58 protein-coding genes and 2 pseudogenes (1 of these 60 only partly in view) are annotated in these 56,682 nt (G+C 54.8%); 37 read left to right on the top strand and 23 right to left on the bottom strand.

All coding sequences use genetic code 11. From position 1 onward, the window contains the following. A protein-coding gene (locus RDN66_RS16130; RefSeq protein WP_202215862.1) for a helix-turn-helix domain-containing protein crosses the window boundary here: on the bottom strand, nt 1-666 show its 5' portion. Its footprint begins 183 nt before the window's first position; the window shows 666 of its 849 coding nt (coding positions 1-666); its start codon is at nt 664-666; its stop codon lies beyond the left edge, outside the window. Between the two features lie 192 nt (nt 667-858). Here RDN66_RS16130 and RDN66_RS16125 point away from each other — a divergent pair, with 192 nt between their 5' ends. From RDN66_RS16125 to RDN66_RS16115, 3 genes and pseudogenes are all read left to right on the top strand, one after another. Beyond that, complete coding sequence (locus RDN66_RS16125; RefSeq protein WP_308538015.1) at nt 859-1,749, top strand: sugar ABC transporter permease; 891 nt, start codon at nt 859-861, stop codon at nt 1,747-1,749. Continuing rightward, a pseudogene (locus tag RDN66_RS16120) lies at nt 1,742-2,643 on the top strand (carbohydrate ABC transporter permease). The gene RDN66_RS16125 and the pseudogene RDN66_RS16120 overlap by 8 nt, the downstream one beginning before the upstream one ends. Before the next feature lie 12 nt (nt 2,644-2,655). Continuing rightward, on the top strand, nt 2,656-3,783 hold the full coding sequence (locus RDN66_RS16115; RefSeq protein ID WP_202215861.1) for an ABC transporter ATP-binding protein: 1,128 nt from the start codon (nt 2,656-2,658) through the stop codon (nt 3,781-3,783). Nucleotides 3,784-3,831: 48 nt separating this feature from the next. Here RDN66_RS16115 and ribA read toward each other — a convergent pair whose 3' ends face one another. Next, nucleotides 3,832-4,422, bottom strand: coding sequence for a GTP cyclohydrolase II (ribA, locus tag RDN66_RS16110; protein ID WP_308538014.1), 591 nt, complete (start codon nt 4,420-4,422; stop codon nt 3,832-3,834). A gap of 167 nt (nt 4,423-4,589) precedes the next feature. On the opposite strand from ribA, the gene pgpB reads away from it, so the two are divergent. From pgpB to yciH, 5 genes are all read left to right on the top strand, one after another. Then, nucleotides 4,590-5,315, top strand: a complete 726-nt coding sequence (gene pgpB, locus RDN66_RS16105; protein ID WP_202218123.1) for a phosphatidylglycerophosphatase B — start codon at nt 4,590-4,592, stop codon at nt 5,313-5,315. Nucleotides 5,316-5,483: 168 nt separating this feature from the next. After that, nucleotides 5,484-5,792, top strand: coding sequence for a LapA family protein (locus RDN66_RS16100; protein ID WP_202215860.1), 309 nt, complete (start codon nt 5,484-5,486; stop codon nt 5,790-5,792). Nucleotides 5,793-5,798: 6 nt separating this feature from the next. Beyond that, nucleotides 5,799-6,968 carry a lipopolysaccharide assembly protein LapB gene (lapB, locus tag RDN66_RS16095; RefSeq protein ID WP_202215859.1) on the top strand — a complete coding sequence of 390 codons (1,170 nt, stop codon included), beginning with the start codon at nt 5,799-5,801 and terminating at the stop codon, nt 6,966-6,968. Between the two features lie 148 nt (nt 6,969-7,116). Beyond that, complete coding sequence (gene pyrF / locus RDN66_RS16090; RefSeq protein WP_202215858.1) at nt 7,117-7,851, top strand: orotidine-5'-phosphate decarboxylase; 735 nt, start codon at nt 7,117-7,119, stop codon at nt 7,849-7,851. Then, on the top strand, nt 7,851-8,177 hold the full coding sequence (gene yciH / locus RDN66_RS16085) for a stress response translation initiation inhibitor YciH (protein ID WP_202215857.1): 327 nt from the start codon (nt 7,851-7,853) through the stop codon (nt 8,175-8,177). The genes pyrF and yciH overlap by 1 nt, the downstream gene beginning before the upstream one ends. 168 nt (nt 8,178-8,345) lie before the next feature. Here the strand turns inward: yciH and osmB are convergent, their stop codons facing one another. From osmB to RDN66_RS16020, 13 genes are all read right to left on the bottom strand, one after another. After that, complete coding sequence (gene osmB / locus RDN66_RS16080) at nt 8,346-8,561, bottom strand: osmotically-inducible lipoprotein OsmB (RefSeq protein ID WP_035896313.1); 216 nt, start codon at nt 8,559-8,561, stop codon at nt 8,346-8,348. 295 nt (nt 8,562-8,856) lie between these two features. Continuing rightward, the gene (locus tag RDN66_RS16075) at nt 8,857-9,606 is read right to left on the bottom strand and encodes a DNA-binding transcriptional regulator YciT (RefSeq protein WP_035896314.1); all 750 of its coding nucleotides are present in this window, start codon (nt 9,604-9,606) and stop codon (nt 8,857-8,859) included. Nucleotides 9,607-9,676: 70 nt separating this feature from the next. After that, complete coding sequence (locus RDN66_RS16070; RefSeq protein WP_035896315.1) at nt 9,677-9,859, bottom strand: hypothetical protein; 183 nt, start codon at nt 9,857-9,859, stop codon at nt 9,677-9,679. 81 nt (nt 9,860-9,940) lie between these two features. Continuing rightward, the gene (gene pdeR / locus RDN66_RS16065) at nt 9,941-11,926 is read right to left on the bottom strand and encodes a cyclic di-GMP phosphodiesterase (RefSeq protein ID WP_308538013.1); all 1,986 of its coding nucleotides are present in this window, start codon (nt 11,924-11,926) and stop codon (nt 9,941-9,943) included. A 230-nt stretch (nt 11,927-12,156) separates the two neighbouring features. Beyond that, nucleotides 12,157-14,091 (bottom strand): exoribonuclease II, encoded by a 1,935-nt coding sequence (locus RDN66_RS16060; RefSeq protein ID WP_308538012.1) that lies wholly within the window; start codon nt 14,089-14,091, stop codon nt 12,157-12,159. A gap of 81 nt (nt 14,092-14,172) precedes the next feature. Beyond that, on the bottom strand, nt 14,173-15,330 hold the full coding sequence (locus RDN66_RS16055; RefSeq protein WP_202215855.1) for a carboxymuconolactone decarboxylase family protein: 1,158 nt from the start codon (nt 15,328-15,330) through the stop codon (nt 14,173-14,175). A gap of 235 nt (nt 15,331-15,565) precedes the next feature. Next, nucleotides 15,566-16,351, bottom strand: a complete 786-nt coding sequence (fabI, locus tag RDN66_RS16050; protein ID WP_035896319.1) for an enoyl-ACP reductase FabI — start codon at nt 16,349-16,351, stop codon at nt 15,566-15,568. A gap of 23 nt (nt 16,352-16,374) precedes the next feature. Continuing rightward, a complete protein-coding gene (sapF, locus tag RDN66_RS16045; protein WP_035896320.1) occupies nt 16,375-17,181 on the bottom strand; it encodes a putrescine export ABC transporter ATP-binding protein SapF in 807 nt (268 codons plus the stop codon). A gap of 1 nt (nt 17,182) precedes the next feature. Continuing rightward, nucleotides 17,183-18,175 (bottom strand): putrescine export ABC transporter ATP-binding protein SapD, encoded by a 993-nt coding sequence (gene sapD, locus RDN66_RS16040; RefSeq protein WP_035896321.1) that lies wholly within the window; start codon nt 18,173-18,175, stop codon nt 17,183-17,185. Beyond that, entirely contained in the window at nt 18,175-19,065 is an 891-nt protein-coding gene (gene sapC / locus RDN66_RS16035) for a putrescine export ABC transporter permease SapC (protein ID WP_035896322.1), read from the bottom strand. Before sapC ends, sapD begins: the two co-directional genes overlap by 1 nt. Continuing rightward, nucleotides 19,052-20,017 (bottom strand): putrescine export ABC transporter permease SapB, encoded by a 966-nt coding sequence (sapB, locus tag RDN66_RS16030; protein ID WP_035896323.1) that lies wholly within the window; start codon nt 20,015-20,017, stop codon nt 19,052-19,054. Before sapB ends, sapC begins: the two co-directional genes overlap by 14 nt. Continuing rightward, a complete protein-coding gene (sapA, locus tag RDN66_RS16025) occupies nt 20,014-21,663 on the bottom strand; it encodes an ABC transporter substrate-binding protein SapA (protein WP_115074734.1) in 1,650 nt (549 codons plus the stop codon). The genes sapB and sapA overlap by 4 nt, the downstream gene beginning before the upstream one ends. 90 nt (nt 21,664-21,753) lie before the next feature. Continuing rightward, nucleotides 21,754-24,057: a helix-turn-helix domain-containing protein gene (locus RDN66_RS16020; protein ID WP_202215854.1), complete on the bottom strand. Its 2,304-nt coding sequence runs from the start codon at nt 24,055-24,057 to the stop codon at nt 21,754-21,756. Between the two features lie 169 nt (nt 24,058-24,226). On the opposite strand from RDN66_RS16020, the gene RDN66_RS16015 reads away from it, so the two are divergent. Both RDN66_RS16015 and RDN66_RS16010 read left to right on the top strand, forming a co-directional pair. Then, nucleotides 24,227-25,399 (top strand): M20 aminoacylase family protein, encoded by a 1,173-nt coding sequence (locus tag RDN66_RS16015; protein WP_202215853.1) that lies wholly within the window; start codon nt 24,227-24,229, stop codon nt 25,397-25,399. A gap of 25 nt (nt 25,400-25,424) precedes the next feature. After that, complete coding sequence (locus tag RDN66_RS16010) at nt 25,425-26,816, top strand: MFS transporter (RefSeq protein ID WP_202215852.1); 1,392 nt, start codon at nt 25,425-25,427, stop codon at nt 26,814-26,816. Here the strand turns inward: RDN66_RS16010 and pspF are convergent. Further along, complete coding sequence (gene pspF / locus RDN66_RS16005) at nt 26,807-27,781, bottom strand: phage shock protein operon transcriptional activator (RefSeq protein ID WP_035894067.1); 975 nt, start codon at nt 27,779-27,781, stop codon at nt 26,807-26,809. The genes RDN66_RS16010 and pspF overlap by 10 nt on opposite strands. A gap of 167 nt (nt 27,782-27,948) precedes the next feature. On the opposite strand from pspF, the gene pspA reads away from it, so the two are divergent. The 12 genes from pspA to tyrR all read left to right on the top strand — a co-directional run bounded on the left by pspA (nt 27,949) and on the right by tyrR (nt 38,923). Continuing rightward, a complete protein-coding gene (gene pspA, locus RDN66_RS16000; protein ID WP_123650505.1) occupies nt 27,949-28,617 on the top strand; it encodes a phage shock protein PspA in 669 nt (222 codons plus the stop codon). A gap of 52 nt (nt 28,618-28,669) precedes the next feature. Beyond that, complete coding sequence (gene pspB, locus RDN66_RS15995; protein WP_035894063.1) at nt 28,670-28,894, top strand: envelope stress response membrane protein PspB; 225 nt, start codon at nt 28,670-28,672, stop codon at nt 28,892-28,894. Beyond that, nucleotides 28,891-29,250: an envelope stress response membrane protein PspC gene (gene pspC / locus RDN66_RS15990; RefSeq protein ID WP_123650504.1), complete on the top strand. Its 360-nt coding sequence runs from the start codon at nt 28,891-28,893 to the stop codon at nt 29,248-29,250. Before pspB ends, pspC begins: the two co-directional genes overlap by 4 nt. Nucleotides 29,251-29,264: 14 nt before the next feature. Beyond that, entirely contained in the window at nt 29,265-29,483 is a 219-nt protein-coding gene (gene pspD, locus RDN66_RS15985) for a phage shock protein PspD (RefSeq protein WP_123650503.1), read from the top strand. 34 nt (nt 29,484-29,517) lie between these two features. Next, complete coding sequence (locus tag RDN66_RS15980; RefSeq protein WP_035894057.1) at nt 29,518-30,915, top strand: YcjX family protein; 1,398 nt, start codon at nt 29,518-29,520, stop codon at nt 30,913-30,915. Next, on the top strand, nt 30,912-31,979 hold the full coding sequence (locus RDN66_RS15975) for a YcjF family protein (protein ID WP_202215850.1): 1,068 nt from the start codon (nt 30,912-30,914) through the stop codon (nt 31,977-31,979). Before RDN66_RS15980 ends, RDN66_RS15975 begins: the two co-directional genes overlap by 4 nt. A gap of 123 nt (nt 31,980-32,102) precedes the next feature. Continuing rightward, nucleotides 32,103-33,671, top strand: a complete 1,569-nt coding sequence (locus tag RDN66_RS15970) for an ABC transporter substrate-binding protein (RefSeq protein ID WP_202215849.1) — start codon at nt 32,103-32,105, stop codon at nt 33,669-33,671. A gap of 79 nt (nt 33,672-33,750) precedes the next feature. Further along, nucleotides 33,751-34,800 carry an ABC transporter permease gene (locus RDN66_RS15965; RefSeq protein ID WP_202215848.1) on the top strand — a complete coding sequence of 350 codons (1,050 nt, stop codon included), beginning with the start codon at nt 33,751-33,753 and terminating at the stop codon, nt 34,798-34,800. After that, nucleotides 34,800-35,633 (top strand): ABC transporter permease, encoded by an 834-nt coding sequence (locus RDN66_RS15960; RefSeq protein ID WP_202215847.1) that lies wholly within the window; start codon nt 34,800-34,802, stop codon nt 35,631-35,633. Before RDN66_RS15965 ends, RDN66_RS15960 begins: the two co-directional genes overlap by 1 nt. Beyond that, nucleotides 35,626-36,462 carry an ABC transporter ATP-binding protein gene (locus RDN66_RS15955; RefSeq protein WP_202215846.1) on the top strand — a complete coding sequence of 279 codons (837 nt, stop codon included), beginning with the start codon at nt 35,626-35,628 and terminating at the stop codon, nt 36,460-36,462. The genes RDN66_RS15960 and RDN66_RS15955 overlap by 8 nt, the downstream gene beginning before the upstream one ends. Continuing rightward, nucleotides 36,449-37,153, top strand: a complete 705-nt coding sequence (locus RDN66_RS15950; protein ID WP_035894045.1) for an ABC transporter ATP-binding protein — start codon at nt 36,449-36,451, stop codon at nt 37,151-37,153. The genes RDN66_RS15955 and RDN66_RS15950 overlap by 14 nt, the downstream gene beginning before the upstream one ends. Nucleotides 37,154-37,381: 228 nt before the next feature. Next, nucleotides 37,382-38,923, top strand: a complete 1,542-nt coding sequence (tyrR, locus tag RDN66_RS15945; protein ID WP_308538011.1) for a transcriptional regulator TyrR — start codon at nt 37,382-37,384, stop codon at nt 38,921-38,923. A gap of 49 nt (nt 38,924-38,972) precedes the next feature. Here the strand turns inward: tyrR and tpx are convergent, their stop codons facing one another. Continuing rightward, complete coding sequence (gene tpx / locus RDN66_RS15940; RefSeq protein WP_123650495.1) at nt 38,973-39,479, bottom strand: thiol peroxidase; 507 nt, start codon at nt 39,477-39,479, stop codon at nt 38,973-38,975. A gap of 100 nt (nt 39,480-39,579) precedes the next feature. Between tpx and ycjG the strand changes: the two genes are divergently transcribed. Next, nucleotides 39,580-40,545 (top strand): L-Ala-D/L-Glu epimerase, encoded by a 966-nt coding sequence (gene ycjG / locus RDN66_RS15935; protein ID WP_123650494.1) that lies wholly within the window; start codon nt 39,580-39,582, stop codon nt 40,543-40,545. Here ycjG and mpaA read toward each other — a convergent pair. Continuing rightward, nucleotides 40,536-41,255: a murein tripeptide amidase MpaA gene (mpaA, locus tag RDN66_RS15930; RefSeq protein ID WP_123650493.1), complete on the bottom strand. Its 720-nt coding sequence runs from the start codon at nt 41,253-41,255 to the stop codon at nt 40,536-40,538. The genes ycjG and mpaA overlap by 10 nt on opposite strands. A gap of 192 nt (nt 41,256-41,447) precedes the next feature. On the opposite strand from mpaA, the gene RDN66_RS15925 reads away from it, so the two are divergent. Continuing rightward, the gene (locus RDN66_RS15925) at nt 41,448-43,064 is read left to right on the top strand and encodes an ABC transporter substrate-binding protein (RefSeq protein WP_202215844.1); all 1,617 of its coding nucleotides are present in this window, start codon (nt 41,448-41,450) and stop codon (nt 43,062-43,064) included. A 235-nt stretch (nt 43,065-43,299) separates the two neighbouring features. Beyond that, nucleotides 43,300-43,596 carry a DUF406 domain-containing protein gene (locus tag RDN66_RS15920; RefSeq protein ID WP_035894032.1) on the top strand — a complete coding sequence of 99 codons (297 nt, stop codon included), beginning with the start codon at nt 43,300-43,302 and terminating at the stop codon, nt 43,594-43,596. 110 nt (nt 43,597-43,706) lie between these two features. Here RDN66_RS15920 and RDN66_RS15915 read toward each other — a convergent pair whose 3' ends face one another. Together RDN66_RS15915 and RDN66_RS15910 are read right to left on the bottom strand one after the other, a co-directional pair. Further along, nucleotides 43,707-44,438 (bottom strand): MerR family transcriptional regulator, encoded by a 732-nt coding sequence (locus tag RDN66_RS15915; RefSeq protein WP_035894029.1) that lies wholly within the window; start codon nt 44,436-44,438, stop codon nt 43,707-43,709. Between the two features lie 175 nt (nt 44,439-44,613). Continuing rightward, nucleotides 44,614-45,807 carry a diguanylate phosphodiesterase gene (locus RDN66_RS15910; protein WP_308538010.1) on the bottom strand — a complete coding sequence of 398 codons (1,194 nt, stop codon included), beginning with the start codon at nt 45,805-45,807 and terminating at the stop codon, nt 44,614-44,616. 322 nt (nt 45,808-46,129) lie between these two features. Here RDN66_RS15910 and ycgZ point away from each other — a divergent pair, with 322 nt between their 5' ends. From ycgZ to RDN66_RS15875, 7 genes and pseudogenes are all read left to right on the top strand, one after another. Then, on the top strand, nt 46,130-46,366 hold the full coding sequence (gene ycgZ / locus RDN66_RS15905; protein WP_035894025.1) for a regulatory protein YcgZ: 237 nt from the start codon (nt 46,130-46,132) through the stop codon (nt 46,364-46,366). A gap of 55 nt (nt 46,367-46,421) precedes the next feature. Beyond that, entirely contained in the window at nt 46,422-46,724 is a 303-nt protein-coding gene (locus RDN66_RS15900) for a hypothetical protein (RefSeq protein ID WP_147281558.1), read from the top strand. Nucleotides 46,725-46,747: 23 nt separating this feature from the next. Further along, the gene (locus tag RDN66_RS15895) at nt 46,748-47,011 is read left to right on the top strand and encodes a biofilm development regulator YmgB/AriR family protein (RefSeq protein ID WP_202215842.1); all 264 of its coding nucleotides are present in this window, start codon (nt 46,748-46,750) and stop codon (nt 47,009-47,011) included. 55 nt (nt 47,012-47,066) lie between these two features. Beyond that, complete coding sequence (locus RDN66_RS15890; protein ID WP_308538009.1) at nt 47,067-47,279, top strand: hypothetical protein; 213 nt, start codon at nt 47,067-47,069, stop codon at nt 47,277-47,279. A gap of 33 nt (nt 47,280-47,312) precedes the next feature. After that, nucleotides 47,313-47,846: a LuxR C-terminal-related transcriptional regulator gene (locus tag RDN66_RS15885; protein WP_202215840.1), complete on the top strand. Its 534-nt coding sequence runs from the start codon at nt 47,313-47,315 to the stop codon at nt 47,844-47,846. Nucleotides 47,847-47,998: 152 nt separating this feature from the next. Beyond that, nucleotides 47,999-49,485: pseudogene (gene amyA, locus RDN66_RS15880) on the top strand (alpha-amylase). Between the two features lie 286 nt (nt 49,486-49,771). After that, entirely contained in the window at nt 49,772-50,641 is an 870-nt protein-coding gene (locus tag RDN66_RS15875) for an aldo/keto reductase (protein WP_308538008.1), read from the top strand. An 84-nt stretch (nt 50,642-50,725) separates the two neighbouring features. Here RDN66_RS15875 and RDN66_RS15870 read toward each other — a convergent pair whose 3' ends face one another. The 3 genes from RDN66_RS15870 to RDN66_RS15860 all read right to left on the bottom strand — a co-directional run bounded on the left by RDN66_RS15870 (nt 50,726) and on the right by RDN66_RS15860 (nt 53,429). Then, the gene (locus RDN66_RS15870) at nt 50,726-51,298 is read right to left on the bottom strand and encodes a DJ-1/PfpI family protein (protein WP_308538007.1); all 573 of its coding nucleotides are present in this window, start codon (nt 51,296-51,298) and stop codon (nt 50,726-50,728) included. Nucleotides 51,299-51,431: 133 nt separating this feature from the next. Beyond that, a complete protein-coding gene (gene bdcA / locus RDN66_RS15865; RefSeq protein WP_202215837.1) occupies nt 51,432-52,145 on the bottom strand; it encodes an SDR family oxidoreductase in 714 nt (237 codons plus the stop codon). 234 nt (nt 52,146-52,379) lie between these two features. Then, nucleotides 52,380-53,429, bottom strand: coding sequence for a LacI family DNA-binding transcriptional regulator (locus tag RDN66_RS15860; RefSeq protein WP_035894013.1), 1,050 nt, complete (start codon nt 53,427-53,429; stop codon nt 52,380-52,382). Between the two features lie 222 nt (nt 53,430-53,651). Between RDN66_RS15860 and RDN66_RS15855 the strand changes: the two genes are divergently transcribed. The 5 genes from RDN66_RS15855 to RDN66_RS15835 form a co-directional block, all read left to right on the top strand. Continuing rightward, nucleotides 53,652-54,092 carry a PTS sugar transporter subunit IIA gene (locus RDN66_RS15855; protein WP_202215836.1) on the top strand — a complete coding sequence of 147 codons (441 nt, stop codon included), beginning with the start codon at nt 53,652-53,654 and terminating at the stop codon, nt 54,090-54,092. 10 nt (nt 54,093-54,102) lie between these two features. Beyond that, nucleotides 54,103-54,369 carry a PTS sugar transporter subunit IIB gene (locus tag RDN66_RS15850; RefSeq protein WP_035894009.1) on the top strand — a complete coding sequence of 89 codons (267 nt, stop codon included), beginning with the start codon at nt 54,103-54,105 and terminating at the stop codon, nt 54,367-54,369. Between the two features lie 31 nt (nt 54,370-54,400). Continuing rightward, on the top strand, nt 54,401-55,663 hold the full coding sequence (locus RDN66_RS15845; RefSeq protein ID WP_202215835.1) for a PTS ascorbate transporter subunit IIC: 1,263 nt from the start codon (nt 54,401-54,403) through the stop codon (nt 55,661-55,663). A 21-nt stretch (nt 55,664-55,684) separates the two neighbouring features. Next, entirely contained in the window at nt 55,685-56,362 is a 678-nt protein-coding gene (alsE, locus tag RDN66_RS15840) for a D-allulose 6-phosphate 3-epimerase (RefSeq protein WP_123650479.1), read from the top strand. A gap of 135 nt (nt 56,363-56,497) precedes the next feature. Then, the coding region (locus tag RDN66_RS15835) for a hypothetical protein (protein ID WP_308538006.1) at nt 56,498-56,682 on the top strand (185 nt) is incomplete at its 3' end.

Raw genomic sequence — 56,682 nt, 5'->3', positions numbered from 1 at the left:
GCATAAGCGGACGTGAGTAATGTAATCATTCGGTGTGAGCGCAGTAATCGACTGTACTTTACGTTCCAGCATGCGCTTTTGGATATTAAATTTTTGTGCCAGGTAATCAATGCTTAATTGATCATTTGCATAATTGTGATGCAAATAATTTAGCAGATAGATAATAGAATCTTCTTTGGCACAATCATTAGTTGTCTGACTAACATGACCTCGCTGTAAAAACACGACGAGTTGGGTGAATAATGTCTCCAGCATGACGGAACGCCAGGCTAATTCTTTGTTGAGCTCTTCATTTAATAGGTTGGTATAAAATGCACTATGTACGATGGTTTGATGCGTGGCCATAAATTGTTTATTTGGCACGAAGTTAGCCAGCAACGTGAGTAGGGTATCCGTCAGGAAGTCGGGATGAATGAGAATATTGAGCAGCGATAGCTTTTCCACTTTCTCAAAATAATGTTCTTCATTCGGCGCGATGATAAACACGGAACCGCAGCTGATAGGCCATGAAATGCCGTCGATAACGTGCATACCGCTCCCCGAAGAGACACAGACCATTTCGTAAAAGTCATGGGCATGCAGGGGACAGATATCCTGATCCGCGATGTGCTTAATCATCAGCGATGCATTTTCAGGGAAATAGGTAGCGTGACGACGCAAAGCCATAGCGGCAGCCTTCAAAAGAGAGATTATTTTCCGACTATAGGGTTTAATCTTTATAAAATGAAATGTTTTTTCATTTTTTTGCTAAAGTTCACAGCTAATTTTTATTAGCTAATATTAAATGTGATAAAGATCACTGTACCTCCGATATCACGGAACGTCTTACAAGATATCTTTATTATATTAGAGGAATCTATGAACGAGAATAAGTTATTAGGGCTGGCATGGATCTCGCCGTACATAATAGGGCTAGTGGTCTTTACCGCATTCCCCTTTATTTCGTCGTTTCTATTGACTTTTACTCAGTATGATTTAATGAGCCCGCCGGAATTTAACGGCATTGAAAACTATCGCTACATGCTGACGGAAGATCCGCTCTTCTGGAAATCGATGGCGGTCACCTTCGTCTACGTATTTCTGACTATTCCCGTCAAGCTGGCGTTCGCGCTAGGCATTGCCTTCGTGTTGAATTTCAAACTGCGGGGCATTGGCTTCTTCCGTACCGCCTACTACATCCCGTCTATTCTCGGCAGTTCGGTGGCGATTGCGGTGTTGTGGCGCGCATTATTCGCCATCGATGGCCTGTTCAACAGCATGCTCGGGGTGATTGGCGTTGACCCGATCAACTGGCTGGGCGAACCCTCTCTGGCGCTGATTTCCGTAACCCTGCTGCGCGTCTGGCAGTTTGGTTCGGCGATGGTCATCTTCCTGGCCGCGCTGCAAAACGTTCCGCAGTCGCAGTATGAAGCGGCGATGATTGACGGTGCCTCGAAGTGGCAGATGTTCCTCAAGGTGACGGTGCCGCTGATAACGCCGGTTATCTTCTTTAACTTCATTATGCAGACCAGCGGCACCTTCCAGGAATTTACCGGTCCGTATGTGATTACCGGCGGAGGCCCGACCTACTACACCTACCTGTTCTCACTCTACATCTACGATACCGCCTTTAAATATTTTGATATGGGCTACGGCGCCGCGTTGGCGTGGGTCCTGTTCCTGGTGGTGGCTGCCTTTGCGGCCGTTGCCTTCAAATCGTCGAAATACTGGGTCTTCTACTCCGCCGATAAGGGAGGCAAAAATGGCTAATCTGCACACCATGTCTGCGACCGAGCAGGAGGCTGCACGCGAAGTAGCCTCCTGCTCGGTCGCGAAAAAATCAGTCGCTCGCTGCGATATACCATTCTGCTGGTGGTCGGGTTGATGATGCTTTACCCGCTGGCGTGGATGTTCTCGGCATCGTTTAAACCGAACCACGAAATTTTCACCACCCTGAATCTCTGGCCGGTGCATGCCACCTGGGATGGGTTTATCAACGGCTGGAAAACCGGGACGGAATACGACTTCGGTCACTATATGATTAACACCTTCAAATACGTTATTCCGAAGGTGATTCTGACCATCGTCTCTTCCACCATCGTGGCCTACGGCTTTGCCCGCTTCGAGATCCCGTGGAAGAAGTTCTGGTTTGCCACGCTCATCGCCACCATGCTGTTGCCAAGTACCGTACTGCTGATTCCTCAGTACCTGATGTTCCGTGAAATGGGCATGCTCAACAGCTACCTACCACTGTATCTGCCGACGGCGTTTGCCACTCAGGGCTTCTTCGTCTTTATGCTGATTCAGTTCCTGCGTGGTGTACCGCGTGATATGGAAGAAGCGGCGCAGATTGACGGCTGCAACTCCTGGCAGGTGCTGTGGTACGTGGTCGTACCGATTCTGAAACCGGCGATTATCTCCGTTGCGCTGTTCCAGTTTATGTGGTCGATGAACGACTTTATCGGCCCGCTGATTTACGTCTACAGCGTGGATAAATATCCGATTGCCCTGGCGCTTAAAATGTCCATCGACGTGACCGAAGGTGCGCCGTGGAACGAAATTCTGGCAATGGCGAGTATCTCCATCCTGCCATCTATCATTGTGTTCTTCCTGGCGCAGCGCTACTTCGTCCAGGGTGTCTCCAGCAGCGGAATTAAAGGTTAAGAGGGAACTATCATGGCTGAAGTGATTTTTAATAAACTGGAAAAGGTCTACTCCAACGGCTTCAAAGCGGTACATGGTATCGATCTTAACATTGCGGAAGGGGAGTTTATGGTGATTGTTGGTCCGTCCGGCTGCGCCAAATCCACCACCCTGCGGATGCTGGCAGGACTTGAAACCATCAGCGGCGGTGAAATTCGTATTGGCGAGAAGATAGTGAACAACCTGGCGCCAAAGGAGCGCGGGATTGCGATGGTGTTCCAGAACTATGCGCTGTATCCGCATATGACCGTGCGTGAGAATCTGGCGTTCGGCCTGAAGCTGAGCAAGCTGCCGAAAGACCAGATTGAAGCCCAGGTGAACGAAGCGGCGAAAATTCTCGAGCTGGAAGACCTGCTCGATCGCTTGCCGCGTCAGCTCTCCGGCGGTCAGGCGCAGCGCGTGGCCGTAGGCCGCGCGATTGTGAAAAAGCCAGACGTGTTCCTGTTCGATGAACCGCTGTCTAACCTCGATGCCAAGCTGCGCGCCTCAATGCGTATTCGGATTTCCGATCTGCATAAATCGCTCAAACGCTCCGGTAAACCGGCGACCACCGTTTACGTCACCCACGACCAGACTGAAGCGATGACCATGGGCGACCGTATCTGCGTGATGAAGCTCGGCCACATCATGCAGGTTGATACGCCAGACAACCTTTACCACTATCCGCAAAATATGTTCGTGGCTGGGTTTATCGGCGCGCCGGAGATGAACATCAAACCGGCGAGCCTCGTGCGTAAAGACGATGGTCTGCACATCACCGTTGGCCACGATACATTACCGCTTAACGCACAGCAGCAGGAGAAGGTGGCGCACTACGTCGATAAAGCGGTCTGTTTCGGCATTCGACCTGAGTATGTTCATGTCGCAACGCAGCCGTTTGCGCAAGGCGGCGGTCGGGGCACGCTTATCCGCGTTGAGAATATGGGCCATGAGTTCTTTCTCTACATGCAGGTGGGCGATTTTGAACTGACGGCGCGTATGCCTTCCGATCAGGTGAGGTCGATTCTGGAGGCCGGGCTGAATAGCCAGGTGTGGTTCCGTTTTGAGATGGCGAAATGCCATATTTTTGATGCCGAGAGCGAGTTGAATATTTCACTCTAAGCAAGCGGGAAGAGGTCGCCGTTTAGTGATTAAACGGCGACAACGGCGTTATTTACTGAGCAAGTGCCCCATCTTGGCCGCTTTGGTATCGAGATAGTGGGCATTTTTCGGGTTACGGCCCACGATCAGCGGTACGCGTTCAACGATGTTGATGCCCGCTTTGGTGAGGATCTCAACCTTTTTCGGGTTGTTGGTCAGCAGACGCACGGCGTCCACGCCCAGCAGTTTGAACATATCGGCGCAGAGGGTAAAGTCACGTTCGTCAGCGGCAAAACCAAGCTGGTGGTTGGCCTCAACGGTGTCATAGCCTTGATCCTGCAGCGCGTAGGCGCGAATCTTATTTAACAGACCGATGTTACGGCCTTCCTGGCGATGGTACAGCAGGATCCCACGACCTTCTTCTGCAATGTGAGACAGCGCGGCCTCAAGCTGAAAACCACAGTCGCAGCGCAGACTGAAAAGGGCATCCCCAGTCAGACATTCGGAGTGAACCCGCGACAGCACCGGCGTTTGCCCAGTAATATCACCAAAAACCAGCGCGACATGGTCGTGCCCGGTTGCCAGTTCTTCAAAGCCCACCATCAGGAAATCGCCCCATGGGGTTGGCAGTTTGGCTTCTGCCACACGTTTTAGCTGCATGTGATTCTCCAGATTATGTCAGCGCCATCAGCGCCTTCTGTTTTCCTTATTTTGCCACAACGTGCTTTACTTCACCTAATCATGCGCGGATGACCGTTCGTAAAGCGCACAATTTTGACACTTTATTCTTAACCGGGGCGATGACATTGATGAAAAAAGGAAAAGAGATACAGGCCATGGCAGGACGAACGACGCTCGCCGCGGTCATACTGCTGCTGATGCCCCTGGCCGTTTGGTTTTCAGGCTGGCAATGGCTGCCTGAACCCAGCGGTTGGGGGCTTCATGCGCTCTATGCCATTACTGAAACCGTGACCCAACCCTGGGGGATTATCACGCACCTGCTGCTGTGCGCAGTGGTTATCGGGGTGTTGCGGCCGGGGCGGCGCAATGCGATTATCCTGTTTGCCGTACTGAGTGCGACCGTGATGCTGGGGCAGGGGCTGAAATCGCTGGTGAAAGAACGGGTTCAGGAACCGCGTCCTTTCGTCATCTGGCTTGAAAAAACACAGCAAATTCCCGTTGAGCAGTTCTACACTTTAAAGCGTAAAGAGCGGTCGGCGTTGGTGAAAGAACAGCTGGCGCAACAAAATGATATTCCCGGGTTTTTACGTCATCACTGGCAAAAAGAGACCGGATTCGCGTTTCCCTCTGGCCACACCATGTTTGCGGCGACCTGGGCACTGCTGATTGCTGGCTTGCTGTGGCCGCGACGTCGTATGGTTATCGTAGTCGTCGCGATGGCCTGGGCGATAAGCGTCATGGGCAGCCGTCTGCTACTTGGGATGCACTGGCCGTTGGATCTTATGGTGGCGACGGTAATGTCCTGGCTGCTGGCGACGCTTGCCTGTTGGCTAGTGGAATATCTGTGTGGGCCGCTGAAAAAAGCAGCGTAAACGCGGGCGCGGCGAAGAGAATAACGGGAAAGGGTTGATTTTCATCGGTGTTAACCACAGATCTAAGACTTGCTGTGCGCTTTTCCATTTCGTCGTCGCGGTGAAGATGTTATTTTATAAGGCTGGGTGCGGTGTCGACACTGCCGAAGCCACATAACGGGAAGTCATGTGAAATACCTACTCATTTTCTTATTGGTGTTAGCGATTTTCGTCATTTCGGTGACGCTGGGTGCGCAAAACGATCAACTGGTCACGTTTAACTATTTGCTGGCGCAGGGTGAGTTCCGAATCTCAACGCTGCTGGCGGTGCTGTTCGCCGTAGGTTTTGCCATCGGCTGGCTGGTTTGCGGTCTGTTCTGGCTGCGCGTGCGCGTTTCGCTGATGCGCGCTGAACGTAAAATTAAAAGACTCGAACATCAAATGATGCCAGAGACGGTGGCTCCGGTTGCGCCGGCCGTCCCGGCGGCGAAGGAATAATTACCTATGCTGGAGTTGTTGTTTCTGCTTTTACCTGTAGCAGCAGCCTATGGCTGGTATATGGGGCGCAGAAGTGCACAACAGTCCAAACAGGACGAAGCGAACCGTCTGTCACGTGACTACGTGACAGGGGTGAACTTTCTTTTAAGCAACCAGCAGGATAAAGCGGTTGACCTATTCCTCGATATGCTCAAAGAGGATACTGGCACCGTGGAAGCTCACCTGACGCTGGGCAACCTGTTCCGCTCGCGCGGCGAGGTTGATCGCGCTATTCGCATTCACCAGACGCTGATGGAAAGCGCCTCTCTGACTTACGACCAGCGTCTGCTGGCCGTGCAGCAGCTCGGACGCGACTATATGGCCGCTGGGCTGTATGATCGTGCTGAAGATATGTTCAACCAGCTGGTGGACGAAACTGACTTCCGTGTCAGTGCATTGCAGCAGCTCCTGCAAATCTACCAGGCGACCAGCGACTGGCAAAAAGCGATTGATATCGCTGAACGGCTGGTGAAGCTCGGAAAAGACAAGCATCGTGGTGAGATTGCGCATTTCTGGTGCGAGCTGGCGCTGCAGCAGATGGGCAACGATGAACTTGATAAAGCCATGTCGTTGCTCAAACGCGGTGCGGCAGCCGACCCGTCCAGCGCGCGCGTCTCCATCATGATGGGGCGGGCATGGATGGCTAAAGGTGATTATGCCAAAGCCATGGATAGCCTCTTGAGGGTGATCGAGCAAGATAAAGAGCTGGTCAGTGAAACCCTTGAGATGCTGCAAACTTGCTATCAACAGCTTGGCAAAGATAAAGAGTGGGAACATTTCCTTCAGCGCTGTGTCGAGGAAAACACCGGCGCCACGGCGGAGCTGATGCTCGCTCAGGTTATGGAGCACAGTAAAGGTGGCGAAGCGGCCCAAACCTACGTCACCCGCCAGCTACAGCGTCACCCAACGATGCGCGTGTTCCACAAACTGATGGACTACCACCTCAACGAGGCGGAAGAAGGGCGCGCCAAAGAGAGCCTGATGGTGCTGCGCGATATGGTTGGCGAACAGGTGCGCAGTAAGCCGCGCTATCGCTGCCAGAAGTGTGGCTTTACCGCCTATACCCTTTACTGGCACTGCCCGTCATGCCGCTCATGGTCGACCATTAAACCTATTCGCGGGCTGGACGGTCAGTAATTTCTAAAAAATCGCCCACTTAGTTACAACATACTTTAATTTCCCCTTCGTTCATCCCTCGGCATTGTGCCTGCACGGTCACGCAGGTAGAATGCTGCCCGTTTACCTTTTCCGCACCCCGCGTGCCCATCAATAAGAAGGTCCAGTCATGTCCGTTGCTTCATCTTCTTCTCGTGTTGCCATCTCCTCTCCTGTTGTCGTTGCCCTTGACTACGATAATCGCGATAAAGCGCTTGCCTTTGTTGATCGCATTGATCCGCGTGACTGCCGCTTAAAAGTGGGCAAAGAGATGTTTACGCTATTTGGGCCGCAGTTTGTTCGTGACCTGCAGCAGCGTGGCTTTGAGATTTTCCTGGATCTGAAATTCCACGATATCCCGAATACCGCGGCGCATGCCGTTGCAGCGGCAGCGGACCTTGGCGTCTGGATGGTAAACGTGCACGCTTCCGGTGGTGCCAGAATGATGACTGCGGCACGCGAAGCGCTGACGGCGTTTGGTGCCGATGCGCCGCTGCTGATTGCGGTCACCGTGCTGACCAGCATGGAATCCAGCGACCTGTTGGACCTGGGTATCGCACTGACGCCGGCAGAGTACGCTTTGAAGCTAGCAACTCTGACCAAAAACTGTGGCCTGGACGGTGTCGTTTGCTCCGCACAGGAAGCAGTACGCTTCAAGCATGAGCTGGGGCAGGCATTCAAACTGGTCACGCCGGGCATTCGCCCAACCGGCAGCGAGGCAGGCGACCAGCGTCGTATTATGACGCCAGAGCAGGCGCTGGAGGCCGGGGTGGACTATATGGTGATTGGTCGTCCGGTCACCCAATCAGCGGACCCGGCGAAAACCCTGCGTGATATTAATGCATCTCTGAATCTGGGGGCGTAATGAGCGACAATAATAGCCGTCTGGTCTATTCGACGGAAACCGGACGTATCGATGAGCCAAAAGCGGCGGTAGTTCGCCCGAAAGGCGACGGCATCGTCAGGATCCAGCGTCAGACCAGCGGGCGTAAAGGGAAGGGCGTGTGCCTGATAACCGGTATCGATCTGAACGACGATGAGCTGACCAAACTTGCCGCCGAGCTCAAAAAGAAATGCGGCTGTGGCGGCGCGCTGAAAGATGGCGTGATTGAAATTCAGGGCGACAAGCGCGATTTGCTTAAAACGCTGCTGGAAGCCAAAGGGATGAAGGTCAAGCTGGCAGGCGGCTGAAACGCTATCTCAAAGACGACCTAACACCGTGCCCTCTCCCCTTTGGTGAGAGGGCACGAGACGGTGCAGCCCGGGCGAGCGCATGCGACCCCGGAAATGCTTCCAACCCTCACCGTCAAATAAAAAGGGCCCCGATTCTCATCGGAGCCCTGATATTCGTATTACGGATTATTTCCCGACCTGGTGGCCGATAATCCCACCTACCGCCGCGCCACCCAGCGTACCCAGCGCGCTACCGTCGGTTAACACAGCACCACCGATTGCGCCAGCACCGGCACCCAGCGCGGTATTACGGTCACGTTTGGACCAGTTAGAACATGCACTCAGAGACATTACCAGCGTCACCGCTAAAACAGCAGCAGTCATTTTTTTCATTGAAGTCATTTTTTTCTCCTGAATATTCTATCCACGGAAAAAGCCCTTTTATTATAGCAATAGCCAGAAGTATTCAGTGCGTATTCCGTGAAGCTTGTTGCGCAGGTTGTAAATTGGGTGCTAAAAGTCACGCAAGTGATAGTTACTTCCTGTTATATCGCTAACATCAATTTTACGATTTTGTGATGTTATCGACAGGTAAAAAGTCTTAATTCAGGGGTAGGATAAGTCTCATAGCGAGACGGGATTCATGACGGTGCGGGAATAGAAGGGAACCCGACGCCAGCAGGCATCGGGTGGGGGGTTAAGGCCGTTGGACGATGTTGACGGTCAACCCGGTCTGCTCAAGCTGCAGTTGTTTTTCCGTGGATAAATTATCGTCGGTAATCACCCGGTTGAAATGGTTCATCGGACCGAGCGCATACGGATGGATAGCCCCAAATTTTGAACTATCGGTTAGCACAATCGCTTCGCTGCCTTTTTCCAGTACGGCGTTGACGATATCGGCGCGCATCATATCCCGACCGGTAAAACCGGTTTCAGGCTGCCAGCCGTCAATCCCAATAAATGCTTTGCTGAAATGGACCTGCTGAATGTACTGACGCGTCAGTGGGCCCACCATGCTTTCGCTCTTTTTCTGATAGATGCCACCCAGTAGGATCACCTCTCCCGGCGTCTCTTTCAGCAGGTGTGCGATATAGCTGCTGACGGTGATAATGGTGATATCCGGCTGCTTTGCCAGTTCGCGCGCGAGCAGCGCGTTGCTGCTGCCGTTTTCGATAAATACCGTTTCCCCCGGGCGCACCAACGAGGCGGCAAACTCCGCGAGCTCACGTTTGAGGGCGAAGTTGTTCATCATGCGCGTTTCCACGTCCTCGCTGTCCAGCGGAACGGCGAATCCATGGGTTCGTCTCAGGTAGCTCTGCTTCTCCAGCAGATTCAGATCCTGACGGATGGTCACTTCCGAAACGCCGGTCATTTTCGCCAAATCGGCGACGCTCATCCGGCCCTTATCGATAACCAACTGTAAAATGGTTTGCTGTCGGGAATTCATAATCAATGCATCAATTTTTCAAGGCGAGGGCGGTCTCGTGATTAAACCACCGCTCGCAGGGCGAATGGTGTCAGATTTCCCACGGGGATTTTGGCTGACCTGTTCTGCTGTCGCGTTCGTCTGCTGCGTATGCCAGCAATTCCGCTTTTAATATTTCCAGATTATTGATTGCGGAATGGGTGTCGCCGCCAACCAGAATATCAAGTACGGTATCAATACGTTGGGCTACCTGACGCGCATCGAGCTCGGACATAGTGGGATCCTGTTGATAAATTCGATTGAAATCAATGATGCAAAATTTACCGACAAAAGAGAAGTGAAAAAATAGCTTAGCTTATAACCCCGGATGCTCAGTCAACCAGCGCTCAAGTTCGGCGACGGGCATCGGGCGCGCAAAGAGGTAGCCCTGCCGCTCATCCACGCCATGTAGCTTAAGGAATGCATCGTCGGCAGCATTCTCCACGCCCTCGGCGATAATATTGAGGTTCAGCGCGCGGGCGACGGCAATAATTGCCAGCACCAGCGATTGGGAAACCGAACGGTCGTGGACGCTCTGGACGAAAATATGATCCAGCTTGATGGTATCAATAGGAAAGCGCGCCAGTTGCGACAGCGATGAATAACCGGTACCAAAATCGTCGAGGTGAATCTGAGCGCCCAGCGAGCGGAATTGTTCGATAACTTCCAGCGCCTGTTCAGCGTTATCAATCAGGCAGCTTTCGGTGAGCTCAATATCAATTGGGCACTGCTCGAATCCCTGTGCGCGTAGCGCCTGCTTCAGGTCGCTGAAAATAGAATAGTCGACAAGCTGACGGGCAGAGACGTTTACCGCCACGCGCAGATGAATGCCCCGGTCTCGCCACTGCGCGACCTGACGAATCGCGTCCAGCATCACGCAGCGACCGAGCGGCACGATAAGCCCCGACTCCTCGGCGTAAGCGATAAAATCCATCGGCGGAATAAGCCCCCGCTCCGGCGAGTTCCAGCGCACTAAGGCCTCCAGGCTGCGTACTTCGCCGTCTAAGCTCACTTTCGGCTGATAGTAGATAACCAGTTGATCGCACTGCAACGCTTTACGCAGATTGGTATCCAGCCACAGATATTCGAAAACTCGCAGATTCATTTCGGGTTTAAATACGCTAAATCTCCCGCGGCCGCTCTCTTTGGCTGTGTACATCGCGGTGTCCGCATTACGAATCAGGCTCTCCTTGTCCTCGCCGTGCTGTGGAGCGATAGAAATGCCCAACGAGCATCCGCTGTAGACTTCAATCAGGCCGATACGAAAAGGGTCGCGCAGGCGGGTTAACACCCGCGACGCCATGGCCTCCAGTTCGCTCTGCGAGGTTTGCGTCGCCAGAACGATAAACTCATCGCCGCCGAGGCGGGCGAGAGTCTGGTTCTCTTCCAGGCAGCTTAGAATCGACAGCGCCACGGACTGTAGTAGCTGATCGCCAAAGACGTGTCCGTAGGCATCGTTGACCTTCTTGAAATTATCCAGATCGAAGTAGACCAGGCCAATTTGTTCCTCGGGCTGGCGGGTTTCAATGGCGCTACCGATAAGCTCATTGATGGCGTGGCGATTCGGCAGCCCGGTGATGGTGTCGGTATTGGCCAGTACCCGCAGTCGCTCCTGCGCTTTGCGCTCCTCGGTAATATCGGTGCCCGAACAGATAAGGTAGATCTCGTTCTTACCGCTGCCGCTGTGGACAAAACGGTTACGGAACAAAAACAGGCGCGGGCCTTTGCGCGTTTTTATCCAGCGCTCAACCTCATAAGGGCCGCCGTTGCTAAAAAAACGGCTGACGTTTTCCCGCGCGGCGGCGGCTTCCGGCGCGGACATAAAAAGCTCAAATGCGGTTTTGCCGATAACATCCTGCTCTTTCACGCCGGTGTACTCTTCGCACAGGCGATTGAAGCGCTGAATTTTACCGTCACGGTCGAGAATGACGATGACCGCATTAGCCTCTGAGACCACCTGCTCAGCAAACAGTAGCCCCTGTAACAGGTCGCGGGCGACGGAGGAGGTATCAAACCATGACGAAGCGGTACCGGCCCATTCGCTACAGTTCACCTTACGCCCAATCAGATGTACGGGAACGTCATAACCGTTGAGTTGGATATTGACCGCGACGCTTGAGGTGGTCACGCTCATGGTATGAATGCGTTGGGCATTTTCTTGGCTTAGCGGAATGGCCAGATCGGAGCCAGCATCGGGATCGATGCTCAGATACAGGGTGGGATCGGTTCGTGACAAACGCCAGTAAAGACTGGTTTCGCTGTGGTTTGGGTCGAGCAGATTTTGTGCCAGAGACTTCACCATGCGTGCTCCTCATACACCTGCGATCGAATAGGTCCGAATCCAATGCCATGATATTCAGTGTGATCGTTTTTTGAAAATTCGCGTAGAAAAAAGAGGGTAGTACTGGGCGGAAGGGATATTCCACGTTGGCCGGATAAGCGAAGCGCCATCCAGCGGCGTACCGCTTTCACTGAGCAGCGCCCAAAAAAAACGGCCCCCGAAGGAGCCGTTTAGCACGTATCTCAGAAATCTTACGCCGCAGGGCGAGTAATCACGCTACGTGTTTCCATGCGCACTTCAGCGATGGTCACATCAATCACATCAGTGACCTTGTAAACCACTTCGCCTTTGATCTGCACGGTACCACTTTCCTGGCTACACACCATCTCATCACGCACAGCGTGCAGGAACGGTGCCGGGATAAAGGCAACTGCGCCGTTATCCACCAGACGCACGCGCATACCGCCGCGGCTAACGTCAATAATCTCCGCCGCAAAGCGCGTGTCTTTACCCGCCTGCGGGCTCAGATAACGCGCATACAGCCAGTCAGCAACGTCGCGTTCCGCCATACGGTTCAGACGACGGCGTTCGGCCATCTGCACGGTCACATCATCCTGAGGACGCGGCGCGCTTTCGCCTTTGATAATCGCTTTCAGCAGGCGATGGTTCACCATGTCACCGTATTTACGGATCGGTGAGGTCCAGGTTGCGTACGCCTCCAGACCTAAGCCGAAGTGTGGACCCGGCTCAATGCTGATTTCAGCGAATGACTGGAAGCGACGAATACGGCTATCGAGGAAACCAGAAGGCTGAGCGTCGAGCTCGCGGCGCAGCTTGCAGAAACCTTCCAGGGTCAGCACTTCAACCGGATCGACGTGAACGTCGTGGGTTTTCAGCAGCGCAGCCAGCGCTTCGGTATTGTCAGGAGCAAAGCCGGTGTGGACGTTATAAATACCAAAGCCCAGTTTGTCGCGCAGCACGCGAGCGGCGCAGATGTTTGCCGCAATCATTGACTCTTCAACGATACGGTTAGCAATGCGGCGCGGCTCTGCGACGATATCCAGCACTTCGCCTTTCTCACCCAGCACAAAGCGGTAGTCAGGACGGTCTTTGAACACCAGCGCGTGGGTTTTACGCCATTCGCTGCGAACCTGGCAAACGCGTTGCAGCAGGGTAATCTGACGCGCGATAGCATCGCTCTGCGGTTTCCAGTCGCCGGTATTTTCCAGCCAGTTGGAAACGTCGTCATAAACCAGTTTGGCTTTTGATTCGATGTTAGCGGCGAAGAACTCAATGTTGTCTTCGATGGTGCCGTCGGCCGCCAGCGTCATGCGGCAAGCCAGTACCGGGCGAACCACTTCCGCGCGCAGCGAGCAGAGGTCGTCGGACAGCTCGCGCGGTAGCATCGGAATGTTGAAGCCCGGCAGATAGTTGGTGAAGGCGCGAATTTTCGCGGCATCGTCCAGCTTGCTGCCTTCAACGATCCATGCGGTCGGGTCGGCAATCGCGACGGTCAGCAGCAGCTTGCCGTCAGCGGCTTCTTCCACAAACAGCGCATCGTCCATATCTTCGGTGCTGGCGCTGTCGATGGTAACGAAGTCGAGGGCCGTCAGGTCGCGACGCTCCAGACCTTCGTCCTGCATTTCGGTGGCCACGCCGTTTGGCGCTTCTTTTTCCAGGTTATGACGGGCGAGCGTTACCCACCACGGCACAAAGTGGTCGTCACCAAAGGTGATGAATTTGGTCAGCTCGGCGTAGAAACTACGATCGCCTTTCAGCGGATGACGGCGCATTTCAGCAACGGCCCAGTCACCCTCTTTGAAATCGTGTGTGACACCGCGGTCAGCGCGGCATGGAATGGCATCTTTTAACAGAGGATGATCGGGAACGATAGACAGTCTGTCATCCTTGCGGTGCACTTTCCCGACAAAACGCGTCAGGAACGGCTCAACCAGTTCTTCCGGTTCGGCGCTCTCTTTCTCTTTTTCGGAGTGAATGACCGCGATAATACGGTCGCCGTGCATCACTTTTTTCATCTGCGGCGGCGGAATAAAATAGCTTTTCTGCGCGTCGACCTCGAGGAAACCGAAACCTTTATCCGTGGCTTTTACGACCCCTTCCGCACGCGGCGTCTGGGAGTGAAGTTGCTGTTTTAGCTGCGCGAGCAGCGGGTTGTCCTGAAGCATATTGATCTATTTTCGTGGCCAAAAGAGCGGCTGACATTTTTACGCGAATCTATAGGTTGCAGCAAGCGCTCTTTCACCCTTTTACGCAACTTGTTGTGCGCTACTCAGTGCTATTCGCAGGCGGTTTAGCCAGCCGCAGAGTGCGCTCCAGGCAAGCAGTGTGATGGCATCCGGAACGGAAAGTCCCTGCTCGGCAAGGGGCGTTAGCTGCGCGGCGCTAAAACGGTCCGGTGCGCGGGTCAAAAGCTGGGTTGCCTGGGCGACAGCGCGCTCGCAGGGATGGTGGTGACTCCAGGCCTGAATGGCGCGTTCACCATTACGCACCGCGTCCGGCAAGCCGTTCGCGCCTTGCCATTGACCGCTGTAATAGTGAAAACAGCTGGCGCTGCCGTTGATGCGGGCAGGGATCAGCGATGCCAGCGGCTGTAGCGGGTGCGCGAAGGTGAGGGCGTCGATAAGCTCACCCAATCCCTCCAGCAGGGTCTCCTCGGCTATTAGCGCGTCTGCCAGCGAGGTTAGCTCGGGTACATGCTGCCAGCGTGCCAGCACGTCACCCTGCGTCGTATTGGCCTGATGCGGTACGGTGCTGACAAAGTCGGTATGCCACGGCGCGCTTTCACTCTGGAAGCGATCCGCATCGGCATCTTCCTGTACCGGCATGCCGGGGATCCAGCGAACCGGGAAACCGAGCTGGGCCTGGAAAATAGCGATAACGCGTGCCTGGAAACCGACGAAGCCGACCACCTGATTAATCAGAATAATATCGTGCGCGGTAAGCCCCACCTCATCCAGTTGCTGGCGCTCGCGCGGGGTGATCACCGACGGTGAGCTGGCGAGCTGCCGGGCATACTGGGTAATTTGCGCCAGCCGGTGGTTGCTCTCGCGCGATGAATCTGGCCCCGGCAGCGGCGCTAAACGCGCGGCGTAGTGATTGCACAGCCGCTGCACGCCGGTGACCTGCGCGACGGTGAGTGCGGTGCTCAGACGGTCGTAGGCGCTGAAGGTGCGCAGGCGGTTAACGGTGACCGCATCCGGGAATAACGTTTGGGCAAAGGTGCGGGCGAGGTGTAACCAGCGCTGATTGGCGCTGTAGAGGGCGTCGGGTAACGAGAGATCCAGTAAAAAACGGTCGTCAACGTGTGCGGCTTCAGGAACCAGCGGCATCACGTCGCTGTGTTGGGCTCTCGACTGGGTTTCGTGATACCAGTGGCTTTTGCCGTAAACGCGGCGTGGCTCCATGGATATTCCTTGATCTATAGGTGGCGAGCCGGCGGGTATTGAGAAGGTGTTGCCGGATCGTTATAGGTAAATATCCTGGCGCATGCGTGACGAGGGAGAAAATATTGTTCGGTGATAATTAATAACTGGCTGGAATAACAGAGGCGTAAGAAGGGAAAAATCGTAGCCCGGCCGAACGCAGTGACGCCGGGGAAAACCCCGGAGTCGGCGTAAACGCCTCGTCCGGGCTACGGGTCTACAGTTCCAGTTCGTTCATCGCGGCAATGCTGAAACCGCCATCAACATGAACGACTTCTCCGGTGATCCCGGCGGAAAGGTTCGAGCACAGGAAGGCGGCGGAATTACCCACGTCTTCGATAGTCACGGTGCGACGAATCGGCGTGACCGCTTCGCAGTGCGCCAACATTTTTCGGAAATCCTTGATGCCGGAGGCGGCAAGCGTACGAATCGGGCCTGCAGAAATCGCATTCACGCGTACGCCTTCCGGGCCCATGGCGTTCGCCATATAGCGCACGTTAGCTTCAAGAGAGGCTTTTGCCAGACCCATCACGTTGTAGTTCGGGATTGCACGCTCCGCGCCCAGGTAAGAGAGGGTCAGCAGGGCAGAACCGGGGTTTAGCATGCTGCGGCAGGCTTTTGCCATCGCCACAAAGCTGTAGGCGCTGATGTCGTGGGCGATTTTAAAACCTTCGCGGGTCACCGCGTTGACGTAATCCCCGTCCAGTTGATCCGCCGGGGCAAAACCGATGGAGTGGACGAAACCGTCAAACGTCGGCCAGACTTTTGCCAGCTCGCTGAACAGGGACTCAATGCTTGTATCTTCCGCTACGTCGCACGGCAGGACGATGCTGGAATCTAGCGAAGCGGCGAACTCTTCCACGCGACTTTTCAATTTGTCGTTCTGGTAGGTAAAGGCCAGCTCGGCCCCTTCGCGCTGCATCGCCTGAGCGATACCATAGGCGATGGAAAGCTTGCTCGCCACGCCCGTAATCAGAATACGTTTACCGGAAAGAAAACCCATCGTGTTCATCCTTCTATTCAGTGTTAGCGGTCTTTACGCCAGGCGTCTGCGGTCAACGCCTCGCCGAAGTGGCCCGCAATCAGACGTTTGGTTAAATCGTGCAGCGGGGAGGCCAGCACGTCGGCGGTACTGCCGCGCTCGACCACTTCGCCCTGGTGCATCACCAGCACCTGGTCGCTGATGTGCTTCATCATCCCCAAATGCTGGGTCACGTAGATATAAGAGATCCCCTGTTTCTCCTGCAGCTCCAGCATCAGGTTCACCAGCTGCGAACGCATCGACATATCCAGCGAGGCCAGCGCTTCGTCGCAGATAATCACCTTTGGGCGCAGGATCAGCGCGCGGGCCAGACCCAAACGCTGTTTTTGCCCCGGTGCCAGCATGTGCGGGTAGTAGCTGACGTGGTCCGGCAGCAGGCCGACCAGGCGTAGGGTGTCGATAATTTGTTTGCGGCGCGCTTCTGGCTCGAGATCGGTATTAAGACGCAGCGGGAAATCGAGGATCTGCGAAATACGCTGACGCGGGTTCAGCGAGGTGCTCGGATCCTGGAAGATCATGCGGATACGCTGGCTGCGGAACGAGTAGTCACCGAACTCCAGCGGATGATCGTCAATCAGCAGCTCGCCGGTGGTCGGTTCCACCATGCCCGCCAGCATTTTCGCCAGCGTGGATTTACCGGAACCGTTCTCGCCAATAATCGCCAGCGTCTGCTTTTCGCGCAGGGTAAAGCTCAGCGGCTTCACCGCCTGCAGCGTCTGACGATGGAACCATCCGGTACGATAGCGAAAGGTCTTACTCAGATTGCGTACTTCAAGCAAGGTTTCGACCATTTCACTCTTTCTCCATGTTCAGCGGGAAATGACAGGCGAACAGGTGGTTCTTCGCACCCGTCAGGCGCGGGGTTTCAATACATTTACGCTGGGCGTAAGGGCAGCGTGGCCCCAGACGACAGCCCATCGGCAATTGTTCCAGCAGCGGGATCGCGCCAGAGAGCGTATTCAGGCGGCTTTTATGCGGCATCGAACGGCCAAAGTCTGGAATCGCGCGGATCAACGCCTGGGTATACGGATGATGTGGAATAGTCACCAGCTCTTCGCTCGGTGCGCTTTCCACCGTCTGCCCGCAGTACATGACGTTAATTTTATCCGCCCAGTGGGTCAGCATCTGCAAATCATGGGAGATAAGCAAAATGGTGGTGTTGTTGTTCTGGTTAAGGCCGGTCAGCAGGCGGAAGATCTGCGCCTGAGTGGTCGGCTCCATGGCGTTGGTCGGCTCATCGGCAATCAGCAGACGCGGCTGATTGGCCAACGCGATGGCAATCATCACTTTCTGACATTCCCCTTCGGTGAGTTCATAGGGGAAGCTGCGCATCGCGTCTTTATGATCTTTGATCCCCACGCGGTGCAGCAGTTCGATGGCGCGGCGCTTACGCCAGCCCAGTCGTTGCCACCAGTGGCCTTTGAAGGTCCAGCCGGGGATGTTCTGCATCAGCTGTTCGCCAATGCGCTCGGAGGGGTCAAGACAGGACTGCGGCTCCTGGAAAATCATCGATACGTTGTGGCCGACCAGCTTGCGGCGTTCGCGGTTAGACAAGCGCAGCAGGTCGATATCATCAAAGCGCATACGGTCTGCGGTCACGCGCCAGTTGTCTTTGGTGACGCCGCAAATGGCTTTGGCAATAAGGCTTTTGCCTGAACCGGATTCGCCAACCAGGCCGCGAATTTCACCCTCGGCCATGGTCATACTGACGCGGTCAACGGCCTTCACCCAGCCTTCGTTGGTCTTAAATTCAATGGTTAAATTGCGAATATCAAGTAACGGCATTATTCCACCCCCGCATTGATGGCGCGGCGAATACCGTCGCCCAGCAGGTTAACCAGCAGCACGCTTATCATAATGGCCGCACCCGGCAGCATTACCGTCCACGGTGCGACGTAGATAAGTTCCAGCGCATCGCCCAGCATCGCTCCCCATTCTGGCGAAGGCAGTTGAGCGCCCAGGTCAAGGAAGCCCAGCGCGGCGATATCCAGAATGGCCATCGACAGCGCACGGGTAATCTCAGTTACAAGGCCCGCGGCGATGTTTGGTAAAATCGCAAACCACAGAATGTTCAGTGTAGAAGCGCCGTCGAGGCGGGCGGCAATCACGTAATCACGCTCCAGCTCATCGTGAACCATGCTGTAAATCGAGCGTACCATACGCGGCAGCAGCGCCAGCCAGACGGCAAACATCGCATGCGACAGATGCGGGCCAGCAAAAGCCACCACGATAATCGCCAGCAGCAGCGATGGAATGGAGAGCAGGGTGTCGAGAATATGGTTCAGCATGGCTGAACGCAGCCCGTGGGTCGACCCGGCGAAAGCACCGAGCAGCAGGCCAAACGCGGTTGCTCCCAGCGTTACCACAAAGGCACCACCAACGGTAGGTGCCGCGCCGCTCAACAGACGGCTTAACACATCACGGCCCAGATCGTCGGTGCCGAGGAAGAACGACACTTCGCCGTAGCGCGACCATGATGGCGGCAGCAGTTGGTAGCCGAGGAACTGCTGGTCGATACCGTAGGGGGCAAACCAGCCGCCGAACACGCACAGCAGCACCAGCCCGATACAGCCGTAAAAGCCAATCATCGCGGTGGTATCGCCGTAGAACTTACGCCAGACGGTGCGCAGGGCACCCGGCGGGCGCTTCTCGAGATAGACGCTATCGTAAGGCATACCATTCCTTATGTTTCAGCGGGTTAGCCATAGCACCCAAAATATCGGAGATCACGTTGACGATGATAACCAGCGCGCCAATCACCATGACCCCGGCGGAAATCGCCGCGTAGTCCTGCTGGCGGATGGCGTTAATCATCCAGCGCCCCAGGCCCGGCCAGCTAAAGACCATTTCGGTGATCATCGCCAGCGTCAGCATGGTGGAAAATTGCAGCCCCAGACGCGGGATAACCGGCGGCAGGGCGTTATGGAGTACGTGGCGACGCAGAATGGTCAGACGCGAAACCCCGCGGGTTGCCGCCGCTTTCACGTAGTTGGTGTCGTACACCGCGATGGTGCTGATACGCATCAGACGCACCACTTCGGTGGTGGGCGCTACCGCCAGCGTGAGCACCGGCAGCACCATATGGCGCAGGGCGCTGATGATCATCTCATGTCGCCACGGCGAGTCGGAAAGCCAGGCATCAATCAGCGCGAATCCGGTGACGTTTTTCACTTCGTACAGCAGGTCAAAGCGCCCGGAAACCGGCAGCCAGCCCAGCGTCAGCGAGAAGAAGAGGGTCAGCAGCAGTGCCAGCCAGAAAACCGGAATAGAGAAGCCCAGCAGCGCAAAGAAGCTGATGACTTTATCCTGCCACTTGTTGCGGGTGATTCCCGCCAGCATGCCGATAGGAATACCCACCAGCAGGGCGAAGCCAAACGCCAGAATGCACAGTTCCATGGTCGCCGGAAACACCTGGCGAAGCTGCTCGGAAATCGGCTGGCCGTTGATGCTGGAGACGCCAAAGTCCCAGTGCATGACGCTTTCAAACCAGAATACCCAGGCGTTCCACAGCGAGGCACCTTGCAGCGGCGCGTGCGGCGTAAAATAGCTCAGGCTGAAGCCGACGAAGGTCAGGAAAAAGAGCGTAACCAGCAGCAGCAACAGGCGACGAAGCGTGAAAATAATCATGGTTTCTGCACCTTCTCTTCTTTTTCCCGCGACACGCCAGCAAACGAGGCGTTACCAAACGGACTCAGCACCAGGCCTTTCATATCGTAACGGTAGGCCTGCAGACGCAGCGAAGAAGCCAACGGCAGCACCGGCAGTTCGCGCGCGAGGATCTGTTGGGCTTCATCATAGGCATCAATGCGCGACGCAAGCTGTTGGGAGTCCAGCGCCCGGCGCAGTACGCTGTCAAACTCACGGTTACACCAGTGGGACAGGTTGGTCTGCGAGTTGATAGCCGCGCAGCTCAACAGCGGACGGAAGAAACTGTCCGGGTCATTACTGTCGGTGGCCCAGCCGGAGAGCGTCAGGTCGTGGTTCATGTCCATCAGCCGCGCTTCCTGGAAGCGACCTTCAACCGGCACGATCACCACCTTGACGCCAATCTGAGCCATATCTGCCTGAATCAGCTCAGCGGTTTTCAGCGGGCTCGGGTTCCAGGCCTGTGAACTGGTTGGCACCCACAGATGCAGGGTCAACTTCTGGAGACCCAGAGCCTCAAGGCGTCGGCGCGCTTCCTTCGGGTTGTATTCGGTAATCTTAGCTTCGTTATCGTAAGCCCAGGAGGCACGCGGCAAAATTGAGGCTGCCGTTTCCGCTGTACCGTAGTAGATGGACTGCATCAGACGCTGGTTGTTGATGGCGAGCGACAGGGCGTGACGCACTTCAGGGTTATTCAGCGGCGGTTTGTCGGTATTAAACGCCAGGTACGCGATGTTCATCCCCGGGCGCAGCGTCAAACGCAGGCGCGGATCGTCGCGCAGAATGGTCAACTGGCTGGCGGCAGGCCAGGCCAGCACGTCGCATTCGCCGGTCAGCAACTTGGATAAACGTCCGGTTCCGCCGGAGCCTAAATCCACGACCACCTGCGGCATCAGCGGCGTACCGCGCCAGAATTTCGGGTGACGCTGTAAGCGGATGAACTGACCCGCCTGGTATTCATCAAGCTGGAAAGGCCCGGTACCGACCGGCTGGCGGTCGAGCAGCTCCTGGTGATCCTGTTTGGTGAGCTTGTTAGCGTACTCGGCGGACATGACGGACGCATAGTGGGTCGCCAGATGCCACAGGAATGACGCATCCGGACGGGTTAGGCGGAACTCCACGGTGCGGTTATCGAGCTTACGCACGCTCTGCACGCTATCGGCAAATTGTAGGCTGTCGAAGTAAGGGAAAGCGCCGCCGTTGACGTTATGCCACGGATGGTTGCGGTCGAAAATGCGCTCAAAGGTAAACACAACATCGTCGGCGTTCAGCGCACGCGTCGGCGTAAACCAGCGGGTGGTCTGGAACTGCACATTGTTGCGCAGATGGAAACGGTAGGTCGCGCCGTTGTCCAGTACCTCCCAGCTTTCGGCAAGCTCAGGGACCAGGCGATAGGTGTATGGGTCAACGTCCAGCAGACGATCGTAAAGTTGAGCCGCCAGCGTGTCGACGATAAGCCCGCTGCTCGCCTTTTGCGGGTTGAAGGTGTTGACCTGCCCGCTGACACAGTAGACAAATCCGCTGTCGCGAATATCGGCGCGAGGGGAATCGAGCGGTTGCGGTGCGGCAATCGCCTGGCCGCAAAGTAGCCCCAACGCGGCGAGGAAGGATGACAAATTCAGGCGCATAGTTTCGTTATATTTTCGATTGTTCTGCAAAGTGTATCGCACTTACGGCTACCAGGTACAAATCTCTACGTGCAACTGCTTTAAAAGTCATCAAATCAGTGGGGTTAACTCATATAACACCAGCGCATTGCTCTCCAGCGCCTCAACCACCTGCCAATTTTCTTCTACGTTTTCTTCACGAACGCTGAGCGCCGGCCGGGTTTTGTGGACAAGCCAGGTCCAGGTCTCTTCATCCGGGCCGCTGCTGCTGTCGATAGCATCAAGGTAGGGAAAGAGCGCGCCGTTCAACTGATCGAACAGGTGTCGTTTGATTTTCCATTTGCCGTGTAATGGCTGAAGCGCGACCGGATACTGCTGACGAAAACGCTGAATAAACGCCTCTTCGCTTGAGAGCCACGGGTTAAATACTACCGGGTTACGTAGCAGCAGCTGATAGCGCCCGTGGTGATGCAGCAGCAGGATGTTTTTATCGTTGACCAGCACATCACCCCGTAAACGGTGCCACAGCCAGAGTACCCAGAAAATAGGCCGGGGAAGCCCATGATGGTAGTACAGCGCCAGGCTTGAGGTATCAAACGTGCCGTTGCTGCGCGCTTCACCCTGCTGACTAGAATTGAGCCAGAAACCGGTGAGCTGCACCTGTTCGGCGAGGCCAAGCAGGTTGTTCATCAACAGTGCGCCACGGAAGAACTCGCCGTTAGTGCGTCTGGTTGACCCGGTCAGAGTGTTCCACGACAGCAGCCATAAAGGTAACGCAAGGTGATGTTGTCGCAGGGCGCGCTGAATCTGGCGCACTTTCTCAACCGGATAGCTTTCGGCAGCGGAAAGCCGGGGGCCGTCAAAAGACTGCTGCTGGAAACGCTCATTGGCGTTTGCCGAACAGGCGAGAAAATCGGCCTCTTTTAACAACGGCGAAGTGATAATGGCATCATCAACGATGCCGTCTTCGGCCATGGTAAAACGGTGCCAGATTCCAAGTAACGAGTCAGGCGATAACGCTCGGATGGCCGCTTTCTGCTGCGCCCAGACCTCCTTGCTTGCCTGCGGCGACCAGTGCCAGACGAACTGCCAGCTGGCAAGCGTCGACGGTGGAAAATGCTGGGCGGCGAGGGATAAAAACTGGCGCAGCAGATCCGGACGGGTGGTCAGGCTGGTATGCAACAGTACGCGCCAGCCCATACGAGACAGAAATGTGAAGACCTGCTGTAGGTTGTACCAGCAGGCATAGCCCACCATTTGCGGATCGTCCCAGCCATCGCTGAACAGACGGCTGCTGAGAAACGGCTCGTTAATATCAATGCCGGCGATGGGTATTTGCACATGCAGCGCCAGCAGCGACTGGCGAACGTCGTCGCGCAGTAAATCATCCAGTTCGCGAAGCGTAATAATTATTTCGCTACGGCGCAGTGGCACACGGCGTGCGGGCAGCGTATTCAACGCAATCTGTCGAGGCTGTGAGTGGTGCTGGAGCGGTGGCGGGTTATCCCACGCTGCCGTGCTTGTATGATTAAGCAGGGCATAGAGCGTTTCCGCGGCAACCGGCAGTGTGCGGTCCGGCAGGATTTCTCGCGGGCGGCTGCGGCTTTGGGGCGTTGTCTGTTGGCGAAACTGACGGGGCGTCATGCCGTGGCGACGCTTAAACAGGTCGCTCATCACTCGGGCGCTGGCAAAGCCCTGTTGTTGAGCAATGCGCTGGACCGGCAGGGCGGTTGTCAGCAGCAGCTCGGCGGATTTCTCCAGGCGCAGTGCGGTAATGAACTGCATAAAACTGACGCCCACTTCTTTATGAAACAGGCGAGAGAGCCAGGCTTCGGACACCCGCTCGGCGCGCGCAATTTCAGCAAGTGACAGTCGTTGGGTGTACTGCGATTCAATTCGGGCCACCACCTGGCGAATACGATGGCTCCAGGCCGCTTCGCTGTGTGGCGTGCTGGATTGGCGCGGCTGTTGGAAATGGGTGGCCAGCAGTTGGGCAATTTCGCAAAGCCAGCGGTTGGCTTCCAGCCGTGAGTGCGTTTCATGGTTGGTGAGATGGGTGATGAGCAACTGGCGCATCAGTGAACAAAGTCGGGCTTCATGTGTCAGCGAGGCATGCGGCTGGGCGGTTATCTGGTAATCAAAACCGAAAAAATGGGCATCCATCCGCGTCAGCCAGTTAGCGGCAACGGTCAGCGTCATCAGCGTATTGGGTTGTTCGCTGACAAGGCTCCACCGTTGATTGGGATTGACGATAGCGAGCGCCCCGTCCAGCAGGCGACGAGTGCCATTGCTGGTCTCCAGCGTCACATCGCCCTGAAGCACCCACAGCAGGGCGAGTGCAGGCTGCTCCTCGTGAGTCTGATGACGGACATCCTGAACGACCACGGAAAAGTCACTGATTTGCTGCGTCGGCATCCCATTCTCCTGAGACAAAAAATAACGGTATCTTTTTTGTCATAACTAAACCGTATGAAAAATAGTCATTTCATTTTCCGTCAATATAAAACAAAAACCTGCATTTTAAAGCCTCACTGGCGGCATAAACTCGACGTTATCACTGTGGAGCCATAAAGGGATAACAAAAATGACACATCCTATTGTTGAAGCATTGCAGGTCCGTGAGGCGGAGTTTATTGCGCTACGCCACCGCTTTCATCAGCAGCCTGAGATAGGTTTTCAGGAGCATAAAACCAGCGCCGAGGTGGCGAAACTGTTGACTGGATGGGGCTATGAGGTGGACTACGGCCTCGGCGGCACCGGCGTGGTGGGAACCTTAAAAGTGGGCAACGGCAACGCCACGCTAGGTCTTCGCGCAGACATGGATGCGCTGCCGATGCAGGAGCGCAGCGGTAAGCCATGGGCCAGTGAAACCGACGGCAGTTTCCACGGCTGTGGTCACGATGGCCACACCACCATGCTGCTTTATGCGGCCGAATATCTGGCGCGCACCCGCTCGTTCAACGGCACGCTGCACCTGATTTTCCAGCCGGCGGAAGAGTTGCTCTACGGCGGTCGCGTGATGCTGGAAGACGGTCTGTTCACCAAATTCCCCTGCGACCGTATTTTCGGTCTGCACAATATGCCGGGGCAGAAACTCGGCAAGATTGGCCTGCGCGACGGGGCGATGATGGCGTCGTCCGACACCTTGCATATTGATGTACAGGGCGTCGGCGGTCACGGCGCGGTGCCGGAACATACCGTCGATGCTACCGTGGTGGCTTGCCATATCACGCTGGCACTGCAAACGATCGTGTCGCGAAATATCAGCCCGTTCGACCCGGTGGTGGTCACCGTGGGCAGCATTCAGGCAGGACATGCGCCAAACATTATCAACGATAAAGTGCAGATGAAGCTGACGGTGCGCACCTTGAATGAGTCGGTGCGTAAAACCGTGCTGCAGCGCATCCACGATATTGCGGTATCGCAGGCGGAGAGTTTCAACGCCACGGCGACGCTGACGCACGTCAACGGCAGCCCGGTGCTGCGCAACGACCCGCAGGCGAATCAGATGGTGCGCGAGGTGGCCACTTCGCTGTTTGGCGAAGCCTCTATCGCCACGGTTAACCCGTTTATGGGCAGTGAAGATTTCGCCTTTATGCTCGAACAGAACCCCAACGGTGCCTATTTCACCATTGGGGCGGGCGACGAGCCGGATCGCTGCATGGTGCACAACCCGGGCTATGACTTTAACGACAATATCCTGCTGACGGGGGCGGCGCTGTGGTGCGGCCTGACGGAACACTACCTGCGTACATAAGTGACGCGCAACCTGAGGGCGAGCCATGAGTACTGTTTCGTTGACTGAAACGCAGTATGTCGGCACCGACCGACTGCTGGCGGGTATAGTTTTAAGTGTTTTGACCTTCTGGTTGTTTGCCCAGTCGGTGATAAACGTCGTTCCGGTGGTGAAAAGCAGTATCGATATCTCACTGGAGACGCTCACCCTCGCGGTCAGCCTCAGCGCGCTGTTCAGCGGCTGTTTTGTCGTCGCCAGCGGCGGTCTGGCAGATAAGTTTGGCCGGGTGCGTCTGACGCTGATTGGCCTGGCGCTCAGTATAGCCGGCAGCGCGCTGCTGGTGGTGTCTCAAGGGCCGGTGCTGTTTCTCATCGGTCGCGTGATTCAGGGGCTTTCTGCCGCCTGCATCATGCCAGCGACGCTGGCGCTGATTAAAACCTGGTATGAAGGGCGGGCGCGGCAGCGCGCGGTGAGCTTTTGGGTGATTGGTTCCTGGGGCGGTAGCGGCTTGTGCTCCTTTGTCGGCGGGGCGATTGCCACCGGGCTAGGCTGGCGCTGGATTTTCGTTTTCTCCATCGTTGCCGCCGTGACTGCGTTTTTGCTGATTCGCGGCACGCCGGAAAGTAAAAGCGCCACCGCCGAGCAGCACAAGCTAGACGTGAGCGGGCTGCTGAGTCTGGTGGCAGGTCTGGTGCTGTTTAACCTGTTTATCGCCAAAGGGCACCACTGGGGCTGGACCAGCAGCCTGTCGCTGTCGATGCTGGTAGGCGCCGTGCTAGCGATGGTTTGGTTTATCCGCAGCGGTCTGCGCAAAAAGGAGGCGGCACTCATCGATTTTGCGTTGTTTAACAACCGTTCCTACAGCGCGGCGGTGCTGTCTAACCTGATGCTCAACGGCGCGATTGGCACCATGATGATCACCAGCATCTGGCTGCAACAGGGGCGGCATCTTAGCCCGCTGCAGACAGGGATGATGACGCTCGGCTATCTGGTGACCGTACTGCTGATGATTCGGGTGGGGGAAAAACTACTTCAACGTTACGGTGCCAGATTACCGATGATGGGCGGTCCGGCAATCGCCATGGTGGGGATTTTCCTGATTTCCTGCACCTTCCTGGAAACCTGGACCTATATTGTCACCGTCTTTTTCAGCAATGTGTTATTTGGATTAGGGTTGGGCTGTTACGCCACGCCGTCGACTGACACCGCCGTCACCAGTGCGCCGGAGAATAAAGTGGGCGTGGCTTCCGGAATCTACAAAATGGGCAGCTCGCTCGGCGGGGCGTTTGGGCTGGCGATGACCGCCTCGCTGTATGCGTTGTTTTTGCCGCACGGGATGGCAAAGGCGGCACAGTATGCGCTGTGGTTTAACTGCTTGCTGTGTCTGGGGGCGATAGCGGTCAGCGCGGTGATGTTACCGCGCCACCGTCAAAGCTGATGCTTTTTCAACAACGCGCGCAGCTGGTGGTAGGTTAACCCCAGCAGCTCGGCGGCCTGTTTTTGGTTGAATCGGGCCTGTTGCAGACTTTGTTGCAACAGGCCTTTTTCTTGTTCTAATTGGAACTGGCGCAGATCCAGCGGAAGCGATGGACCGACTTTCTCCCCCGCGGGCTCCGCGTGAACCGCTGGTTGGCGGCGGAACGGGTCGATAATAATATCGTCCAGCGGCTCCTCGATGGAGCTGTGCCGATAGACCGAACGCTCAACCACGTTTTTCAACTCACGGATATTCCCCGGCCAGCGGTAGTGCAGCAGCGTTTCGCGGGCGCGTTCGGTAAATCCTGGGAACAGCGGCAGACCGAGTTCTCGACACATTTGAATGGCGAAGTGCTCGGCCATCAGCATAATGTCGCTCTGACGCTCACGTAGCGACGGCAGCAGCACTACGTCAAAGGCCAGCCGGTCGAGCAGGTCGGCGCGGAAGGTGCCTTCCTCTACCAACTGCGGCAAATCTGCATTGGTGGCGCACACCAGCCGCACGTTCACCTGCAACGGCTGGCTGCCGCCAACGCGCTCCAGCTCGCCGTATTCAATCACCCGCAGCAACTTTTCCTGCACCAGCATCGGCGCAGTGGCCAGCTCATCGAGGAACAGCGTACCGCCGTCGGCGCGTTCGAACCGCCCTGGGTGACGCTTTTGTGCGCCGGTAAACGCGCCGGCTTCGTGACCGAACAGCTCGGAATCCAGCAGGTTTTCGTTTAGCGCCGCGCAGTTAAGCGAAATAAACGGCCCCTGCCAGCAGGAGGAGAGGTAGTGCAGGCGGTTGGCGATAAGCTCCTTGCCCGTTCCGCGCTCGCCGATAATCAGCACCGGCTTGTTCAGTGGTGCCAGCCGGGACACCTGCTCCAGCACTTCAATAAAGCGGTTTGCTTCACCGAGAAGGGTATCTTTGTTATCTGCCATGATGAAATTCGCCACATGTTGGTGTAATTCGCCATTTCACTGTAGGCGTTTAGCGGCTGAATTTCAATCACCTCTTTTATAATCAATAAGATAAAAAGTTGGCACGGAAGTTGTAATAGTCATTACGCAGGGCTCAGCCCGATACACAGAACTAAGAGGATTGAACAATGGGTATTTTTTCTCGTTTTGCCGACATCGTGAACGCCAACATCAACTCGCTGCTGGAAAAAGCGGAAGACCCGCAGAAGCTGGTTCGTTTGATGATCCAGGAGATGGAAGACACCCTGGTAGAAGTGCGCTCCACCTCTGCCCGTGCGCTGGCAGAAAAGAAAGACCTGTCTCGACGCGTGGAACGTGCGCAGGCGCAGCAGGTTGAATGGCAGGAGAAGGCCGAACTGGCGCTGCGCAAGGAGAAAGACGATCTGGCGCGTGCGGCGCTGATTGAAAAGCAGAAGCTGACCGACGTTATCAGCACGCTGGAGCATGAAGTGACGCTGGTGGATGAAACCCTGGCGCGTATGAAAAAAGAGATCGGTGAGCTAGAGAACAAACTCAGCGAAACCCGCGCTCGTCAGCAGTCTCTGGCACTGCGTCATCAGGCGGCGAATTCATCCCGCGATGTGCGTCGCCAGCTGGACAGCGGTAAACTGGATGAAGCGATGGCTCGCTTTGAATCCTTTGAACGCCGCATCGACCATATGGAAGCGGAAGCCGAAAGCCATCGTTTTGGCAAGCAGCCGTCGCTGGACCAGCAGTTTGCTGAACTGAAAGCGGATGACGAAATCAGCGAGCAGCTGGCGGCGCTGAAAGCCAAAATGAAGCAGGACAACGAATAATAATTCCGGCGGCACTGACCGTGCCGCCGCTCATAATATATAAGGAGTTTCTATGAGCGCGCTTTTCCTCGGCATTCCCCTGACGTTGTTTGTGCTGTTTGTTTTGCCGATTTGGCTGTGGCTTCACTATAGCAATCGCTCCCGCTCCGGCGAGCTTTCGCAGGGCGAGCAGCAGCGGCTGATGCAGTTGACCGATGACGCGAAACGGATGCGCGAGCGTATTCAGGCGCTGGAAGCCATTCTGGATGCAGAACATCCAAACTGGAGGGACAAATAATGGCGCTGGATCTTAACAAAAAGCTGTGGCGTATCCCGCAGCGAGGCATGGTGAAAGGGGTCTGTGCTGGCATTGCCGAGTACCTCGACGTGCCGGTGAAGCTGATTCGTATTATTACCGTGCTGGCGATGCTGTTTGGCCTGTTTTTCTTTGTCGTCGTCGCCTACGTGATTTTGACCTTCGCCCTCGACCCGATGCCGGAAGGGGCGATGAACAACCCGCATCAACCTTCCAGCCGCGACCTGCTGGATGCGGTAGATGCTGAATTAGCCGCTGGCGAACAGCGACTGCGCGAGATGGAACGCTACGTGACATCTGATACCTTTACCCTGCGCAGCCGGTTCCGTCAGCTCTGAGTAAGAGGTTACTGATGAATAATAAATGGCAGCGGGCAGGCCAGAAGGTGAAGCCCGGTTTGAAAATCGTCGGCAAGCTGGCGCTGTTGACGGCGCTACGCTACGGCCCGGCGGGCGTAGCGGGTTGGGCGGTGAAATCCGTTGCCCGCCGTCCGCTGAAGATGATTCTGGCGGTGGCGCTGGAACCGCTGCTGTCCCGCCTCGCCAAACGTTATTTTCCCATGGCAAAATAGGGCTATCGGCGTAGCGAGGAGTGTTTGATAAGCAATGAAGCGACTTAAAAATGAATTCAATGCGCTGGTCAACCGTGGCGTTGACCGGCATCTTCGTCTTGCCGTTACCGGCCTTAGCCGCAGCGGCAAGACCGCTTTTATCACCGGCCTGGTGAATCAGCTACTCAATATTCATACCGGCGCGCGCCTGCCGCTGCTGAGTGCGGTGCGCGAAGAGCGCCTGCTTGGCGTTAAGCGCATACCCCAGCGCGACCTCGGTATCCCGCGTTTCACCTACGACGAAGGGCTAGCGCAGCTCTACGGCCAGCCGCCATCCTGGCCGACGCCGACGCGTGGGGTGAGCGAAATCCGCCTGGCGCTGCGCTACAAATCCAATGATTCGCTGCTGCGCCATTTTAAAGAGACCTCCACGCTCTATCTGGAGATTGTCGACTATCCCGGCGAGTGGTTGCTCGACTTACCGATGCTTAACCAGGATTACCTGGGTTGGTCGCGCCAGATGACCGGGCTGCTGACCGGCCAGCGCGCTGAGTGGTCGGCAAAATGGCGACAGCTCTGTGAAGGGCTCGACCCGTTCGCGCCTGCTGACGAAAACCGGCTGGCGGAAATCGCCCAGGCGTGGACCGACTATCTGCACCAGTGCAAGCAGGAAGGACTGCACTTTATTCAGCCGGGCCGCTTCGTGCTGCCGGGCGACCTTGCCGGTGCTCCGGCTTTACAGTTTTTCCCGTGGCCGGACGTCGACGCCATCGGTGAGTCGAAGCTCGCGCAGGCGGACAAACACAGCAACGCTGGAATGCTGCGCGAACGCTTCCACTACTACTGCGAAAAGGTGGTGAAGGGGTTCTACCGCGATCACTTCCTGCGCTTCGACCGCCAGATTGTGCTGGTCGACTGCCTACAGCCGCTCAACAGCGGCCCCCAGGCGTTTAACGATATGCGCCTGGCGCTGACGCAGCTGATGCACAGCTTCCATTACGGGCAGCGCACGCTGTTTCGCCGCCTGTTTTCGCCGGTTATCGACAAGCTGCTGTTTGCCGCTACCAAAGCGGATCATGTCACTGTCGATCAGCACGGCAATATGGTGTCGCTGTTGCAACAGCTGATCCAGGATGCCTGGCAGAACGCGGCCTTTGAAGGCATTACTATGGATTGCCTGGGGCTGGCCTCGGTGCAGGCGACACAAAGCGGGTTGATTGAGGTCAACGGCGAGAAGATCCCGGCGCTGCGCGGTCATCGCTTAAGCGACGGTCAGCCGCTCACCGTTTACCCCGGCGAAGTCCCGGCGCGCCTTCCCGGACAGGCGTTCTGGGATAAACAAGGTTTTCAGTTTGAGGCCTTCCGCCCGCAAGCCATGGATGTTGACCAGCCGCTGCCGCATATCCGTCTGGATGCCGCGCTGGAGTTTTTGATTGGAGATAAGCTGCGATGAACGACGCCTATAAACCACGAATCGATTTTGATGGCCCACTAGAGGACGCCAAAGCGGAGCAGTTTAAAACCACGCAGGCGTTTGATGACGCGACGGCGGAGAAATTCGCGCCGGTGGCGCTCGACGAATCACCAGAGCAGGAAGGACAAGTAGAAGCCACTCTTGATGCGGCGCTGCGCCCGAAACGCAGCCTGTGGCGCAAAATGGTCACCGCAGGGCTCGGCCTGTTTGGCATCAGCGTGGTCGCTCAGGGCGTACAGTGGACGATGACCGCCTGGCAAACCAACGACTGGGCGGCGCTCGGTGGTTGTGCCGCCGGGGCACTAATCGTCGGCGCGGGTGTTGGTTCAGTGGTTACCGAATGGCGCCGACTCTGGCGCTTGCGCCAGCGCGCGGAAGAACGCGATGAAGCGCGCACGTTAATGCACAGCCACAGCGTGGGCAAAGGGCGTGCGTTCTGTGAAGGGTTAGCGCGTCAGGCGGGGCTTGATCAGTCGCACCCGGCGCTACAGCGCTGGTACGCCGCTATTCACGAAACTCAGAGCGATCGCGAAGTGGTCAGCCTGTATGCCCATCTGGTCCAGCCGGTGCTGGATGCTCAGGCGCGTCGCGAAATCAGCCGCTCGGCGGCGGAGTCGACGCTGATGATAGCCGTCAGTCCGCTGGCGCTGGTGGACATGGGCTTTATCGCCTGGCGTAACCTGCGGCTGATCAACCGCATCGCGAATCTCTACGGCATTGAACTGGGTTACTACAGCCGCCTGCGTCTGTTCCGCCTGGTGCTTATCAACATCGCCTTCGCCGGGGCCAGCGAACTGGTGCGGGAAATCGGCATGGACTGGATGTCGCAGGATCTGGCCGCTCGCCTGTCGACCCGCGCAGCGCAGGGGATTGGTGCTGGGTTGCTGACTGCACGTCTTGGGATCAAGGCAATGGAACTTTGTCGACCGCTGCCGTGGATCGACAACGACAAGCCTCGCCTCGGTGACTTCCGCCGTGAACTAATCGGGCAACTGAAAGCGACGGTTCAGAAAGGAAAATCGGCGGCGCAACGGGATAGTTGACAAGATAAAATATGGTTATGCAAAAATTGTATAACCTATTTCTATACTTAACTTTACTGAAAGTGACAAGCAGCGCTACTTTAGCTGAATCGTCCACAACACGTTCATTTTCAGGAAGTCACGATGACCAAAAAACTGCTGCCGTTACTCGTGCTGACCGCGCTGTCAGCCTCCGCTTATGCCGCTACGCCACCGAACACCCTGGTCGTGGCTCAGGGCCTGGACGATATTGTTAGTCTGGACCCGGCGGAGGCCAACGAGCTCTCCAGCATCCAGACGGTGCCGAGCCTGTACCAGCGTCTGGTTCAGCCTGACCGTAACGATCCGGCAAAAATTACCCCGATTCTGGCGGAAAGCTGGCAGGCCGATGCGGCAGCGAAAACGCTGACCATCAAGCTAAAAAGCGATGCTAAATTTGCTTCCGGCAACCCGCTGCGCCCGGAAGATGTGATCTTCTCCTACACCCGTGCCGTCACCCTTAACAAATCCCCGGCGTTTATCCTTAACGTCCTCGGCTGGGAGCCTGGCAACATTGCCAGCCAACTGAAGAAAATCGACGACCATACGCTACAGCTAAGCTGGACCGCTGACGTTAGCCCGTCGGTGGCGCTGAATATTCTCTCTACCCCAATTGCCTCGATTGTTGATGAGAAGCTGGTGGCGGCCAACGTGAAGGGCAACGACTTCGGCAATGAGTGGCTGAAAATGCACTCGGCGGGCAGCGGCGCGTTCAAAATGCGCGTCTACCAACCGCATCAGGCTATCGTGCTGGAAGCCAACGACACCTCGCCAACCGGCGCGCCGAAGCTGAAAAGCGTGATCATTAAAAACGTGCCGGATCCGGCCTCCCGCCGCTTGCTTATCCAGCAGGGTGACGCCGACGTGGCGCGCGACCTTGGTGCCGATCAGATTGACGCGCTGCAGGGTAAACCAGGCTTACGGGTGTTAAGCATTCCGTCCGCCGAGCAAAACTACGTGGTGTTCAACACCGCGAACACCGCCAATCCGCTGCTGGCGAACCCCGCGTTCTGGGAAGCGGCACGCTGGTTGGTTGACTACAACGGTATCACCAAAGACCTGCTGAAAGGGCAATACTTTGTGCATCAGAGCTTCCTGCCGGTCGGGTTCCCGGGCGCGCTGGATAATACGCCGTTCAAATTTGACCCTGCCAAAGCCAAAGAAATTCTGGCGAAAGCGGGCATCAAAGACGCCCACTTTACCCTCGACGTGGAGAACAAACCGCCGTTTATCACCATCGCGCAGTCGATGCAGGCAAGCTTTGCTCAGGGCGGCGTGAAGGTGGATCTGCTGCCGGCGGCGGGCAGCCAGGTTTATGCTCGCGTGCGTGCTAAGCAGCATCAGGCGGCGATTCGTCTGTGGATCCCGGACTACTTTGACGCGCACTCTAACGCCAGCGCTTTTGCCTTTAACGACGGCAAATCCAGCACCGTGGCGGGGCTGAACGGCTGGAAAATCCCAGAGCTAAATAAAGCGACGCTGGCGGCGGTTGCCGAGCCGGATGTGGCGAAGCGCCTCGACCTGTACAAAAAAATGCAGGAAGAGCTGCAACGCAGTTCGCCGTATGTCTTTATCGATCAGGGCAAAACGCAGATTGTGGTTCGCGATAACGTGAAAGGCTACCAGCAAGGGCTTAACGCCGATATGGTCTGGTATGACCGCGTAACGAAATAGACCGTTTGATAAACATGGCCCGGCGGCGTAACCCGTTCGGGCCATTGTCGTTTTTTTCTCGTTGATATACGGAATTCCCATGCCCGCCGTTTTACCGAATTCAACCGCACAGCGAACCCGACGTTTGCTGTCCGGGCTTCTCCAGGGGATGTTGACGCTGGCGCTCACGTTGCTGGGCCTGTTGCTCGTCACCTTTGCGCTTTCTGCGCTTTCACCCGTTGACCGCGTGCTGCAAATTGTCGGCGACCATGCAAGTCAGTCGACTTACGATCAGGTTCGCCATCAGTTGGGCCTCGACCGTTCGCTGCCGGTACAGTTCTGGCACTACCTGATCAATCTTTTCCACGGCGATCTCGGGACCGCCAGCGCCACCGGACAACCGGTGCTACACGACCTGCTGGCTGCCTTTCCTGCGACGCTTGAACTTGCCACGCTGGCGCTGATTATCGGTGCGGTCTTCGGCGTGATTGCTGGTGTACTCTGCGCGCGCTACGCCGGTACCCCCTGGGACTTAGCCATGCGAACGCTGACGCTTCTGGGCAACTCGGTGCCCATCTTCTGGCTCGGGCTGCTGATGCTGGCGCTGTTCTACGCGAAGCTGCAATGGAGCCCCGGCCCCGGTCGGCTGGACGACATTTACCAGTTCACCATCGAACCCAAAACCGGTTTTGCGCTGGTTGATACCTGGCTTTCCGGTGACAAAGAAGCCTTTCGCAACGCCTTCAGCCATCTGGTGCTGCCGGTGCTGTTGCTGGCCTACTATTCGCTTGCCAGCATTACGCGCCTCACGCGCTCGGCATGCCTGAGTGAGATGAACAAAGAATACATTCTGCTGGCGCGTGCCAAAGGAGCGGGCGAGATGAGCATTCTGCTGCGCCACGTGTTGCCGAATATTCGCGGCACGCTGCTGACGGTTATCGCGCTGGCGTATACCTCAATGCTTGAAGGTGCGGTGCTGACCGAGACGGTATTCTCCTGGCCGGGAATTGGCCGCTACCTGACAACGGCGCTGTTTGCTGGCGATACGGCGGCGATTATGGGAGGAACGCTGCTCATTGGCGTTTGCTTTGTGTTGATTAATAACCTCACCGACGTGCTAGTGCGGCTAACCGACCCGAGGGTTCGCTGATGCCATCATCTCTGTTTTTGCGCCGATTACTGCGCTCGCCTGCGGCCTGCTGCGGGTTGATTATTATTGCCGTGCTGGTACTGACGGCGCTGCTGGTTCCATGGCTTGCGCCGCAGGATCCAAACTGGCAGGACGCCGCCGCGCGTTTGCAAATGCCCAATGCGCAGCACTGGCTCGGCACCGACAGCTACGGGCGCGATCTGCTCTCAAGGCTGATTTACGGCACCCGCCCGGCGCTGGGTCTGGTGGCACTGGTGACGGTGATTACGCTACCGGTAGGGCTGTTGATGGGCATTCTTTCCGGTTATTACGGCGGCTGGCTGGAGCGGATTCTGATGCGCTTTACCGACGTGGTGATGTCGATGCCGCGCCTGATTCTGGCCTTTGCCTTTGTGGCGATGCTTGGCCCAGGGTTGGTCAACGGCGCATTGGCGCTGGCGTTAACCACCTGGCCTGCTTACGCGCGACAGGCGCGTAGCGAGATCCAGCGACTACGGCATAGCGACTATTTAGCCGCCGCTGAAATGATGGGCATCCGCGGTCTGCGCCTGCTGGTCGGCCATATTCTACCGCTGTGTTTGCCGTCCGCCATCGTGCGTCTGGCGCTGGATCTGGCAGGGATTATTCTGGCCGCCGCAGGGTTAGGCTTCCTTGGCCTGGGCGCACGTCCGCCGATGGCGGAGTGGGGCGCGATGATTGCCGATGGTATGCAGGTTATCTTTGACCAGTGGTGGATTGCCGCTGCACCAGGTGCCGCGATTCTGATTGCCAGCCTGGCGTTTAACCTGCTGGGTGATGGTTTACGTGACGTTCTGGAGCCGCAACATGACTGAGCAACGCCTTTCCGTACAGGGGCTGAATATTGATTATCCCCGCGCGCGGGTGGTCAACAATATGAGCTTTACGCTTGGCAACGAGCGGTTAGCGCTGGTGGGTGAATCTGGTTCCGGCAAGTCAATGACCGCGCGTGCGCTGATGGGGCTGGTGCGTAAGCCAGGTATCGTCAGCGCTGACCGTCTGAACGTGCTGGGCTATGATGTGCTCTCCCTGAATGGGCGCGGCTGGCGCGCGCTGCGGGGCAACGACATCGCCATGGTGTTGCAGGACCCTCGCTATGCGCTGAACCCGGTGAAAACGGTGCGTGAGCAGTTGGAAGAGGCGCTCACCCTGCATCAACGCCTTAACCGCCGTGAACGGCAGGAAAAAATCGCTGCGTCGGTGGTCGCCATGGGGCTGGATGTTGCGGTGCTGAACCGCTATCCCGGCGAACTGTCCGGCGGCATGGGCCAGCGGGTGATGATTGCCATTGCGCTCATCAACGACCCTAAAGTGCTGATTGCCGACGAACCCACCTCGGCGCTGGACGCCCGCCTGCGCAACCAGATCCTTGAGCTACTGGTGGCGCAATGCGAGAAGCGACAAATGGCGATGCTGCTGATTAGCCACGATTTACCGCTGGTGGCCCAGCACTGCGACCGCGTACTGGTGATGTATCAGGGCAACGGCGTTGATGAGATGGCGGCCCGAGATTTACCGCAGGCAACGCACCCCTATACCCGCACCTTATGGACCTGTCGCCCGAGCGCGCAGACCTACGGACAGATGCTGCCGACGCTGGACCGCAGTCAGAACTTTGAGGAGGCGGCGCATGGCGATCGTTGATATTCAGGCGTTACAGGTCACCTTTGGCGAGAAAACGGCGGTGTCGGCGGCCAGTTTCCACGTCAACGCGGGCGAGACTTTTAGCCTGATTGGCGAATCCGGCTGCGGAAAATCGACCATTCTGCGCGTCATCGCCGGGCTTCAGCGCGAGTGGGGCGGGTACGTCTCGCTATTTGACAAAAATATCGCCCCCGGCGCGCGTTTTCAGGGCGACCTGCGGCGCAATGTGCAGATGGTTTTCCAGGACCCGTACGCCTCGCTGCACCCGAACCACACCCTCTGGCGTACGCTGGCGGAACCGCTGCGCATTCATGGTGAAGCGGATATTGAGTCTAGAGTCCAGACCGCGTTAGAGCAGGTGGGCCTGCCCGCCGATGCCGCCAGCCGCTATCCGCATCAGCTCTCAGGCGGACAGCGCCAGCGCGTGGCGATTGCCCGTGCGCTGCTGCTGCGGCCAAAAATCCTGCTGCTGGATGAACCCACTTCGGCGCTGGATATGTCGGTACAGGCGGAAATCCTGAACTTGCTCAACCGTCTGAAGCAGGACCACGGTATGACTTATCTGCTGGTGAGTCACGATGCCGATGTGATTGCGCATATGTCCGACCGCGCGGCGTTTATGGCAGGAGGCGTGATTCAGCGCTTCTTTGACCGTACGGCGCTGGAGCGCGGTGAACACCGGATGGGGTAATTTGTAGCCCGGACGAGGTGCCGCCGGCGCCGACTCCGGGGTTTCACCGGCGTCACTTCGTTCGGCCGGGCGACGGTCGAACGGTTGTTTATTTGATGAACGCATAACTTTACGGCACAGCGCCCATTTTTCCGCCATACTGTCAATAATTGTTGACACTCATCTTCACGCCAGCGAATAAGTGTCTTATTATTCATACGTCTTTGGCTTATAAGGGTGAACACTCCCATGCGTCTTGAAGTCTTTTGTGAGGACCGTCTCGGTCTGACCCGTGAACTGCTCGATCTTCTGGTGCTGCGCGGCATTGACCTGCGCGGTATCGATATCGACCCTGTTGGCCGAATCTACCTTAATTTTGCGGAGCTGGAATTCACCAGCTTCAGCAGCCTGATGGCGGAAATCCGCCGTATCGCGGGCGTGACCGACGTGCGCACCGTACCGTGGATGCCTTCCGAACGTGAACATCTGGCGCTTAGCGCATTGCTGGAAGCGATGCCGGAACCGGTCCTGTCGCTGGACACGCGCAGTAAAATTGAACGCGCTAACCCGGCAAGCTGCCAGCTGTTCGGCATGAGCCAGGACAAGATGCGCAGCCATAATGTCGCGCAGCTCATTAGCGGCTTTAACTTCCCGCGCTGGCTGGAAAGCGAGGAGGTGGAACCGCACGCCGAGCATGTGGTGATCCACGGACAAAACTTCCTGCTGGAAGCGACGCCGGTTTACCTGAGCGGCGAGAACGATGCCCGCGTGCTGGCCGGGGCGGTGATTATGCTGCGCTCGACGCTGCGTATGGGCCGTCAGTTGCAAACCATGACCACTCAGGACGTCAGCGCGTTCAGCCAGATTGTGGCGGTGAGCCCGCGTATGCGTCAGGTTGTTGAGCAGGCCCGCAAGCTGGCGCTGCTGACCGCACCGCTGCTGATTGTGGGTGAAACCGGCACCGGTAAAGATCTGCTGGCTCACGCCTGCCACCTGGCGAGCCCACGCGCGGCGAAGCCGTACCTCGCGCTGAACTGCGGTTCGATTCCAGAAGATGCGGTAGAGAGCGAACTGTTTGGCGACGCCTCTGAAGGTAAAAAAGGCTTCTTCGAACAGGCCAACAGTGGCTCGGTGCTGCTGGACGAAATTGGCGAAATGTCGCCGCGCATGCAGACCAAGCTGCTGCGTTTCCTCAACGATGGCACCTTCCGCCGCGTGGGTGAAGATCATGAAGTGCATGTTGATGTCCGCGTTATTTGCGCCACCCAGAAAAATCTGGTGGAGCTGGTGCAGAAAGGACTGTTCCGTGAGGATCTCTACTATCGCCTCAATGTGCTGACCCTCAACCTGCCGCCGCTGCGCGTTCGTCCGCAGGACATCATGCCGCTGACCGAACTGTTTGTGGCGCGCTTTGCCGACGAGCAGGGGATTTCACGCCCGAAACTTTCCGCTGACCTCAACACTGTGCTCACCCGCTACGGCTGGCCGGGCAACGTTCGCCAGTTGAAGAATGCGGTGTATCGCGCATTGACTCAGCTTGAGGGCTACGAACTCCGTCCTCAGGACGTGCTGCTGCCGGATCACGATGTGTCGAGCGCGGCGGTAGGCGAAGAGGCGATAGAAGGTTCGCTGGATGATATTACCCGTCGCTTTGAGCGCTCGGTGCTGACGCAGCTTTATCGCAGCTATCCAAGCACCCGAAAACTTGCCAAGCGTCTGGGTGTATCGCACACGGCGATTGCCAATAAATTGCGGGAATATGGCCTGAGCAACAAGAAGGGCGAAGAGTGATAAAAAACAGCCTCTGAAAAGAGGCTGTTTATATTTTGCGGTACGGTGATTACGCTTTCAGCGCAGCCAGTGCCGCATCGTAGTCTGGTTCGTTGGTGATTTCGTTCACCAGCTCGCTGTAAACCACGTTGTCGTTTTCATCGATAACCACAACGGCACGTGCCGCCAGGCCTTTCAGTGCGCCGTCTGCGATGCCTACGCCGTAGGTCTGCAGGAATTCTGGCGCACGCAGGGTGGACAGAGTGACCACGTTGCTCAGGCCTTCAGCGCCGCAGAAGCGAGACTGCGCGAACGGCAGGTCAGCTGAAACGCACAGCACAACGGTGTTGGCCAGTTCGCCAGCCAGTTGATTGAATTTACGCACAGATGCCGCGCAAACGCCGGTATCGATGCTTGGGAAAATGTTCAGAACTTTACGTTTGCCAGCGAACTGGCCCAGGGTGACGTCTGACAGATCTTTTGCCACCAGCGTAAACGGTTGAGCTTTATCGCCCGCCTGTGGGATAGAACCTTGAACAGCAACGGGATTGCCCTGGAAATGTACGGATTGCGACATGATTATCTTCCTGTTTACATATAGTTAACGTCGACCCTAGTGTATGACAACAGGTGTTAACACGGCAAACCCTATTTACGCCTGAATAAAAGGAGTGAAAATGAGAAAGCTACGCGTCTTCGAAGAGGCCTGGCCTCTACATACCGCATTTGTTATTGCTCGCGGTAGCCGCAGTGAAGCCAAAGTGGTGGTGGTCGAGCTGGAACAGGATGGCGTAAAAGGGGTGGGCGAGTGCACGCCGTATCCACGCTATGGGGAAAGCATTGCGTCGGTGATGGCGCAAATTATGGCGTTGGGCGAGCAGCTTGAACGCGGATTAACCCGCGAACAGCTGGCGAATCTACTTCCGGCAGGAGCGGCGCGCAATGCGGTCGACTGCGCGCTCTGGAGCCTGGAAACTCACTTGTTAAAAAGTGACGTTGTCACTCAGCTGGGTGTTCGCTTACCAGAAACGATCATGACTGCCCAAACGGTGGTCATTGGCACCCCAGAGCAAATGGCCGCTAGCGCAAAAGCGCTGTATGAAAGCGGTGCCCGGCTGCTTAAAGTGAAGCTCGATAACCATTTTATCTGTGAACGAATGGTGGCGATTCGCGCCGCCGCGCCGGATGCGACGCTGATAGTTGATGCTAATGAATCCTGGCATGGTGACGGCTTAGCGGCGCGTTGCCAACTGCTGGCTGATTTAAACGTCGCCATGCTCGAACAACCTCTGCCGGTGGGCGAAGATGACGCGCTCAGCCACTTTATCCATCCGCTACCGATTTGCGCTGATGAAAGCTGTCATACCCGCGAAGATTTACCTGTTCTGCGCGAACGCTACGAGATGGTGAACATCAAGCTCGATAAAACCGGCGGTCTGACCGAAGCGCTGGCGCTGGCTGCTGAAGCAAAGGCGCAGGGTTTCGCGCTCATGCTCGGCTGCATGCTTTGTACCTCTCGCGCCATTGAAGCTGCGCTGCCGCTGGCACCGCAGGTGCGTTTTGCTGACCTTGATGGCCCGACCTGGCTTGCCGCCGATGCCGAACCGGCGCTGCATTTTACCTGCGGTGAACTTCACTTGTGATGCGTTGACTGCCAGTGCAGCAGCGCGGTCATCGCCGCGAGATATTTCTCGCTCGCTTCGTCGGAAGAGATGGGCGGGAACTCGGCGGTGATGCAGTGCAGACCGATATCGGCACACCAGCTCCCAAATGACCCCGGGGTTTCATAACCCACGCTGCTGACCAGCGGCAGGCTGAATGCTTCGGCAAGCCATTGGCCCAGCTCGCTGTGGCGGTTGTCCTCAATGCAGGCCAGCGGGTCGTGGAAAGAGACAACCCATGCAGGATTTATCTGGTGGATAAGCTGACACAGCGCGCGGCTTTCCGGCTCGGAGCCGGGGCGGCTACCGGTCAGTAACACCACGTCGCGTTGCTCGGCGGCGCTGTTCCAGCGATAGACCGTTTCGCCTTCCTTCCAGTTTGCCGAGGGGAAGTTACGGTTCAAATCCACGCCGTTCGCATTGGCGCGAAGCCCGAGCTGACAGCCGTCCGGGTTAACCGCCAGCACCACGTGATGACGACGAAGATCCGTCGCCAGCGTGCGCAGCGCGCAGGAAAGGGTGACGACCGACGAGTTTTCGTCGCCATGCGTGCCAGCAATGATTAAACCGCTCTGCGGGCCGGCTAGCGGGGCAGGAAACCAGATTAAAGGGGCTCCCAGCAGCGAGCGTCCATAATGTTGTGTTCCCGGCGGGAACGCGCCGCGCTGGGCGCGAGGGCGAGTAACTGACATACGCGGAGTCCTGATACGCAAGGGGGATATTGAGCAGTGTTGTGCAAAACCCGCCGCGAATCAAATAGTTTCCCTGATAGATATTGCTGGGGATATATCAAGTTTATGTGACATGTTGTTTGCAATTAACGCGACTGAAACAAATAATATTTTCATCAAGTTGTGTGGGTTTACCTATTTTAAGGGGATGTCATGAAGTTACCGTTCACCTTGACCTGCTGTGCAGCCTTGCTTTCAGGTCTGAGTACTCTCGCCGTTGCGGCCGACGTTCCCGCCGGAACGGTGTTGGCGAAGCAGCAAACGCTGGTTCGTCACATTAAAGATGAACCCGCTTCACTGGACCCCGCAAAAGCGGTGGGGTTGCCTGAAATCCAGGTGATTCGCGATCTGTTCGAAGGGCTGGTTAACCAGGATGCCAACGGCAACATTATTCCTGGGGTCGCCACGCGCTGGCAAACCAACGACCAGCGGATCTGGACCTTTACCCTGCGTAACGACGCGAAATGGTCAGACGGTACGCCGGTCACCGCGCAGGACTTTGTCTATAGCTGGCAACGACTGGTAGACCCAAATACCACATCACCGTTCGCCTGGTTTGCCGCGCTGGCGGGCATTAACAATGCCCAGAATATTATCGATGGTAAAGCCAAGCCCGACACGCTGGGCGTGGCGGCGGTAGATGCGCACACCCTGCGCGTGCAGTTGGACAAACCGCTGCCGTGGTTTGTGAATCTGACCGCTAACTTCTCGCTGTTCCCGGTGAATAAAGCCAACGTCGAAAGCGACAAAAACTGGACACGTCAGGGCAAGCTGGTGGGGAATGGGGCTTATGTACTGGCCGACCGCGTGGTCAACGAGAAGCTGGAGGCGGTACCGAATAAGTATTACTGGGACAACGCTAAAACGGTTATCCAGAAAGTGACCTTCATCCCTATCAATCAGGAGTCGTCCGCGACGAAGCGCTACCTGGCAGGCGATATTGATATCACGGAATCTTTCCCGAAAAACCAGTATCAGAAGCTGCTCAAGGAGCTGCCGGGGCAGGTTTACACGCCTGCGCAATTGGGGACGTATTACTACGCCTTTAACACCCAAAAAGGGCCAACAGCCGATGCGCGCGTCCGTCTGGCGCTGAGTATGAGCATCGACCGCCGAATTATTGCCGAGAAAGTGTTAGGCACGGGCGAGAAACCGGCATGGCGCTTTACGCCAGATGTGACCGCGGGCTTTAAGCCGCAGGACTCTGAGATGGCGCACGCGAGCCAGGCTGAGCTGAATGCACAGGCGAAAATGCTGCTGCAGGCGGCAGGCTACGGCCCGAATCGTCCGCTGAAGCTGACGCTGCTCTATAACACCTCCGAGAATCACCAGAAGATAGCGATTGCCGTGGCGTCGATGTGGAAGAAAAATCTCGGCGTTGAGGTGAAGCTGCAAAACCAGGAGTGGAAAACCTATATCGATAGCCGTAATACCGGTAATTTCGACGTAATCCGCGCATCCTGGGTGGGTGACTATAACGAGCCGTCAACCTTCCTGTCGCTGCTGACCTCGACCAATACCGGCAATATTTCACGCTTCAGTGACCCGGCCTACGATAAGGTTGTCCGTCAGGCGACGCTGGAAAATACCGCTGAAGCCCGAAATGCGGACTATAACGTTGCGGAAAAAATTCTGGCCGAGAAAGCGCCGATTGCGCCTATCTATCAGTACACCAACGGGCGTTTGATTAAGCCGTGGGTAAAAGGATACCCGATCACCAATCCGGAAGATGTGGCGTATACGCATACGATGTATATCGTGAAGCACTGATAAATCACGGTTGCCTGGCACGGTCAGGCAACCCAACGGTTTGTGTCTTCGCACAGCCCGTCACTATCGTTAACGGTTGAAAACATCACTCCTTTAGTAAACGGCGGAAGTAACGCCGCTTCATCAGCCTACATCCAGTGTTTAATCGCAAAAATGGTAATCTATAACCCTATTAATGGTTGGACTTTTCAGCGGCAGAGTCTTATCTTGAGAATAAACATAAGAGGTTATCATCATGAAAGACGTAGTTGATAAATGCAGTACCAAAGGGTGTGCCATTGATATTGGTACCATCATTGAGAATGATAATTGCACCGCAGAGATCGAACGATTTTTCCCGACGGAAAATGAAGCTGAACTGGCGGTCGCGAAAATTAAGAAACTGGCAGCTGCAGCGGCGTCCGATGAAGACGCAAAGGTTGTTTATCACATCACGCACGTTGATAACGACGTGAAGCTCAATGCGTCGGTGACGTTCTCTTGCCAGGCGGAAATGATTATTTTTGAATTATCATTGAGATCGGCATTCTGAGTGTGGGATCGTCTGCAGTATTGACGAAGATTGTCGACGCACCGCGGGAAGTTTTGGCTGCATAGGTTGTTGAAACCTGCTCGGCATGGGGGAGGCCTAAGCATCACCTATCATGCGTTGTGAACGTTGACTACATATCCCTGCTCGGACCAATACTGAAGCAGTTCCGTCTGTCTGATGGACGCCGTTTTTCCGGTCCAGACGTATAGCGTTTGGCCCGGGAACAGCTCTGGACGTGGCGACGAGACAAATTCAGGTATCACCGTAAGATGTAATCCTTGCAAAGATAAACGCCACGCTTCAAGCCAGAGGCCGATTCTGTCCTCGATGTCCCATGCCATTATCAATGCTTCCTTACCGGATTTTCGGCGAGATTCATTGAGCGATGCTGCTACCAGCTCCGTTAAAATGCCGTCAAACATGCCCGATAACATTTTGCCCGTCTGATTATCTAACGTGAGACGCTGGCGGACAGGATTGATAATGTTATCAATCAGTTCAGGTACCGTGTGCTCGCGCCTTAGCGTCACCAGCTTTGCCCGAAGCTTTGCCGGGGAGGCTAATCTGAGTACGGCCATCAGGTTTTCTTGCAAGGCGTTGCAGTCGTCAGCGGGAACGGGCTTTTCCGCCTCCAGCAGCGCTTTAATTTTCCCGACCGATGTGCCGCCTTTAATCAACGCTTTAATTTCTTCAATGCGCTGAATATCTTCTTCATCAAAAAGACGGTGCCCACCCTCAGTACGCTGAGGCTTAAGAAGACCATAACGCCTTTGCCACGCCCGCAGTGTGACCGGATTTATCCCGCATCTCTCGGCAACTTCGCCAATGCTATAACTTGACATATTTCCCCTATAAGCACTGTCCGGATGAAGGCGGTGTTAAGCGACCATTAAGTCTCTTTAAGATACAGTACTGAGTTAAATATTTACTCAATACCCGGAGAGGGATCAAACTCTCAGGGCATCTTTCGGAATCTATTCCCTTATTAAGCGAACGTTGCGCCGTTAAATCGCGGCATTATACCTTTTTTTCCGGCCAAGCAATGCTTGGGATTCTATTGCAATCGGGTGATGAGAAAAGCGCACCCTGAAAGTGCTCGATGCCTGCGGACTCAAGCCACATCCACTCTTCTGCCAGCATGATGCCATCAGCGGAGAGCCGGATTTCGAGGGAGGAGCAGCATTTGATAATGGCATGGATAATGGCCTGACGTGGACCGCTTTTGTGGACTTCTGTAATCAGGTCCTGACTGATTTTTATGCGATCGGGCTGGAAACGAGCCAGCAGCTGCAAACCAGCAAAACCTGCGCCAAAATGATCGATAGCAACGCTTATGCCTGAGGCTTTAAGCCCTTTGACGGCGCCGGCGAATTCATCAAAGCGTGAGATGACTTCGTTCTCAGTGAACTGAACCTCAATCTGTTCCGGAACCAGGCCATTTGCGGCTATTTCAGTGAGCAGGAAATCTACTGCACCAGGTACATTGACCAGCGTCATGGGCATCAGGCTCACGGAAAGCACGCCAGAACCCGCCAGAAGTTTGGCTCCTGTGGCAAAAGCGGCTTTTTTGGCCATCAGGTCAGTTTGATAGATGTCGTCGCTAGACGAATCTGGGGCGGAGGACGTCGGAGCAGGGCCGCGCGTTCGCGCCTCTAGCGAGACAATTTCTCTGGACAGCGGGTCGATCAGTGGTTGAAAGCAAATCTCTTCTGCCGCGTCAGAGGGGGCGGCATTATCGTCTTGGGCATCGGCGATAAAATCCCAGCTGTCGGCGGGGGGGATTTCGTACACGCCGTCCTTTCCGTCCGTCAGCACGAACGTTCTGACAAACTGCAGCGCGCGATCGCTGTAGGTTAACTGATACCGGCTTGTCCCCTTGTCCAGTACCGCCTGTAACACATCATCCTGACCGTGTTTACGTAAATCAAAAAGCTCCATACCGGCTTTGCCAAAGCGGCGGGCCGGAGCATAGTCACACATCAGCTCTACGACATTGTAATGTCGAACATCTTTGCAGATCTGTTGGTAAATCGTTTTGACGGTGTTCTCTGGTCCCTCTAAGAGCTGAAAGAAGTGAAGACCATTAAACAGCAGAATTCCGGTAATGCTTTCATGCTCATTCCTGACGTTGGCCGCAGCAACTATCGTTTCGACGTCCCTGAAAGGAACGGTATCGCATAAACGACTGCGGTAGATAAGTGTGGTGAGCATAGGTTGTCCAGTGACAAGGTGGGGGAAGGGAGAGGCTAACAGATCATCGTTGTAAATGCTTAATCAATAAACATTATTTTCACAAAATATTAACCTTGATGAGTGATTTTATCCAGGTTTGTACAGGTTTTTTTTGAGGAGTACTTTTTTTTGTACAGCATCACGCGTAAGTTAAAAATAAATCTACTCACTTAACTAATTGATTAACAATAAAAAGCACTTTTTGCTAATTGTTTTGTAATCATTCTGTACACATTTTTTGTATAAGTTTGCTAAGTATAGTTAACCAAAGCATTACCCCCTGCCAATAACCGGAGAGAAAATGCAGAGATCACTTCCTGGCGCAGATTCGGCCGCTGCGATTACACGCTACTTTGCTAAGGCGGAGTTACCGACACAGCACCTTATTCTTGGTGAGATAGTAGCTGAAATTTTAAATGATGGACGCAGCCTGAATCGCAAAGCGATTTGCACAAAACTGCTCTCACGTCTTGATAAAGCACAAAATACCGAAGAGGAAGCGCACTGCAACCGTTTGATTGGAATGCTGTTTGACTAAGCCATTTCTGAAAGACCGGAAATAAAAGTAAGACACTTATGCTATGAAGACGCTAATGAAAACGCAGTTGCGTAATGAGCTTATCGGGCAGGCCATACTGGCGCTCCTTGTCCAGAAAAGCCCGATATCTGAACGCACGCTGCTCAAGCAGTTACGGAATATACAAACTTTGGCGCCTGACCCTGTACGCCAGGAGGCCTTGCAGGAGTTGATCGCCGAATTATCCGTTAGGGTAAAAAAGGTCACTTCAGACGCCGTTAAGGTGACGCGGGAAAACGATAGTGAAGTCAGAAAATCGCAATCTGGTGACGAAAAGAGACGTGCAGATATTTTGCACAACACACACAAACTACATTAATTTACCTCTCAGGAAAAAGAACCATGCAGACTCAACCTATTATCGCCTCACTGTCTGACAAAACGCTCGAAAACTTCTTCTCCCGCTCCGGTGAGGCGATGGCTGAGGAAGCCAAACTCTTAGGCGATGTGGCTCAGGAGATGCTGGCTGTCGGTATGCCATTGACTAACAAGAACCTGATTATTTGTCTTATTAAATCTCTCGATTGCGCCGAAGGGATCGTTCAGGCGGATATTATTCGCAAGACGTTAGAAATTGTAGTGAGCCATACCTCCGATGACTTTTAACCTCCTGTTCGCAAAATAGCGGAGAGTCGCTTTATCAACAGAGCAGGTAGCACAAATGAGAAATGCTATTCCTGATAAATACATTTTCAGCTGCGAGCTTTTCAGAAATGTGGAAAGAATCGCAATAGCTGATTTTGGTTCCTCTGACATTGACGGTATCAAGGTTGTCATTATTAAAAAAATGGCGAAAGAGCGAAATACAATACTTTTCGATCTCTACCAGCAAATTTTAATAAAAGTGACGCAGCATGATGTCGTCATAAAATGAAAAATGTAATGTAATAAATATCCGGAGCCTAAAATGAAGCGAGTGAAAACAGCAGATATCTGGATCAGTGATATTTACCTACAGCGTGGGCTTGAGACCCTGCTTGAGGCGTCGTTCTCAGCGCCAGCACGAAAACGTTTTGTCTTTTTTACCATCGAAAACTATTATGATGTTAAGGCACAAAATTATGATTTATCCACCCACCGTCTGGTGTTGCTGACGCAGGGGGATATGTATTATTTTCTCAGTGATTTCAAAATGTTTAGGCTTCACGCGCGCTGTGATCTTTCTACCTTGCAACGATCCATTAAAGACATTGCCTCGGATGTAGAGAAGGTCAGGAAAAGACCTGAGAAAATAGTGCTAACTGCCAGGGACAAGGTTTTTCTGGATCAATTCAGTGCCGGCAAAAGCGTACAAGAAATTGCGCTCTTAAATAAAATCCATTACAAGACCGTCTATCAAAACCGCCAAAAATTAATCACTAAATTAGGATGCACCAATCTGGTCAACTTCTTTAGAACGTTGAAAAGCGATGTGTTCAAAACGTGGGTAGTTTCAGCATAGCAAACGGTGATGCTAACCATACTGCCAATTAATCACATTTTTCACGATATCTCCTAATATTGATATCGTGCGAAATGTGATTCCTTCGTTATACTCAATAAATTATTGCCGTTATGCATTAATACATTAACGCTTTTTGGGAGTAAAGGACAATGGTCAACCCCACGTTATTACAATGCTTTCATTGGTATTACCCTGATGGCGGTGAGCTGTGGCGAGAAGCTGAAAGTCTTGCCCCGCACCTTAATGAGATAGGTATCAATATGATTTGGCTGCCTCCGGCATATAAGGGGGCGTCCGGCGGATACTCAGTAGGCTATGACAGCTACGATTTATTTGACCTCGGTGAGTTTGACCAATAAGGTTCTGTGCCCACCAAATATGGCGATAAAGCGCAGTTACTCTCCGCCGTTTCCGCATTGAAAAAGCACGATATTGCGGTATTGATGGATGTGGTGCTGAACCACAAAATGGGGGCGGATGAGAAAGAACGTATCCAGGTTCAGCGCGTTAATGAGCAAGACCGCACGCAGATAGATGAAGAGGTGATTGAATGCGAAGCCTGGTCTAAGTACACCTATCCCGCGCGCGCCGGGCAATATTCTCAATTCATCTGGGATCATAAATGCTTTAACGGTATTGACCACATCGAAAATCCAGATGAAAACGGCGTTTTTAAAATCGTTAATGATTATAGTGGCGAAGGCTGGAACGATCAGGTTGATGACGAGATGGGTAACTTTGATTACCTGATGGGCGCTAACACTGATTTTCGCAATCACGCGGTGACCGAAGAACTGAAGTTCTGGGCTCGTTGGATGTTGGAACAAACGCAGTGTGACGGTTTTCGTCTTGATGCGGTAAAACACATTCCGGCCTGGTTCTATAAAGAGTGGATCGGGCATGTGCAGGAGGTCGCGCCAAAACCGCTGTTTATTGTGGCGGAATACTGGTCACACGACGTCGATAAACTGCAGCATTATATTAACCAGGTTGATGGTCAGACGCTTTTGTTTGATGCGCCGCTGCAAATGCACTTCCACGAGGCCTCTCGTCAAGGGAGAGACTACAATCTGAGCCAGATTTTCACCGGTACCCTTGTTGAAGCGGATCCTTTCCATGCTGTAACGCTGGTGGCCAATCACGACACGCAACCTCTTCAGGCTCTGGAAGCCCCGGTAGAATCCTGGTTTAAGCCGCTGGCGTACGCCTTAATTCTGTTACGCGAGAATGGGGTGCCGTCTGTGTTTTATCCCGATCATTTGGTGCCACTTATGAAGACACCGGTCGTGACGGCAACTCGTATCCTATCGAGATGCCGGTCATTCACCAGTTACATGAGCTGATTGATGCGCGTCAGCGTTTCGCGCATGGAGTCCAGACCCTATTTTTCGATCACCCCAACTGCATTGCGTTTAGCCGCAGCGGCACTCAAGATGCACCGGGCTGCGTCGTGGTGATGTCCAACGGCGATGATGGGGAAAAAACGATTGCGCTGGGTGAAAACTACGGCAATAAAAACTGGAAAGATTTCCTCAATAACCGTGAAGAGACGGTGACGACCGATGAGACAGGCACCGGTATCTTTACCTGCAATGGTGGAAGCGTCAGCGTGTGGGTGATGGAGGAGGTGCTGTAAATCTCGCGTTGTATTTTTAAAATTCCACGAAATGAACTATATCGTGGAATACTAAGACGGTGAATATAAAGTGAAGCGGTAAAAAATACTGCCTGGTATTTAGGGTGGCAGATATTGCAGGGGAGGAGATATATATAACTAGATACTGTCACTCTCATACTTAGGTACCTGAAAAGGAACACGCTTTCATTGATGAATTTTTTGCATAAGCCAAATCTGTTATTGCCGCTAATCAAGGTGATTTTTATAGCTTAGTATTGGGTTTTACCATGATAGAGGCCATACCGTGGAATACTCCGTTCTCAGTAACAATCTCAAAATGCCGATGGTCGGTTTTGGTGTTTTTAAGGTAACCGATAAAGAAGAGTGTAAGCAGTCAGTGCTAAGCGCTATTCGCACGGGCTATCGCCTCATTGATACCGCTGCCGTTTATGGTAACGAAGATGCCGTGGGTGATGCTGTTCGTGAAGCAATTGCGCAAGGGTTGTGTACCCGCGAGGAGCTGTTTATCACCTCCAAGCTGTGGGTGCAGGATATGGCTAGCTACGATACGGCCAAAGCGGGTATTGAGGCGTCGCTGAAAAAATCAGGGTTACAGTATTTTGATCTCTACTTATTGCATCAGGCGATGCGCGACTATTTCAGCGCCTGGCGCGCGCTGGAGGATGCGTATGATGCCGGTAAGCTCAAAGCCATTGGCGTGTCGAATTTTTACGCGCACGTATTAACCAATTTCTGTGAAACCGTCAGAATTAAACCCATGGTAAATCAGGTTGAACTGCATCCCTACTTTGCGCAGCCTGAAGCGCTCGAGACCATGAAGCGCTATAACGTCCAGCCAGAAGCCTGGGCACCGTTGGGTGGTGGGCGGCATAAACCGTATGAAGATAAAATGCTGCAAGGAATTGCCGACGCTCATCATAAAACCATCGCCCAGGTCATCCTGCGCTGGAACGTGCAGCGTGGCGTTACGGTCATCCCGAAATCGACGAAGCAAGCACGCATTGAAGAGAATTTTGCCATCTGGGATTTTGCATTGACCGATAACGACATGGCGCAAATCAGCGCGCTGGATTTAGGCTATGTGGGGGAAGCGGTGAAGCATTTTAATCCTGAATTTGTTCGCAACTGCCTGAGCATTAAGACTCACGGTTGATTCTGGCGTCGACGGTACCCCTCACCCTAACCCTCTCCCCGGAGGGGCGAGGGGACCGATAGGTGCAGCGCCATCAGGCGCAGGTTAACGCAATAGCTCGGCAAATTTCGCCAGCCACTGCGGATGCGCAGGCCACGCCGGTGCCGTCACCAGATTGCCATCGACATACGCCTCATCAATACCGATTTGTGCAAATTCTCCACCGCTTAACCGTACTTCAGGCGCACAGGCCGGGTAAGCGCTACAGGTTCGACCCTTCAAAACTCCAGCGGCTGCCAGCAGCTGCGGGCCGTGGCAAACGGCGGCAATGGGCTTGTTCGCCGCATCAAAGGCCTGTACCAGCTTGATAACCGACTCATATAAGCGCAAATATTCTGGCGCGCGTCCGCCGGGGATCACCAGCGCATCATAATTTGCTTCGTTCACGCTGGCAAAATCGGCGTTGAGCACAAAACGGTGACCGGGTTTCTCGCTGTAGGTCTGAGCGCCGTCAAAATCATGAATGGCCGTCATGATGTAGTCACCTTTCGGTTTGTCCGGGCAAACCGCATCCACCTGATGACCAATCATCTGCAGCGCCTGAAAGGGCACCATCGTTTCATAATCTTCCGCGTAATCACCTACCAGCATCAGTATTTTTTGCCTGTCATAACCCATCCTCGTTGAGTAAATATGTCTAAGATATAGCCTGTCTATAGTGGCTTTGCGACCCGCAAACCGCGCGCTGCGTCACGGATATGGTGATGAATGGTGAAGTGGGGGCTGCGGAAAAGAGCAGCCCCATTTTCACTCAGGCGCCGAATCCGCCGTCGATGGTGTGCATGGCGCCGGTCACAAAAGAGGCCTCCGGACCCGCAAGCCAGGCGGCCATGGCGGCGACCTCCTCCGGTCGGCCGTGTCGTTTAATCGCCATAAAGCTGTGCATCACCTCTTTCAGCGGGCCGTCTTTCGGGTTGGCATCTGTATCAATCGGCCCAGGCTGGATGACGTTCACGGTTATCCCCAGCGGGCCGAAATCGCGCGCCAGGCCGCGTGCCAGTCCCTGTAGGGCGGATTTACTGACGGCATAGGCGGCGAGGCCAGGAAGGGGCATGCGATCGCCGTTTACTGAACCGATGACGATAATACGCCCCCCTTCGGGCATGCTACGCGCGGCTTTCACGGCAGCGTGGTAGGGCGCATGAATGTTGATGCGAAACAGACGGTCTACTTCGTCGCTGTCCTGTTCCAGCGCATCGCCGAAGAGAATGATCCCGGCGTTAATCACCAGAATGTCCAGCGGCCCGTAGTCGTGAACAAGCTTGATGACGGCATCACGGTCGGCGCTGTCTGCCTGGACTGCGGTACTGCCCGTTTCTGTTGCTAGCTGTTCTGCTGCTTCTCGCGAGCCGGCGTAGCTGAACACTACCGATGCGCCATCGGCGCAAAATCGTCGGACGATGGCCGCGCCGATACCGCGGCTCCCACCAAGAACCAGTACGGATTTGTCGTGAAATGTCGTCATCAATACACCCTCATGCTCGTGTCGAAACGATGAACATCTACCGGGCAGATGTACCTGCCAGCAAGGAGTATAGTTCTGCGCGGCGACGACGGTGGCTTTCGCGTTACTGTGCAGATACTGGGGCACAAACGATAGGATTGCGCAGGGAGAACGGTGAACCGACGGCGTAGAGGAGAGAACCCTGGCCAGCAAGTATCAATCTTATACGCTGGCCTATCTTGAGCATGGGGAGCGCTAGCGCTTCGTACTGGCCCGTAGCTGTAACGTTGAAGGCAGCTCAATGGTTTTTTCCGGCGGATTGCCCGCCAGTAAATCGAGCAGCGTCTGCCCGGCCAGCGTCCCGGTTTCACTCCATGGGAACTCAACTGCAGTGAGCGCAGGTGAGCATACGGCTGCCAGCGTGCCGCCGCTAAGACTTGCTACGGCCAGCGTATCGGGTACTTTCACGCCAGCACCGTGGCAGGCCATAATGCAGCCACAGGCAATTTCATCAGACGTACAAATCAGCGCATCCAGTTCCGGCCAGGTGATACGAATATCGCCCAGCAGGTTTAAACCTGTCGTAATGCCTGGTGGCAGGTGCGACGTCACCACGCGGTGCGGGGAGTGGTTAATTGAGAGCATGGCGCTGTTCCAGCCGCTCAGCACCTGGCGGAACATAATGTTATTGGATGCGGTACAGAGCAGTCCAATATTTTTATAACCACTTTTCGCAAGCGAAGTTACCAGCTTTTTAATGGCCGCGGCGTAGTCAACGCCGATGCTAACCCAACTGGCATCGCGGTTAATCGCGCCAATTTCAACCACCGGCACGCCGGTGTTAATAAGCATCTGCGAACAGCTACTGATGTTATCAATATTGAACTGGACAATCGCCGCCGGGTTATAGGCGAGCATCTGTGCAAATGCTTTTTCTTCACTCTGGCCACCCTGTCCGGACTCAATAAACATCATGCTGAAGCCCTGCGTAGACAGTACGGTCTGCAGCGTTTCGGAGACGGCAAGAAAACCGGGAGAAGAGAAGGTGGGTACGACGCCCATGACCAGGCTGGAGTCGGCAGAGGCGAGGTTACGCGCCTGCAAGTTTGGCACATAGCCTAATTCGCTCACCGCGGCTTCAATGCGGGTGCGCAGCTCTGGGTTTACTTTTTCAGGCATTCGTAACGCACGCGAAACGGTCATCGTGCTAACACCAACCAGTTTTGCCACTTCGGCAAGGGTAATCTTACCGGTGTTTTTTCTGCGTTTTTCTCTCGCACCGTCATCCGTTTGTAGCGTCTGCACTGATGTCCTCCTTCAGCTTGTCTGGGCACCCATTGTAATAGATGTTTAGCGTTTTGCGCATTGCCCAACTGCAAAGTAATGATAAGTATGGGTAATAAAGTTAGCGTTAACAAGAATTTTAACATTGTTATCATGTTAGCGCTAACTTTGAGATGTGGATCACGGTAAGCCGCGAAGGCATTCCACTATAGTAGGCCCACTTTCAACGCTCTCGGGGTATTTATGATTACGACCTGGCTACCTGCGGAAAATATCCAGATAGTGGATTCGGTCAACGACTGGAAACAGGCTATTACGTTGTCGGCACAACCTTTGTTGGCGAAAGGTGCGATCACTGAAGATTATATTAACGCGATTTTTAACAGCCATCAGGAGCTCGGCCCTTATTATGTCTTAGCGCCCGGTCTGGCAATGCCACACGCCCGTCCAGAGCAGGGGGCGATTAAAAATGGTTTGTCGCTTTTACATATTAAACAAGGTGTCTCTTTTGACGCCGATGAGAATGATCCTATCTATGTTGTGATTATGCTGTGTGCGCTTTCAGGCGAAGAACACATCAATATGATCACGGCACTGGCAGAAATTTTTAGTGATGATGAACGGCTAGCAGCGCTGCTGGAAGCGTCATCAATGGAAGCAATTCAAAGCGTTATCAACGGATAGTGAGGTTAAGATGAAAAAGGTTCTGATTGTTTGCGGTAATGGTTTAGGCAGCAGCTTCATTGTTGAAATGAACGTTAAAAAAATCCTCAAAGAGTTGAATAAAGACGCAGAGGTTTCTCATACTGACCTCACGTCGGCGAAAAGCGAAACTGCCGACATTATCCTTAGCGCAAAAGATATTGCTGAACATCTGTCCAGCCACTCAGCAAAGGTTTTTGGACTGTCTAATCTGCTGGACAATAATAAAATTAAAGAAATTCTCTCTGAGAATATCTGATTAATTATTTGCGGCCCTACGGAGCTATTCTATGCTGCAGTTTATTATTCATGATGTGTTGGGTACGCCAGCAATTCTGGTCGGTCTGTTTTCCCTGATTGGCTTATTATTGCAGAAGAAAGCATTTTCCGATGTTATTTCCGGAACCCTCAAAACAATTATGGGTTTTGTGATATTAACATCCGGTGCGGCGATTATCGCTACTACTTTAACCACCTTTAGCCAGCTGTTTGAGCATTCGTTCCATATTCAGGGCGTGGTGCCAAATACTGACGCCATGGCGGCGTTGGCGCAGAAAAACTACGGTACTGCGACGGCGATGATCATGGTGCTGGGGATGCTGTTTAACATCGTTCTCGCCCGTGTTACGCCGCTGAAGTACATCTTCCTGACCGGGCACCACACGCTTTATATGTCGGCGATGCTGGCCGTTATTCTCTCCGTCGGCGGCTTGTCGCCGTTCTGGGTCGTGCTGGTTGGCGCGGTGATCCTCGGCATCATGATGGTGGTCTCTCCGGCCATTCTGCAGCCGTTCACCCGTAAAATCACCGGTACCGATGACCTCGCGCTGGGCCATTTTGGCTCAACCGGCTATCTGCTGTCAGCGTGGGTGGGGAAGGTTGTTGGTAAGGGCAGCCCGTCGATTGAAGAGCTGAAGGTTCCGAAGTCGCTGAACTTCCTGCGTGATTCGTCGGTTGCTATCTCGCTGACGATGATGATTCTGTTCGTGATTCTGGTGCTGGTGGCCGGTAAAACGTTCGTTGAAACCAGCGTTAGCGGCGGCCAGAACTTCATTATCTTCGCCATTATTCAGTCGCTGACCTTTGCTGCCGGCGTGTGGATTATCCTGGCGGGCGTACGCATGATTATTGCCGAAATCGTCCCTGCCTTTAAAGGTATCGCTGACAAACTGGTTAAAGACGCTAAACCGGCGCTGGACTGTCCAACGGTCTTCCCGTTCGCACCAAACGCCGTGATTGTCGGCTTCCTGTCGAGCTTTGCCGCAGGTCTGGTGAGCATGTTCCTGTGCCCACTGTTTGGCTTAAGCGTCATCGTTCCAGGTCTGGTACCGCACTTCTTCTGCGGCGCAACGGCGGGCGTTTACGGCAACATCTGCGGCGGTCGACGCGGGGCAATTATCGGGGCCTTCGCTCAGGGTCTGTTGATTTCGTTCTTACCGGCCATTTTACTGCCGCTGATGGGTGATTTGGGCTTTGCATCCACCACCTTTGGCGATGCGGACTTCGGCGTGGTGGGCATTATTCTTGGGCACGTCGTGGCGCTCTTTAACTAATTGATTCTTGTGAGGTGAGGTATGGCGGCTAAATTTTCGCCTTCGTTGATGTGCATGGATTTAACACAGTTCAGGGAGCAAATCACGGCCATGAACGGCCGGGCAGACTTCTACCACGTCGATATTATGGACGGTAGCTACGTGAAGAATATTACGCTGTCGCCGTTCTTTATCGAAAACCTGAAAAAGATAACCGACGTGCCGATTGACGTGCATCTGATGGTTAACCATCCGGAAGACATTATTCCGATGTGTATTGATGCCGGTGCCGACATCATCAGCTTCCACCCGGAGACAGCGAATAACAAAATCTTCCGTCTGCTAAACCAGATTAAAGATGCCGGTCGTCGCTGCGGCGTGGTGCTGAACCCAGCAACCCCGGCGGACGCCATCAAAGAGTACGCGCATCTGCTGGATAAAGTGACGGTGATGTCGGTTGACCCAGGCTACGCGGGGCAGAAGTTTATCCCGGAATCGCTCAACAAAATCAAACAGCTGATTGCGATGCGTGAAGCGAATGGGTACCACTATCTGACTGAGATTGACGGCTCCTGCAACGAAAAAACCTTCAACGTCATTTCCCAGTCCGGGGTCGATGTGTTCATCGTCGGCACTTCAGGCCTGTTCTCGCTGGCGGAAAACGTCAGCGATGCATGGGATAAAATGATTGATATCTACCAGCGCGAAGTCGCTGCCTAAAATTGCAGCGCGCTCAGCCGTATTGAGCATTAGCGATGCGCAAAGAGTCTATTTAACCGGTCCCGTCTCTTTGCGCACCCGCCTGATTATTACGGTTGAGGGCGCTGTAACCTCTTTCTCTCTGGAGTTCCCCTCATGATAACTCGTCGCACGCTTGCGAATGCTTTGCGCATGCTTTCTGTTGATGGTGTACAAAAATCGAATTCCGGTCACCCGGGTGCCCCTATGGGTATGGCTGACATTGCCGAAGTCCTGTGGCGTGATTTTCTGAACCATAACCCGCAGAACCCGTCCTGGGCTGACCGTGACCGCTTTGTGCT

The sequence above is a fragment of the uncultured Kluyvera sp. genome (assembly GCF_902485085.1).
In the GTDB taxonomy this organism is placed as follows: domain Bacteria; phylum Pseudomonadota; class Gammaproteobacteria; order Enterobacterales; family Enterobacteriaceae; genus Kluyvera; species Kluyvera ascorbata.
This window is presented reverse-complemented; position numbering and strand designations above follow the sequence as displayed.

Bases quoted from the DNA above. Each gene is read 5' to 3' on its own strand.
- RDN66_RS15965 (WP_202215848.1), top strand. From the start codon at position 33,751: ATGCCCGCCGTTTTACCGAATTCAACCGCACAGCGAACCCGACGTTTG.
- RDN66_RS15870 (WP_308538007.1), bottom strand. From the start codon at position 51,298: ATGGGTTATGACAGGCAAAAAATACTGATGCTGGTAGGTGATTACGCG.
- RDN66_RS16060 (WP_308538012.1), bottom strand. From the start codon at position 14,091: ATGCTTCAGGACAACCCGCTGCTCGCGCAGCTAAAACAGCAACTTCAC.
- sapD (WP_035896321.1), bottom strand. From the start codon at position 18,175: ATGCCGTTACTTGATATTCGCAATTTAACCATTGAATTTAAGACCAAC.
- RDN66_RS15925 (WP_202215844.1), top strand. From the start codon at position 41,448: ATGAAGTTACCGTTCACCTTGACCTGCTGTGCAGCCTTGCTTTCAGGT.
- RDN66_RS16125 (WP_308538015.1), top strand. From the start codon at position 859: ATGAACGAGAATAAGTTATTAGGGCTGGCATGGATCTCGCCGTACATA.
- pspD (WP_123650503.1), top strand. From the start codon at position 29,265: ATGAATAATAAATGGCAGCGGGCAGGCCAGAAGGTGAAGCCCGGTTTG.
- RDN66_RS15955 (WP_202215846.1), top strand. From the start codon at position 35,626: ATGACTGAGCAACGCCTTTCCGTACAGGGGCTGAATATTGATTATCCC.
- RDN66_RS15900 (WP_147281558.1), top strand. From the start codon at position 46,422: ATGAAAACGCAGTTGCGTAATGAGCTTATCGGGCAGGCCATACTGGCG.
- mpaA (WP_123650493.1), bottom strand. From the start codon at position 41,255: ATGTCAGTTACTCGCCCTCGCGCCCAGCGCGGCGCGTTCCCGCCGGGA.
- ycjG (WP_123650494.1), top strand. From the start codon at position 39,580: ATGAGAAAGCTACGCGTCTTCGAAGAGGCCTGGCCTCTACATACCGCA.
- RDN66_RS15970 (WP_202215849.1), top strand. From the start codon at position 32,103: ATGACCAAAAAACTGCTGCCGTTACTCGTGCTGACCGCGCTGTCAGCC.
- RDN66_RS15980 (WP_035894057.1), top strand. From the start codon at position 29,518: ATGAAGCGACTTAAAAATGAATTCAATGCGCTGGTCAACCGTGGCGTT.
- pspB (WP_035894063.1), top strand. From the start codon at position 28,670: ATGAGCGCGCTTTTCCTCGGCATTCCCCTGACGTTGTTTGTGCTGTTT.
- RDN66_RS16070 (WP_035896315.1), bottom strand. From the start codon at position 9,859: ATGTCCGAGCTCGATGCGCGTCAGGTAGCCCAACGTATTGATACCGTA.
- RDN66_RS15890 (WP_308538009.1), top strand. From the start codon at position 47,067: ATGAGAAATGCTATTCCTGATAAATACATTTTCAGCTGCGAGCTTTTC.
- osmB (WP_035896313.1), bottom strand. From the start codon at position 8,561: ATGACTTCAATGAAAAAAATGACTGCTGCTGTTTTAGCGGTGACGCTG.
- RDN66_RS15850 (WP_035894009.1), top strand. From the start codon at position 54,103: ATGAAAAAGGTTCTGATTGTTTGCGGTAATGGTTTAGGCAGCAGCTTC.
- RDN66_RS16015 (WP_202215853.1), top strand. From the start codon at position 24,227: ATGACACATCCTATTGTTGAAGCATTGCAGGTCCGTGAGGCGGAGTTT.
- RDN66_RS16020 (WP_202215854.1), bottom strand. From the start codon at position 24,057: ATGCCGACGCAGCAAATCAGTGACTTTTCCGTGGTCGTTCAGGATGTC.
- RDN66_RS15910 (WP_308538010.1), bottom strand. From the start codon at position 45,807: ATGCTCACCACACTTATCTACCGCAGTCGTTTATGCGATACCGTTCCT.
- sapA (WP_115074734.1), bottom strand. From the start codon at position 21,663: ATGCGCCTGAATTTGTCATCCTTCCTCGCCGCGTTGGGGCTACTTTGC.
- lapB (WP_202215859.1), top strand. From the start codon at position 5,799: ATGCTGGAGTTGTTGTTTCTGCTTTTACCTGTAGCAGCAGCCTATGGC.
- RDN66_RS15920 (WP_035894032.1), top strand. From the start codon at position 43,300: ATGAAAGACGTAGTTGATAAATGCAGTACCAAAGGGTGTGCCATTGAT.
- RDN66_RS15895 (WP_202215842.1), top strand. From the start codon at position 46,748: ATGCAGACTCAACCTATTATCGCCTCACTGTCTGACAAAACGCTCGAA.
- RDN66_RS15960 (WP_202215847.1), top strand. From the start codon at position 34,800: ATGCCATCATCTCTGTTTTTGCGCCGATTACTGCGCTCGCCTGCGGCC.
- tpx (WP_123650495.1), bottom strand. From the start codon at position 39,479: ATGTCGCAATCCGTACATTTCCAGGGCAATCCCGTTGCTGTTCAAGGT.
- RDN66_RS15915 (WP_035894029.1), bottom strand. From the start codon at position 44,438: ATGTCAAGTTATAGCATTGGCGAAGTTGCCGAGAGATGCGGGATAAAT.
- RDN66_RS15950 (WP_035894045.1), top strand. From the start codon at position 36,449: ATGGCGATCGTTGATATTCAGGCGTTACAGGTCACCTTTGGCGAGAAA.
- RDN66_RS15845 (WP_202215835.1), top strand. From the start codon at position 54,401: ATGCTGCAGTTTATTATTCATGATGTGTTGGGTACGCCAGCAATTCTG.
- RDN66_RS15885 (WP_202215840.1), top strand. From the start codon at position 47,313: ATGAAGCGAGTGAAAACAGCAGATATCTGGATCAGTGATATTTACCTA.
- yciH (WP_202215857.1), top strand. From the start codon at position 7,851: ATGAGCGACAATAATAGCCGTCTGGTCTATTCGACGGAAACCGGACGT.
- RDN66_RS15975 (WP_202215850.1), top strand. From the start codon at position 30,912: ATGAACGACGCCTATAAACCACGAATCGATTTTGATGGCCCACTAGAG.
- sapB (WP_035896323.1), bottom strand. From the start codon at position 20,017: ATGATTATTTTCACGCTTCGTCGCCTGTTGCTGCTGCTGGTTACGCTC.
- pyrF (WP_202215858.1), top strand. From the start codon at position 7,117: ATGTCCGTTGCTTCATCTTCTTCTCGTGTTGCCATCTCCTCTCCTGTT.
- RDN66_RS16055 (WP_202215855.1), bottom strand. From the start codon at position 15,330: ATGGAGCCACGCCGCGTTTACGGCAAAAGCCACTGGTATCACGAAACC.
- alsE (WP_123650479.1), top strand. From the start codon at position 55,685: ATGGCGGCTAAATTTTCGCCTTCGTTGATGTGCATGGATTTAACACAG.
- bdcA (WP_202215837.1), bottom strand. From the start codon at position 52,145: ATGACGACATTTCACGACAAATCCGTACTGGTTCTTGGTGGGAGCCGC.
- RDN66_RS16010 (WP_202215852.1), top strand. From the start codon at position 25,425: ATGAGTACTGTTTCGTTGACTGAAACGCAGTATGTCGGCACCGACCGA.
- pspA (WP_123650505.1), top strand. From the start codon at position 27,949: ATGGGTATTTTTTCTCGTTTTGCCGACATCGTGAACGCCAACATCAAC.
- pdeR (WP_308538013.1), bottom strand. From the start codon at position 11,926: ATGGTGAAGTCTCTGGCACAAAATCTGCTCGACCCAAACCACAGCGAA.
- fabI (WP_035896319.1), bottom strand. From the start codon at position 16,351: ATGGGTTTTCTTTCCGGTAAACGTATTCTGATTACGGGCGTGGCGAGC.
- pspF (WP_035894067.1), bottom strand. From the start codon at position 27,781: ATGGCAGATAACAAAGATACCCTTCTCGGTGAAGCAAACCGCTTTATT.
- RDN66_RS16115 (WP_202215861.1), top strand. From the start codon at position 2,656: ATGGCTGAAGTGATTTTTAATAAACTGGAAAAGGTCTACTCCAACGGC.
- sapF (WP_035896320.1), bottom strand. From the start codon at position 17,181: ATGGTCGAAACCTTGCTTGAAGTACGCAATCTGAGTAAGACCTTTCGC.
- ycgZ (WP_035894025.1), top strand. From the start codon at position 46,130: ATGCAGAGATCACTTCCTGGCGCAGATTCGGCCGCTGCGATTACACGC.
- ribA (WP_308538014.1), bottom strand. From the start codon at position 4,422: ATGCAGCTAAAACGTGTGGCAGAAGCCAAACTGCCAACCCCATGGGGC.
- RDN66_RS15855 (WP_202215836.1), top strand. From the start codon at position 53,652: ATGATTACGACCTGGCTACCTGCGGAAAATATCCAGATAGTGGATTCG.
- sapC (WP_035896322.1), bottom strand. From the start codon at position 19,065: ATGCCTTACGATAGCGTCTATCTCGAGAAGCGCCCGCCGGGTGCCCTG.
- RDN66_RS16075 (WP_035896314.1), bottom strand. From the start codon at position 9,606: ATGAATTCCCGACAGCAAACCATTTTACAGTTGGTTATCGATAAGGGC.
- tyrR (WP_308538011.1), top strand. From the start codon at position 37,382: ATGCGTCTTGAAGTCTTTTGTGAGGACCGTCTCGGTCTGACCCGTGAA.